Origin of the sequence: Microbacterium sp. PM5 (genome assembly GCF_003293595.1) — a bacterium.
Lineage (GTDB): Bacteria > Actinomycetota > Actinomycetes > Actinomycetales > Microbacteriaceae > Microbacterium.
On record NZ_CP022162.1, the window covers coordinates 226,851 to 281,852 of the forward strand.

General features: G+C 68.4%; 60 protein-coding genes and 1 tRNA gene (2 of these 61 running past the window's edge). 39 read left to right on the forward strand and 22 right to left on the reverse strand.

Annotated elements, in window-relative coordinates:
* Nucleotides 1–266, forward strand: partial view of a DUF2510 domain-containing protein gene (locus CEP17_RS01075; protein ID WP_112930941.1) — the final stretch only. It extends 517 nt beyond the left edge of the window; the window shows 266 of its 783 coding nt (coding positions 518–783); its start codon lies beyond the left edge, outside the window; its stop codon occupies nt 264–266.
* Nucleotides 267–295: 29 nt separating this feature from the next.
* Here CEP17_RS01075 and CEP17_RS01080 read toward each other — a convergent pair whose 3' ends face one another.
* Complete coding sequence (locus tag CEP17_RS01080; RefSeq protein WP_112930942.1) at nt 296–1,531, reverse strand: serine/threonine-protein kinase; 1,236 nt, start codon at nt 1,529–1,531, stop codon at nt 296–298.
* A gap of 433 nt (nt 1,532–1,964) precedes the next feature.
* Here CEP17_RS01080 and CEP17_RS01085 point away from each other — a divergent pair, with 433 nt between their 5' ends.
* Complete coding sequence (locus tag CEP17_RS01085; protein WP_162722373.1) at nt 1,965–2,501, forward strand: hypothetical protein; 537 nt, start codon at nt 1,965–1,967, stop codon at nt 2,499–2,501.
* Nucleotides 2,502–2,510: 9 nt separating this feature from the next.
* Here the strand turns inward: CEP17_RS01085 and CEP17_RS01090 are convergent, their stop codons facing one another.
* Nucleotides 2,511–3,173 carry a fasciclin domain-containing protein gene (locus CEP17_RS01090; protein WP_039412417.1) on the reverse strand — a complete coding sequence of 221 codons (663 nt, stop codon included), beginning with the start codon at nt 3,171–3,173 and terminating at the stop codon, nt 2,511–2,513.
* Nucleotides 3,174–3,451: 278 nt separating this feature from the next.
* Between CEP17_RS01090 and sigK the strand changes: the two genes are divergently transcribed.
* The 4 genes from sigK (at nt 3,452) to CEP17_RS01110 (ending at nt 6,738) form a co-directional block, all read left to right on the forward strand.
* Entirely contained in the window at nt 3,452–4,051 is a 600-nt protein-coding gene (gene sigK, locus CEP17_RS01095; protein ID WP_039411773.1) for an ECF RNA polymerase sigma factor SigK, read from the forward strand.
* The gene (locus CEP17_RS01100; RefSeq protein ID WP_204359845.1) at nt 4,048–4,860 is read left to right on the forward strand and encodes an anti-sigma factor; all 813 of its coding nucleotides are present in this window, start codon (nt 4,048–4,050) and stop codon (nt 4,858–4,860) included. The genes sigK and CEP17_RS01100 overlap by 4 nt, the downstream gene beginning before the upstream one ends.
* 33 nt (nt 4,861–4,893) lie before the next feature.
* Nucleotides 4,894–5,532: a hypothetical protein gene (locus CEP17_RS01105; protein ID WP_039411775.1), complete on the forward strand. Its 639-nt coding sequence runs from the start codon at nt 4,894–4,896 to the stop codon at nt 5,530–5,532.
* A 321-nt stretch (nt 5,533–5,853) separates the two neighbouring features.
* The gene (locus CEP17_RS01110; RefSeq protein WP_036318905.1) at nt 5,854–6,738 is read left to right on the forward strand and encodes an aminodeoxychorismate lyase; all 885 of its coding nucleotides are present in this window, start codon (nt 5,854–5,856) and stop codon (nt 6,736–6,738) included.
* Between the two features lie 83 nt (nt 6,739–6,821).
* Here CEP17_RS01110 and pstB read toward each other — a convergent pair whose 3' ends face one another.
* From pstB to CEP17_RS01130, 4 genes are all read right to left on the reverse strand, one after another.
* On the reverse strand, nt 6,822–7,601 hold the full coding sequence (pstB, locus tag CEP17_RS01115; protein ID WP_039411779.1) for a phosphate ABC transporter ATP-binding protein PstB: 780 nt from the start codon (nt 7,599–7,601) through the stop codon (nt 6,822–6,824).
* A 15-nt stretch (nt 7,602–7,616) separates the two neighbouring features.
* The gene (pstA, locus tag CEP17_RS01120) at nt 7,617–8,717 is read right to left on the reverse strand and encodes a phosphate ABC transporter permease PstA (RefSeq protein ID WP_112930944.1); all 1,101 of its coding nucleotides are present in this window, start codon (nt 8,715–8,717) and stop codon (nt 7,617–7,619) included.
* Nucleotides 8,714–9,715, reverse strand: a complete 1,002-nt coding sequence (pstC, locus tag CEP17_RS01125) for a phosphate ABC transporter permease subunit PstC (protein ID WP_112930945.1) — start codon at nt 9,713–9,715, stop codon at nt 8,714–8,716. The genes pstA and pstC overlap by 4 nt, the downstream gene beginning before the upstream one ends.
* A gap of 165 nt (nt 9,716–9,880) precedes the next feature.
* The gene (locus tag CEP17_RS01130; protein ID WP_112930946.1) at nt 9,881–11,008 is read right to left on the reverse strand and encodes a phosphate ABC transporter substrate-binding protein PstS; all 1,128 of its coding nucleotides are present in this window, start codon (nt 11,006–11,008) and stop codon (nt 9,881–9,883) included.
* A 184-nt stretch (nt 11,009–11,192) separates the two neighbouring features.
* Here CEP17_RS01130 and CEP17_RS01135 point away from each other — a divergent pair, with 184 nt between their 5' ends.
* The 5 genes from CEP17_RS01135 (at nt 11,193) to CEP17_RS01155 (ending at nt 18,004) form a co-directional block, all read left to right on the forward strand.
* Entirely contained in the window at nt 11,193–11,798 is a 606-nt protein-coding gene (locus CEP17_RS01135; protein ID WP_239498556.1) for a Rho termination factor N-terminal domain-containing protein, read from the forward strand.
* 1 nt (nt 11,799) lies between these two features.
* Nucleotides 11,800–15,729, forward strand: a complete 3,930-nt coding sequence (locus CEP17_RS01140; RefSeq protein WP_112930947.1) for a Pls/PosA family non-ribosomal peptide synthetase — start codon at nt 11,800–11,802, stop codon at nt 15,727–15,729.
* Complete coding sequence (locus CEP17_RS01145; protein WP_112930948.1) at nt 15,726–17,018, forward strand: M1 family metallopeptidase; 1,293 nt, start codon at nt 15,726–15,728, stop codon at nt 17,016–17,018. Before CEP17_RS01140 ends, CEP17_RS01145 begins: the two co-directional genes overlap by 4 nt.
* Nucleotides 17,019–17,277: 259 nt before the next feature.
* On the forward strand, nt 17,278–17,730 hold the full coding sequence (locus CEP17_RS01150; protein WP_162722374.1) for a hypothetical protein: 453 nt from the start codon (nt 17,278–17,280) through the stop codon (nt 17,728–17,730).
* A 52-nt stretch (nt 17,731–17,782) separates the two neighbouring features.
* Nucleotides 17,783–18,004, forward strand: coding sequence for a hypothetical protein (locus tag CEP17_RS01155; protein WP_036315357.1), 222 nt, complete (start codon nt 17,783–17,785; stop codon nt 18,002–18,004).
* A gap of 22 nt (nt 18,005–18,026) precedes the next feature.
* On the opposite strand, the gene CEP17_RS01160 is transcribed toward CEP17_RS01155, so the two are convergent.
* From CEP17_RS01160 to CEP17_RS01175, 4 genes are all read right to left on the reverse strand, one after another.
* A complete protein-coding gene (locus CEP17_RS01160) occupies nt 18,027–18,560 on the reverse strand; it encodes a chemotaxis protein CheY (RefSeq protein WP_112930951.1) in 534 nt (177 codons plus the stop codon).
* Between the two features lie 4 nt (nt 18,561–18,564).
* The gene (locus CEP17_RS01165; RefSeq protein ID WP_112930952.1) at nt 18,565–19,503 is read right to left on the reverse strand and encodes an NUDIX hydrolase; all 939 of its coding nucleotides are present in this window, start codon (nt 19,501–19,503) and stop codon (nt 18,565–18,567) included.
* Nucleotides 19,500–21,668 carry an RNA degradosome polyphosphate kinase gene (locus CEP17_RS01170; protein ID WP_036315351.1) on the reverse strand — a complete coding sequence of 723 codons (2,169 nt, stop codon included), beginning with the start codon at nt 21,666–21,668 and terminating at the stop codon, nt 19,500–19,502. Before CEP17_RS01170 ends, CEP17_RS01165 begins: the two co-directional genes overlap by 4 nt.
* A gap of 71 nt (nt 21,669–21,739) precedes the next feature.
* Nucleotides 21,740–22,438 (reverse strand): response regulator transcription factor, encoded by a 699-nt coding sequence (locus CEP17_RS01175; RefSeq protein WP_016464486.1) that lies wholly within the window; start codon nt 22,436–22,438, stop codon nt 21,740–21,742.
* A 125-nt stretch (nt 22,439–22,563) separates the two neighbouring features.
* Here CEP17_RS01175 and CEP17_RS01180 point away from each other — a divergent pair, with 125 nt between their 5' ends.
* From CEP17_RS01180 to CEP17_RS01195, 4 genes are all read left to right on the forward strand, one after another.
* Nucleotides 22,564–22,851, forward strand: coding sequence for a hypothetical protein (locus CEP17_RS01180; protein ID WP_036315349.1), 288 nt, complete (start codon nt 22,564–22,566; stop codon nt 22,849–22,851).
* 134 nt (nt 22,852–22,985) lie between these two features.
* Nucleotides 22,986–23,591 (forward strand): FABP family protein, encoded by a 606-nt coding sequence (locus CEP17_RS01185; protein WP_112930953.1) that lies wholly within the window; start codon nt 22,986–22,988, stop codon nt 23,589–23,591.
* Between the two features lie 2 nt (nt 23,592–23,593).
* The gene (locus tag CEP17_RS01190; RefSeq protein ID WP_112930954.1) at nt 23,594–24,700 is read left to right on the forward strand and encodes a glycine cleavage T C-terminal barrel domain-containing protein; all 1,107 of its coding nucleotides are present in this window, start codon (nt 23,594–23,596) and stop codon (nt 24,698–24,700) included.
* 98 nt (nt 24,701–24,798) lie between these two features.
* A complete protein-coding gene (locus tag CEP17_RS01195; RefSeq protein ID WP_239498557.1) occupies nt 24,799–25,830 on the forward strand; it encodes an FUSC family protein in 1,032 nt (343 codons plus the stop codon).
* A gap of 15 nt (nt 25,831–25,845) precedes the next feature.
* On the opposite strand, the gene CEP17_RS01200 is transcribed toward CEP17_RS01195, so the two are convergent.
* Nucleotides 25,846–26,685: a class I SAM-dependent methyltransferase gene (locus tag CEP17_RS01200; protein ID WP_112930955.1), complete on the reverse strand. Its 840-nt coding sequence runs from the start codon at nt 26,683–26,685 to the stop codon at nt 25,846–25,848.
* A 41-nt stretch (nt 26,686–26,726) separates the two neighbouring features.
* Here CEP17_RS01200 and CEP17_RS01205 point away from each other — a divergent pair, with 41 nt between their 5' ends.
* Nucleotides 26,727–27,476, forward strand: coding sequence for a phosphoglyceromutase (locus CEP17_RS01205; protein WP_036315343.1), 750 nt, complete (start codon nt 26,727–26,729; stop codon nt 27,474–27,476).
* Nucleotides 27,477–27,564: 88 nt separating this feature from the next.
* Here the strand turns inward: CEP17_RS01205 and phoU are convergent, their stop codons facing one another.
* Nucleotides 27,565–28,266, reverse strand: coding sequence for a phosphate signaling complex protein PhoU (gene phoU, locus CEP17_RS01210; protein WP_039411820.1), 702 nt, complete (start codon nt 28,264–28,266; stop codon nt 27,565–27,567).
* Between the two features lie 168 nt (nt 28,267–28,434).
* On the opposite strand from phoU, the gene CEP17_RS01215 reads away from it, so the two are divergent.
* Together CEP17_RS01215 and CEP17_RS01220 are read left to right on the forward strand one after the other, a co-directional pair.
* On the forward strand, nt 28,435–29,631 hold the full coding sequence (locus tag CEP17_RS01215; protein ID WP_036315342.1) for an ATP-binding protein: 1,197 nt from the start codon (nt 28,435–28,437) through the stop codon (nt 29,629–29,631).
* Nucleotides 29,628–30,311, forward strand: a complete 684-nt coding sequence (locus CEP17_RS01220) for a response regulator transcription factor (RefSeq protein WP_036315340.1) — start codon at nt 29,628–29,630, stop codon at nt 30,309–30,311. The genes CEP17_RS01215 and CEP17_RS01220 overlap by 4 nt, the downstream gene beginning before the upstream one ends.
* A gap of 77 nt (nt 30,312–30,388) precedes the next feature.
* Here the strand turns inward: CEP17_RS01220 and CEP17_RS01225 are convergent, their stop codons facing one another.
* Nucleotides 30,389–30,856 (reverse strand): DNA modification methylase, encoded by a 468-nt coding sequence (locus CEP17_RS01225; protein ID WP_112930956.1) that lies wholly within the window; start codon nt 30,854–30,856, stop codon nt 30,389–30,391.
* Between the two features lie 144 nt (nt 30,857–31,000).
* Between CEP17_RS01225 and CEP17_RS01230 the strand changes: the two genes are divergently transcribed.
* Genes CEP17_RS01230 through CEP17_RS01250 form a run of 5 tightly spaced genes read left to right on the forward strand, consistent with a single transcriptional unit; the run spans nt 31,001 to nt 35,843 of the window.
* Nucleotides 31,001–31,483 carry a CarD family transcriptional regulator gene (locus CEP17_RS01230; protein WP_005051117.1) on the forward strand — a complete coding sequence of 161 codons (483 nt, stop codon included), beginning with the start codon at nt 31,001–31,003 and terminating at the stop codon, nt 31,481–31,483.
* A 49-nt stretch (nt 31,484–31,532) separates the two neighbouring features.
* Nucleotides 31,533–32,720 (forward strand): 2-C-methyl-D-erythritol 4-phosphate cytidylyltransferase, encoded by a 1,188-nt coding sequence (gene ispD, locus CEP17_RS01235; protein ID WP_112930957.1) that lies wholly within the window; start codon nt 31,533–31,535, stop codon nt 32,718–32,720.
* 53 nt (nt 32,721–32,773) lie between these two features.
* Nucleotides 32,774–34,177 carry a cysteine--tRNA ligase gene (gene cysS / locus CEP17_RS01240; RefSeq protein ID WP_112930958.1) on the forward strand — a complete coding sequence of 468 codons (1,404 nt, stop codon included), beginning with the start codon at nt 32,774–32,776 and terminating at the stop codon, nt 34,175–34,177.
* Nucleotides 34,170–35,162 (forward strand): 23S rRNA (guanosine(2251)-2'-O)-methyltransferase RlmB, encoded by a 993-nt coding sequence (gene rlmB, locus CEP17_RS01245; protein WP_036286382.1) that lies wholly within the window; start codon nt 34,170–34,172, stop codon nt 35,160–35,162. Before cysS ends, rlmB begins: the two co-directional genes overlap by 8 nt.
* A 42-nt stretch (nt 35,163–35,204) precedes the next feature.
* Nucleotides 35,205–35,843: an NAD(P)H-binding protein gene (locus CEP17_RS01250; protein ID WP_112930959.1), complete on the forward strand. Its 639-nt coding sequence runs from the start codon at nt 35,205–35,207 to the stop codon at nt 35,841–35,843.
* Between the two features lie 18 nt (nt 35,844–35,861).
* Here CEP17_RS01250 and CEP17_RS01255 read toward each other — a convergent pair whose 3' ends face one another.
* A complete protein-coding gene (locus CEP17_RS01255; protein ID WP_112930960.1) occupies nt 35,862–37,172 on the reverse strand; it encodes a DUF4032 domain-containing protein in 1,311 nt (436 codons plus the stop codon).
* Between the two features lie 85 nt (nt 37,173–37,257).
* Nucleotides 37,258–38,358: a sn-glycerol-3-phosphate ABC transporter ATP-binding protein UgpC gene (gene ugpC / locus CEP17_RS01260; protein ID WP_039411840.1), complete on the reverse strand. Its 1,101-nt coding sequence runs from the start codon at nt 38,356–38,358 to the stop codon at nt 37,258–37,260.
* A gap of 269 nt (nt 38,359–38,627) precedes the next feature.
* Here ugpC and CEP17_RS01265 point away from each other — a divergent pair, with 269 nt between their 5' ends.
* On the forward strand, nt 38,628–39,572 hold the full coding sequence (locus tag CEP17_RS01265) for a thioredoxin domain-containing protein (RefSeq protein WP_112930961.1): 945 nt from the start codon (nt 38,628–38,630) through the stop codon (nt 39,570–39,572).
* Here CEP17_RS01265 and CEP17_RS01270 read toward each other — a convergent pair.
* Complete coding sequence (locus CEP17_RS01270; protein ID WP_162722375.1) at nt 39,515–40,399, reverse strand: hypothetical protein; 885 nt, start codon at nt 40,397–40,399, stop codon at nt 39,515–39,517. The two genes, CEP17_RS01265 and CEP17_RS01270, sit on opposite strands and share 58 nt — an antisense overlap.
* Nucleotides 40,400–40,447: 48 nt before the next feature.
* Here CEP17_RS01270 and CEP17_RS01275 point away from each other — a divergent pair.
* Nucleotides 40,448–40,520: transfer RNA gene (locus tag CEP17_RS01275), tRNA-Thr, on the forward strand.
* A gap of 194 nt (nt 40,521–40,714) precedes the next feature.
* Here CEP17_RS01275 and CEP17_RS01280 read toward each other — a convergent pair.
* Entirely contained in the window at nt 40,715–41,668 is a 954-nt protein-coding gene (locus tag CEP17_RS01280; protein ID WP_156122576.1) for a hypothetical protein, read from the reverse strand.
* 176 nt (nt 41,669–41,844) lie between these two features.
* Between CEP17_RS01280 and CEP17_RS01285 the strand changes: the two genes are divergently transcribed.
* From CEP17_RS01285 to CEP17_RS01300, 5 genes are all read left to right on the forward strand, one after another.
* Nucleotides 41,845–42,171, forward strand: a complete 327-nt coding sequence (locus tag CEP17_RS01285; RefSeq protein WP_039411848.1) for a PadR family transcriptional regulator — start codon at nt 41,845–41,847, stop codon at nt 42,169–42,171.
* Entirely contained in the window at nt 42,168–42,917 is a 750-nt protein-coding gene (locus tag CEP17_RS01290) for a hypothetical protein (protein ID WP_112930964.1), read from the forward strand. The genes CEP17_RS01285 and CEP17_RS01290 overlap by 4 nt, the downstream gene beginning before the upstream one ends.
* Before the next feature lie 194 nt (nt 42,918–43,111).
* Nucleotides 43,112–43,564, forward strand: coding sequence for a hypothetical protein (locus CEP17_RS15025; RefSeq protein ID WP_162722376.1), 453 nt, complete (start codon nt 43,112–43,114; stop codon nt 43,562–43,564).
* Nucleotides 43,565–43,950: 386 nt separating this feature from the next.
* Nucleotides 43,951–44,262 (forward strand): recombinase family protein, encoded by a 312-nt coding sequence (locus CEP17_RS15305; protein WP_275427305.1) that lies wholly within the window; start codon nt 43,951–43,953, stop codon nt 44,260–44,262.
* Nucleotides 44,259–44,501, forward strand: coding sequence for a hypothetical protein (locus CEP17_RS01300; protein WP_112930966.1), 243 nt, complete (start codon nt 44,259–44,261; stop codon nt 44,499–44,501). The genes CEP17_RS15305 and CEP17_RS01300 overlap by 4 nt, the downstream gene beginning before the upstream one ends.
* Before the next feature lie 116 nt (nt 44,502–44,617).
* On the opposite strand, the gene CEP17_RS15030 is transcribed toward CEP17_RS01300, so the two are convergent.
* The gene (locus CEP17_RS15030) at nt 44,618–45,280 is read right to left on the reverse strand and encodes a hypothetical protein (protein ID WP_162722377.1); all 663 of its coding nucleotides are present in this window, start codon (nt 45,278–45,280) and stop codon (nt 44,618–44,620) included.
* A gap of 1,363 nt (nt 45,281–46,643) precedes the next feature.
* Here CEP17_RS15030 and CEP17_RS01305 point away from each other — a divergent pair.
* The 3 genes from CEP17_RS01305 (at nt 46,644) to CEP17_RS15035 (ending at nt 48,550) form a co-directional block, all read left to right on the forward strand.
* The gene (locus tag CEP17_RS01305) at nt 46,644–47,288 is read left to right on the forward strand and encodes a T6SS immunity protein Tdi1 domain-containing protein (RefSeq protein WP_112930967.1); all 645 of its coding nucleotides are present in this window, start codon (nt 46,644–46,646) and stop codon (nt 47,286–47,288) included.
* Between the two features lie 144 nt (nt 47,289–47,432).
* Entirely contained in the window at nt 47,433–47,903 is a 471-nt protein-coding gene (locus CEP17_RS01310) for a DUF4265 domain-containing protein (RefSeq protein ID WP_162722378.1), read from the forward strand.
* Nucleotides 47,904–47,923: 20 nt separating this feature from the next.
* Nucleotides 47,924–48,550, forward strand: a complete 627-nt coding sequence (locus tag CEP17_RS15035) for a hypothetical protein (protein WP_162722379.1) — start codon at nt 47,924–47,926, stop codon at nt 48,548–48,550.
* A 334-nt stretch (nt 48,551–48,884) separates the two neighbouring features.
* Here CEP17_RS15035 and CEP17_RS01320 read toward each other — a convergent pair whose 3' ends face one another.
* Nucleotides 48,885–49,073: a hypothetical protein gene (locus CEP17_RS01320; RefSeq protein WP_112930970.1), complete on the reverse strand. Its 189-nt coding sequence runs from the start codon at nt 49,071–49,073 to the stop codon at nt 48,885–48,887.
* Nucleotides 49,074–49,215: 142 nt separating this feature from the next.
* Between CEP17_RS01320 and CEP17_RS01325 the strand changes: the two genes are divergently transcribed.
* Together CEP17_RS01325 and CEP17_RS01330 are read left to right on the forward strand one after the other, a co-directional pair.
* The gene (locus tag CEP17_RS01325; RefSeq protein ID WP_204359846.1) at nt 49,216–49,752 is read left to right on the forward strand and encodes a barstar family protein; all 537 of its coding nucleotides are present in this window, start codon (nt 49,216–49,218) and stop codon (nt 49,750–49,752) included.
* 721 nt (nt 49,753–50,473) lie between these two features.
* A complete protein-coding gene (locus CEP17_RS01330; protein WP_162722380.1) occupies nt 50,474–50,944 on the forward strand; it encodes a hypothetical protein in 471 nt (156 codons plus the stop codon).
* Nucleotides 50,945–51,045: 101 nt separating this feature from the next.
* Here the strand turns inward: CEP17_RS01330 and CEP17_RS01335 are convergent, their stop codons facing one another.
* The gene (locus CEP17_RS01335) at nt 51,046–51,183 is read right to left on the reverse strand and encodes a hypothetical protein (RefSeq protein WP_198013032.1); all 138 of its coding nucleotides are present in this window, start codon (nt 51,181–51,183) and stop codon (nt 51,046–51,048) included.
* A gap of 216 nt (nt 51,184–51,399) precedes the next feature.
* On the opposite strand from CEP17_RS01335, the gene CEP17_RS01340 reads away from it, so the two are divergent.
* Nucleotides 51,400–52,353, forward strand: coding sequence for a DMT family transporter (locus tag CEP17_RS01340; RefSeq protein WP_112930973.1), 954 nt, complete (start codon nt 51,400–51,402; stop codon nt 52,351–52,353).
* Nucleotides 52,354–52,370: 17 nt separating this feature from the next.
* Here CEP17_RS01340 and CEP17_RS01345 read toward each other — a convergent pair whose 3' ends face one another.
* Nucleotides 52,371–52,997: a nitroreductase family protein gene (locus CEP17_RS01345; protein WP_112930974.1), complete on the reverse strand. Its 627-nt coding sequence runs from the start codon at nt 52,995–52,997 to the stop codon at nt 52,371–52,373.
* A complete protein-coding gene (gene msrB, locus CEP17_RS01350; RefSeq protein WP_112930975.1) occupies nt 52,994–53,410 on the reverse strand; it encodes a peptide-methionine (R)-S-oxide reductase MsrB in 417 nt (138 codons plus the stop codon). Before msrB ends, CEP17_RS01345 begins: the two co-directional genes overlap by 4 nt.
* 74 nt (nt 53,411–53,484) lie before the next feature.
* On the opposite strand from msrB, the gene CEP17_RS01355 reads away from it, so the two are divergent.
* The 3 genes in view from CEP17_RS01355 to CEP17_RS01365 are tightly spaced (at most 18 nt apart) and all read left to right on the forward strand, a layout consistent with a single transcriptional unit that may run on beyond the window.
* A complete protein-coding gene (locus CEP17_RS01355; RefSeq protein ID WP_112930976.1) occupies nt 53,485–54,474 on the forward strand; it encodes a DUF2332 domain-containing protein in 990 nt (329 codons plus the stop codon).
* Nucleotides 54,475–54,492: 18 nt separating this feature from the next.
* Nucleotides 54,493–54,762, forward strand: coding sequence for a DUF3263 domain-containing protein (locus CEP17_RS01360; protein WP_036316065.1), 270 nt, complete (start codon nt 54,493–54,495; stop codon nt 54,760–54,762).
* Between the two features lie 9 nt (nt 54,763–54,771).
* Nucleotides 54,772–55,002, forward strand: partial view of a LytR C-terminal domain-containing protein gene (locus CEP17_RS01365; RefSeq protein ID WP_112930977.1) — the 5' portion only. The gene runs 342 nt beyond the window's last position; 231 of the gene's 573 nt are visible here — the first part of the coding sequence; its start codon is at nt 54,772–54,774; the stop codon falls past the right edge of the window.

Sequence of the window (55,002 nt, forward strand, 5' to 3'; positions counted from 1 at the left end):
TGGACTGGCGCGAGCTGAAACGCCGCGGCGTCGTCGCCCCCTTCGGCTGGGCGTGGTCGTTCTTCGTGCTGCTCGGCCTCGGATCCGCGGTCTACATGATCGGCCGCGCCGTAGTGCTGCGCCGTCGCACCGTCGCCGGCGGCTGGGCGCCGCTGTGGACCTGGATCGCGGCGACGGTCGTCGGCTTCATCGCCTCGATCTCGCTCATCGTGTGGGTCATCGGAGAGATCGTGCAGGCGGTGTCCTTCACCGTCCAGGGCAGCTGATCACGGCATCGGACCAGGGCAGGCGGCGCTCAGCCGCCGCCCTTGCCCGGCCCGCCGCCCTTGCCACCCCCGTTGTTACCGCCGGGGCCGCCTTTGCCGTTTCCGTTGTCTTTCGGGGCCGCGGGGGTCGCGGGTGCCTTCTCAGGGTTCGAGACGGTGTTCGCATCGGTCGCGGCGGGCGTCGGGGTCGTGTCCACGACTCCCGTCGGTGAGGGATCGACGGTCGGTGCACCGGACAGTCCCGACCACGCCGCCAGCGCGACGACGATCGCAATCACCGTCGCGCCCCCGCCGACGAGGACACCCGTCCGTCGCCACCACTGTCGCTCGGTCGCTCCCGCGTGATCGAACCGTGCCGCCGCGACGGCTGCCGGCTCGGTGGGCGGCTCCGGCGTGGCGAGAACACGGGTCTCGTCGTTGCTGGTTTCGCGTGGGGGAGCGGCGAGCGTGTCGGAGATGGCCGCGGCGCTCGGGCGTGCGGCCGGGTCGCGGCTGAGCATGGCCCGCAGAAGCTCCGCCCAGAGCGGGGACAGATGATCGGGAATCGCGGGATCCTGCGCAAGCCGGGCGAGCAGCTGCGCGGCGCCCTGAGCGGAGGGGAAGGCACGTGTCCCGGTCAGCGCCTCGAGGAGGACGAGTCCGAGCGCGTAGACGTCGGATGCCGGGGCGGGCGCGTTCCCGAGCGCGACCTCGGGTGCCAGGTAGGCCGCTGTGCCGATGAGGGAGCCGGGCTGGGTGATGCGATCGGAGCCGAGCAGGTGTGCGATGCCGAAGTCGGCGAGCTTCGCCCGCGGCGGCCGGGTGGGCGCCGTGCTCGCAGCGAGCAGGATGTTCGACGGTTTGATGTCGCGGTGGACGATGCCGGCGGCGTGCACCGCGCTCAGCGCGTCGGCGAGTTCGCCGGCGATGCGGGTGACCTCGGCATCCGTCATCGGACCGTCCGCCAGCCGCGCCGACAGCGACGGGCCGTCGATGCGTTCCATCACGAGATAGCGCGGGCCGGGGCCGGTCAGGCGCGCATCGTGCAGAACGACCAGGTGGGGGTGGGTGAGCGCGGCTAGCGCGGCGGTCTCTGCGCGCACCCGCTGCCCGGCATCGAGGTCGTCGTCCGTCGCCGTGATGATCTTGATCGCCACGGTGCGGCCGAGCAGGAGGTCGCGGGCCGCGTAGACGCGGGACATACCGCCGGTGCCGATGAGCGCGTCGACGCGGTAACGGTCGTCGAGCACCGTCCCGGCATCGATGCCCCCTGTCTGATCGTCCACGCTTCGAGGGTAGTCGGGCGATGGATGCCGTGGTGCTGCGCGCTTGCTAGGCTGATCCCGCCCCTATAGCTCAGTTGGTTAGAGCAACGGACTTCAAACAGAACACAATGGAGCGCCAGCGTAGAAATGCGCTGGATGACCGCCGCTATATGCTGGGACGCCCTGAGAGCCCGAGGTACTCGTCGGATGTGTGTCATCCGACAGTGACAATCTGAGGGATTGGGTAATCAGCAGGTAACCGCAAGGGAACCTCAGAGACTACACGCGGCGCACCTGACCGGTCAGGCCGAAGGTGAAGATATAGTCCAGACTGCAAGCCGGCCGCCCGGTGGCGGGGGAAACCTCGTGCAGCAGGTTAATCCGTGGGTCCAGGGTTCGAGTCCCTGTGGGGGCACCACGACTCGATGTCCGACGGTGGTTGTAGACCATCGTCATGACGTCGCGAGAAGTCCTCAGTTCAGGTACTGCCAAAGAGTGCGGCACGTGTCACGAGACGAAGTCGCTCACGGAGTTCAATCGCAAGCGGCGGCGTCCGGATGGCCTTCAGGAGACGTGCCGCGAATGCAACCGCGCGTCTTCGCGGCGTTACTACGCGGCGAATCGTGAACGACATGTGCGCGTTGTCGTCGCTCGCACGGCGAGGCGTCGGATCGAGGCGAAAGAGCATCTGCTCGCCTACCTGCGTTCTCATCCGTGCGTGGACTGCGGGATCGGCGACATTCGGGTTCTCGATTTCGACCACAGGCCCCAGAGCTCCAAGCGCAAGGACGTCATGCAGCTGGTCAAAGAGGGATTCAGTATCCGGATCATTCAGGACGACGTCGACAAGTGCGATGTGAGGTGCCGTAACTGCCACGCGATCGCCACCCTCGAAAGGGCACCGCAGAACTGGCGTTCGCGTGCGGAACGACACGGACGACGCGACGAGGCCGCCGGCGCGCAGTGCGCCGGCGGCCTCGACCGGGGGTGATCGAAACGATCAGTTGGTGGGCATGAGCACCGAGTCGATCAGGTACACCGTGGCGTTGGCGGTCTGAACGCCACCGCAGATGACGTTGGCGCCGTTGACCATCAGCTTGTCGCCCGAGCCGGTGACGGTGACGTCGCCGCCCTCAACGGTCTTGTGGGTGCCGACGATCTCCGACGGCGAGAGCTGGCCGGGGACCACGTGGTAGGTGAGGATCTTGGTCAGCGCGGCGCTGTCGGTCTTCAGCGAGTCGATCGTGGCGGCGTCGATCTTCGCGAACGCGTCATCGACCGGCGCGAAGACGGTGAACTGGCTGCCGTTGAGCGTGTCGACGAGGTTGACGTCGGGGTTCAGCTGGCCGCTCACCGCGGCGACGAGCGTCTTCAGCAGCGGGTTGTTCGAGGCGGCCGTGGCGACCGGCGCCTGCGACATGCCCTCGACCGAGCCGGCGCCGGACGGAACGGCCTCGGCGTAGGCGGCGCAACCCGGGCCGACGAGGTTGGCGGCGGGGTCCATGGTGGTCGGGGACGGCGTCATCGCCTGCGTCTCTTCGCTCATCGCGGGGGGCGTAGTCGCCGAGGTCGACGACGAACCCATCGAACATGCCGACAGGGCGAAAGCGCCGGCGAGGGTGAGCGTCAGAGCGGCAGTGATCTTCTTCGTCTTGCTGAGCATGATGTCCTCCATGTGAGCGGAATGGTTAGTCCTGCCGAGCCGCGTGGTGCGGTCTCGACAGGTCCTTCGGAGCCCGAGAGATATCGGATGGGAGAAAGTTTGGATCCGTCCTATCTGCTCCGAGATCAATCCGATCCTTCGCCGTCCCCGAACCACGTTCAGAGGCCGGCGAGGGGCTCGCGGGTCCGCACCCGCTGCGGGGACCAGCGCGCTTAGCAGACGACGGGTTTCCGCGCCACCCGCGCGCGGGCTGCACGACATAAGGACGGTGATACGGCATGCTGAGAGAGATGGTCATCGACGGTGTGGACGTACCCGAGGATTCGCCGGCACGCGATCACGCCGGGGAGCTTCTGGTGCGCATCGCCGCTGGCGACCGTGCCGCGTTCGGACAGCTCTACGACATGCTCGCGCCGCGCGCGTTCGGACTCATCCTGAGGGTGCTGGTCAACCGTGCGCTCAGCGAAGAAGTGCTTCAGGACGTGTTTCTCGAGGTCTGGCAATCCGCTTCGGGCTTCGCTCCGAACAAAGGTCAGGGACGGTCCTGGGTCCTCACCATCGCCCACCGTCGCGCCGTCGATCGGGTGCGTTCCACCCGCGCCAGCACGGAGCGCGACGAGAAGGCGGGTCTGCGCGAACTGAACAGCGGCCAGGACAGCGTCGACGACCAGGTCGCCCTGCGTATTGAAAGCAGGCGCGTCGCCCGGGCGATGGACGCGCTCCCGGATGCACAGCGCGAAGCACTGCTGCTGTCATACGTCGGGGGATATTCTCAGAGCGAGATCGCCGCACTGGTGGGATCGCCCCTGGGGACGATCAAAACAAGGATGCGCGACGGCTTGTCGCGCCTGAGGCAGGAGATGGGGGTGACGTCATGAACGACCGCGAGAGCCGAGACATCGGAGCCGACGAGTTCGCCGAACTCTCGGCAGGACACGCGCTGAACGCGTTGTCGATCGACGACGAGCGCGCCTATCGGGCTGCCCTGGCCGCACACGCCGAGTGGGATGGGATTGCCCGCCTCGACGCCGCCACCGTCGACGCGTTGGCCGACGGCATTCCGCCCGTCGCTCCGCCGCTCGACCTCCGCTCACGGCTGATGCGCGCGATCGACGCCGAGGCGCCGTCGCCGGAGGCGGATGCCGCGGCATCCGCCGATACAGGCGAGAACCACGCCGAGGCCGATGCGGTTGCTCCGCCGACAGAGGTCGTGCAGGCCGTGCAGCGTCGGAACTGGACCCGAGGCCTCTTTGCCCTCGTCGCCTCGGTCGCGCTGCTCGTCGCGATTGGATGGGGCACGGGAGCGGTGACGAACCTGTGGCGCACCCCGGCCGCCGTGACCGCACTGGAGCAGATCCAGTCGGCGCCCGACGCCTCGTCGGCTCAGGTGAGCTTCCAGGGTGGCGAAGCCACGGCCCACTGGTCGTCCAGCGTCGGCAAAGTGGTGCTTGTCGCCGACGGCTTGCCCGAGCTTCCGAGCGATCGCACTTTCGAGCTATGGTTCGTGCGCGGCAGCCAGCCGATCGCGGCAGGAACCTTCGACGCCTCCGGCTCGGCGGCGACGGCCGAGCTCAGCGGAAAGATGGAGCCCGGCGACACGATCGCCGTGACGATCGAGCAGGCCGGCGGCTCTCCCGACGGCAACCCGACGACGAAGCCCATCATCGCCATCCCGACCAACGCCTGAGCCCGCCGCGTCGGCCGCCGGTAGCCTGGAAGGATGAGCGACGAGCCCCGGGACTACCACCGTCCCGTCCACCGTCCCGCCGACACGTTCGACCGTCGCTTCGGCTCCACCGATCCGGCCGACGTGTCGCGGATCGCGCACGCGACGGCATCCGCTCTGATCACCCGGGTGCGGGATGAGCCCACGGACGCCATCGTTGAGCGGCTCATCACATTCACCGACGCCCACGGCCTCGAGACGGTTGCGGAGCTGTGGTCGCACTCGCCGGCCAAGTCGCTTCCGGGCACGCTGTGGCGCCTCTACCTGCTGCAGCTGATGGTGCGTGATGACGCCGCAACCGCCGCCCTGCTCTACGAGCGGGGGAGAGCAGTGCTGCGCTCGGTCGACGACGTCGTCGCGGGAGCTCCGACACCCGCGGGGCCGGAAGAGCTGATGACCCTCGTCGATGAGATCTTGCGCGGGGTGTTCACCGGCGACTTCGCCGTCGCGCTCGACCGCGCGGCCTCGTTCTGCCGCGTGGAGGCCGCCGGCGCCGCCGATCTTGCCGACGACTACGACGAGACCGAACCGCAGCGCGCGAGTACCTTCACCACCCGGGCGCTGCGTCTGGACACCTACGCGGGCGATCTCACGGCGTGCGCCGGGCTGTGGCGGCGCGACGCGCTGACCTGACCGGGCGCGGGGCGCGGGACGCGGGGCGTTTCGACTCGCTGCGCTCGCTCAACGACCGGGACGGTCGCGTGGCCCCGGTCGTCGAGCGAGGAGCGCAGTGACCGGGGGCGGGCGCGTCACCCGGTCGTTGAGCGAGGAGCGCAGCGACGAGTCGAAACGCAGCGCGAGTGCGGCCGGGCAGAGAAGTGCCGGGCCGCAGAACGCCTCTCGGCGCGAGGCCGCTCGGAGCGGCGAAAGATGGAGCCCGGGGTTACTGCGGCCCGGCTGTTCCAGTGTAACGGACCGTCCCTTCGGGCTATTCCCGCGGTCTAGGCTCGGGGCATGGCCTGGCACTTCGCGTTGATGATCGACCCCGCCGACAGCGGTGATTCCCGCAACGATTTCGCGGCGACGTTCACCGAAGTCGACCCGGCGGCTCCAGCACTGACGGTCGGCGAGCTCAGCACTCAGCGCGGCGACGGCATCTTCGAATCGATCGGCGTCGTCGACGGTCACGCCCAGGAGGTCGAAGCCCACCTGTCGCGTCTCGCGCATTCGGCGGGGCTGTGCGACCTGCCGCATCCCCACCTTGAGCAGTGGCGTCAGGCGGTCGCCCTGGCCGCCGCCGCGTGCGGCGCAGGCGAGGCGGTCATCAAGCTCATCCTGAGTCGGGGCATCGAGCACGGTCCGACGCCCACCGCGTGGGTGACTGCGGCGCCGGCCGCTGATTTCTCGGCCGCACGCTCGCGCGGCATCCGCGTGGTGACCCTCGATCGCGGGTATGCGCTCGACACGCCCGCCCGAGCGCCGTGGCTGCTGCTGGGGGCGAAGACGCTGTCGTACGCCGTGAACATGGCGGCTCTGCGCGAGGCGCACCGCCGCGGCGCGGACGACGCGATCTTCACGACGAGCGACGCCTTCGTGCTCGAAGCGCCGACCGCGTCGCTGATCCTGCGCCGCGGCACCACCTTCGTCACGCCGGCGCCGAACGCCGGCATCCTGCACGGGACCACGCAGCTGAGCCTGTTCGAACACCTCGAGGCGCGAGGGTTCGAGACCGCCTACGAGACGATTCCCGTCTCCGAACTGCACACGGCCGATGCGGCATGGCTGGTCTCCAGCGTGCGCCTCGCCGCTCCGATCACGGCGATCGACGAGCGCGAGCTCGAGATGGATGCCGCTCTCACGGCATCCATGAACGACTACCTGCTCAGCCCGCGCGACTGACCGCGGCCCACGGGCCGCGTGCGCCGCATCCCCCCGGCAGGACCGATGCCGAACTGCAAGGCGTCTCCGCGGGGAAGGGGGGATCAGCCGAAGCGGCCGGAGACGTAGTCCTCGGTCGCCTGAACGGACGGGGCCGTGAAAATGGTGTCGGTGTTGTCGTACTCGATGAGCTTGCCGGGCTTGCCGGTACCGGCGATGTTGAAGAACGCCGTCTTGTCGGACACACGCGAGGCCTGCTGCATGTTGTGGGTGACGATGACGATCGTGTAGTCGGTCTTCAGCTCCTGGATGAGCTCCTCGATCGCGAAGGTCGAGATCGGGTCCAGGGCCGAGCACGGCTCGTCCATCAGCAGCACGTCGGGGGAGACCGCGATCGCGCGCGCGATGCACAGACGCTGCTGCTGACCGCCCGACAGGCCCGCACCGGGCTTGTCGAGACGGTCCTTGACCTCGTTCCACAGGTTCGCGCCCTGCAGCGAGCGCTCGACGAGGGCGTCGGCGTCGCTCTTGGAGATGCGCTTGTTGTTGAGCTTGACGCCCGCCAGCACGTTCTCCTTGATCGACATCGTCGGGAACGGGTTGGGGCGCTGGAACACCATGCCCACGTGGCGACGCACGAGCACCGGATCGACACCGGCGCCGTAGAGGTCGTCGCCGTCGACGAGGACCTTGCCCTCGACGTGGGCGCCCGGGATGACCTCGTGCATGCGGTTGAGCGTGCGGAGGAACGTGGACTTTCCGCAGCCGGACGGCCCGATGAACGCCGTCACGGCGCGGGGCTCGATGTCCATGGAGACGCCCTCCACGGCGAGGAAATCGCCGTAGTAGACGTTGAGGTTTTCGACTTCGATGCGCTTGGACACAGGGGCCTTCCTTGCTTAGCGTGCCTTCGGCGCGAAGACCATCGCGACGATCCGGGCGATCAGGTTGAAGATGACGACGAGGATGACCAGCAGCAGCGCCGCGCCCCAGGCCTGGGCCTGAGAGGCGTCGATGTCCTGCCCCGGGAAACTGTAGGCCGTGTAGGCCATGACCGGCAGGGTCTGCATCGCACCGTTGAACGGGTCGGAGTTGAAGTTGTCGGTGAAGCTCGCGGCGATGAAGATCGGCGCGGTCTCGCCGATGACACGGGCCACGGCGAGGACGACGCCGGTGATGATGCCGCTGGCAGCGGTACGCAGCACGACCTTGATGATCGTGATCGAGCGCGGCACCCCGAGAGCGAACGACGCCTCCCGGAGGTCGGCCGGCACCAGGCGCAGCATCTCCTCGGTGGAGCGGATCACGATCGGGATCATGAGCACCGACAGGGCGATGGATGCCGAGAAGCCGCTGAACGCCTTGGGGCCGACGATCAGGGCGAAGAGCGAGAAGGCGAACAGACCGGCGACGATCGAGGGAATGCCCGTCATCACGTCGACCAGGAACGTGATCGTGCGCCGCAGAGGGTTCTTCGGCTGCGCGTACTCGACGAGGTAGACCGCCGCGAGGATGCCGATCGGCACCGAGATCAGCGCCGCGATCCCCGTGATGATCAGCGTTCCGACGATGGCCTGCAGCGCGCCGGGGGTCGAGACGACGGCCAGGGTGTTGGGGTCGAACGCCGTCCCGCCCACCTTGGTGATGAAGTCCCACGACATGACGCCCATGCCCTTGGAGAACACGGTCCACAGCGTCGAGATGAGCGGTGCCACGGCCAGGACGAAGGCCACGGTGACCAGGCCGCGCACGACGCGGTCGGTCGACTTGCGCCTGCCTTCGACGATCGCGGAGAAGACGCCGATGGCGATCAGGTAGACGATCGCGCTGAGGATCAGCCAGGTGGCGACGTTGAAGCCGCCGAGCACGAGCTGGAGGGCGGCGATGACGGCGAGCGAGACGACGAGGACGATGGGCTCGATGAACCGCGGCAGCTGACCGCTGGTGAGCGACAGGGGCGGCGTGGACGACGTGGCCACGGGGGTGGTGAGCTCGCTCACGAGCGCTTTCCTCTCTTGCGGCCCTTCGCGCCGGGACCTGTGGCCGCGATGATGTAGCGGGCCAGCATGTTCACGGCGAGGGAGACCACGAACAGCATCAGACCGGTGCCGATCAGTGCGGAGCGCTGCAGGTCGGTGGCGATCGGGAAGTTGAGCGCGATGTTCGCGGCGATCGTCTGCGAGTTGTAGCCGTCGGTGAGCAGAGCCACCGAGAAGATGAGGCTCGGCGAGACGATCAGGGCGATCGCCATCGTCTCGCCCAATGCACGGCCGAGGCCGAGCAGCGTCGCCGAAACCATGCCGCTGCGGGCGTAGGGGAGCACCGCCAGGCGCACCATCTCCCAGCGCGTCGCACCGAGAGCGAGGGCTGCTTCCTCGTGCAGACGCGGCGTCTGCAGGAAGATCTCGCGAGTGATCGATGTCACGATCGGCAGGATCATCACGGCCAGGACCACGCCACCGGCGAGCATCGTCGAGCCGGTGCTCGACACCGGTCCTTGGAACAGCGGGATCCAGCCGAAGTACTGGTTGAGGAAGTCGGCGAGCGGCAGCAGCAGCGGGCGCATCACGATGATGCCCCAGAGGCCGAAGACGATGGAGGGTACGGCGGCCAGCAGATCGATGATGTAGCCGAGGAAGCCGGCGATGCGTCGCGGCGCGTAGTGCGAGATGAACAGGGCGATGCCGATCGCGACAGGCGTGCCGAGGACCATGGCGATCAGCGCCGCCCAGATGCTTCCCCACAGCAGCGGTGCGACATAGTCCCAGAAGCTCGACCAGTTGGAGTTCTGGTATCCGGCAAGGTCGCCCTGCGACCAGTTGGCCGTGATGGCCGGAAGCCCCTTGAGGATGAGGAAGATCGCGACGCCCGCGAGGATGATCATGATCGACACGGCGGCCGTGGTCGACAGACCCAGGAACACCGAGTCGCCGGCGCGCCGCTTACCGACGATGTTGGATGCCGGCTTGTGCACGGGTGCGGTCTTGACGTCAGCCACGACGAGCCCCCGGGTCGGGCAGGGTCATGTGTTCTCCTCGGGTCGGGATCGCAGAGTCCGGGTGTGTGTCCGACTCAGCAGGACCGTCGATCGCGGATCGACGAGCCTGCTCAGCCAGGTCCGGTCTGCGCAGCGTAGCCGCGCAGACCGGACCGGGACGAGGTGTTACTTGATCGCGGAGAGCGTCTTCGCGGCGGCGGCGAGGACGGACTCCGGCAGCGGCGCGGAGCCGGCGTTCTTCTCGGCGACCGACTGGCCGAGCGAGCTGGTGACGAAGCCGAGGTACGACTTCACGAGCTCAGCCTGCTTGGCGTCCTTGAAGGTCGAGCAGACGACCGCGTAGGAGACCAGCGGGATCGGGTAGGCGTCAGCGGTCAGCTTGGTGTAGTCGAACTTCTTCGACAGGTCACCGGCGACACCGTTGGAGGCGTCGACTGCGGCCACGTCGAAGGTCTTCGAGACGGCCTCGCCGCTGAAGGCGACGGCGTTGCCGTTGGTGACGATCGAGGCCGCGTTGAGCGAACCGATCGCGGAGTGGTCGGCGTAGCCGATGGTGCCCGAGCCCGCCTTGACGGCCTCGACGACGCCCGAGCCGCCCTTCTGCTTGGAGACGTTGCCCTGAACCGGCCAGTCCTTGCCCGCCGGGAAGGTCCACACCGACGACTGGGTCGCGGCGAGGTAGTTGGTGAAGTTCTGGGTCGTGCCGGAGCCGTCCGAACGGGCGACCGTGGTGATCGCGCCGGCGGGCAGAGCCGTGCCGTTGTCCTTGGTGATGGCCGGGTCGGACCAGTCGGTGATCTGCAGGGCGAAGATCTTGGCGATCGTCTCACCGCTGAGCTTCAGCGAGGTGACACCCGGGATGTTGAAGATGATCGCGACACCGTCGAGGTAGATCGGGATGTTGATGCCGCCCTCGGTGCACAGCGCCTTCGACTGCGCCGTCTGGTCGGCGTTGAGGGGCGAGTCCGAACCGGCGAAGTCGTAGGCGCCGCTCAGGAAGTTGGTCACGCCGCCGCCGGAGCCCTGCGACTTGTCGTAGTTGATCTTCACGTTCTTGGCGGTCGCGTTGTACGCGGTCGTCCATGCCTGCTGGGCGTTGGACTGCGCGCTGGATCCGCCGGCGGTGATGGTGCCGCTGAGGCTGGGGTCGATCTGGAAGGCGACATCCGAGCTGGTGGCGGTCGGGCTCGCGCTCTCGGCCGGCGTGTTGCTGCCGGACGACGCGCAGCCCGTGAGGGCGAGGGCGGCGACGGCCGCGATGGCGCCCAGCTGGGAGATACGGGTGAGCTTCACTGTGAATCCTTCACGTTGTGTGGGAAATGCGGGCCCGGTGCAGGGCACGCCCCGACGCTAGACAGCCACTCTTACCGGCCGGCGGTGCAGAGGTGAACGAGAGGTTAACGATCTCGAGCGATCGCGTGCGGCGCGGTGGCAACGGTTCGCCGTTGGTTCACATGACACCCCTACGATGTCGGCCATGGGTACGACGAGCAAGAGCGAACGCGCCGCGCGCAGCGCCATCACCGACGCTTCCGCGGCGGCCAAGACGGCGGCCAAGACGGCGAAGAACCTTCCGAAGAAGCTGGCCGCCGGCCTCGAGGAGTACATCGACGAGGCGCGTGACGCCGCCGACGTATCGAAGAAGAAGCTGCGCCGCAAACCCCGGAAGGTCACCCGTCAGGCGGAGCGGGCGCTCCAGCGGCTCGAACGAGCGGTCGCCAAGGCCGTCGCCGCCGCGGATCGCAAGGCGCGGCTGCGTGCCGAGGCGCGCCGTGCGGCCCAGGAGGCGGAGAGTTCCGCTGCGCGCGCAGCGGCGGAGGCAGCCGAGGCGAAGGCGCTCAAGAAGGCCGCACGCCGCGCGGAGGCCGCTGCCGCGCGCGCCGAGCTCGACGCGCATGCGGCCGATGAGGCGCTCGCCGCCGAGCTCGCCGCCCCCGCGGACACGGGCGCGCCGCAGCCCACGGATGACGACGCGGACCTGAGCGCCCTCACCGTCGTGCAGCTGCGCGAACGTGCGCGCTCCGCCGGCCGAACGGGCTACTCACGCCTGACGAAGGCGCAGCTGATCGAACTGCTCTCCTGACGTGGACGATTCACCCCGGGCGCTCCTCGGTCGCGCGGAGGCTGCGGCCCCGGCCCGCACGCTGCTGGACGTGTTGCGTGCCACGGCGCGCGCGTTTCCCGAAGCCTCCGCGATCGACGACGGTTCGGGCGCCCTGAGCTATCGCGAGATGCTGGCGCGGGTGGGCGCGACCGCGGCGCGCCTGCATGAAGCGGGCGTTCGACGCGGCGATCGCGTCGGGGTGCGGATGCCGTCGGGTTCGAAAGAGCTGTACATCGCGATCCTCGGCGTCCTCGCCGCCGGTGCGGCGTACGTGCCCGTCGACGCGGATGACCCCGACGAGCGTGCGCGGCTGGTCTTCGGAGAGGCTGCCGTGCGCGGCGTCATCACCGGCACGGGCACGTACGCCCCGGCATCCGAAGAAGCCGCCGTGGCGAATGATCTCTTCGACGGTGAGGCGCCTCACCCCGCGACACAGGCGGTCGTGGCGGTGCCGCCGCCGAACGTCGACGACGACGCCTGGATCATCTTCACGTCCGGCTCCACGGGCGTGCCCAAGGGCGTTGCCGTCACCCACCGCGCGGCGGCCGCCTTCGTGGATGCCGAGGCTCGTCTGTTCGTTCCCCATGCGCCGCTCGGACCCGAGGACCGCGTGCTCGCCGGACTGTCCGTGGCCTTCGACGCCTCATGCGAGGAGATGTGGCTCGCGTGGCGTCACGGTGCGTGTCTCGTTCCGGCGCCGCGGTCGCTGGTGCGCTCCGGCGAGGATCTCGCCCCGTGGTTGCTGCGCCAGAGCATCACTGTCGTGTCCACGGTGCCCACGCTGGCCGCGATGTGGCCGGCGGAATCCATCGAGAACGTGCGCCTGCTCATCTTCGGCGGCGAGGCCTGCCCGCCCGAGCTCGCGGCCCGCCTCGTCGCAGAGGGGCGCGAGGTGTGGAACACGTACGGTCCGACCGAGGCGACGGTCGTGGCATGCGCCGCCCCGCTCGACGGGGCGCTGCCGATTCGCATCGGCCTGCCGCTGGACGGGTGGCTGCTCGCGGTGGTCGACGGTGACGGGCAGCCGGTCGGCGAGGGGGGCGTCGGCGAGCTGATCATCGGCGGTGTGGGGCTGGCACGTTACCTCGATCCCGCGAAGGATGCCGAGAAGTACGCCCCGTTCCCGACGCTCGGCTGGGACCGCGCCTACCGTTCCGGCGACCTCGTCCGCTTCGAGCCGGAGGGGCTCGTGTTCCAGGGCCGCGCCGACGACCAGGTGAAGGTCGGCGGGCGACGTATCGAGCTCGGCGAGGTCGAGGCCGCTCTGCAGGACCTGCCGGGCGTCACCGGCGCCGCGGCGGCCGTTCGCACCACCGAGGCCGGGGTGCCGGTGCTCGTCGGCTACCTCGCGGCGCCCGCGGATTTCGATCGTCTCGCGGCGCGGGCGGATCTGGCCGCGCGGCTGCCGGCTCCCATGGTGCCCCTGCTGGCCGTCGTCGACGACCTGCCCGTGCGCACGTCGGGCAAGGTCGACCGTGCGGCCCTGCCCTGGCCGTTGCCGAACGTCGAGCTTCCGGCATCCGATCTCTCGCCGGGGGAGGCATGGCTGGCCCAGCAGTGGCAGGCCGTGCTCGGCATGCCGGTCATCGATCGCAAGGCCGACTTCTTCGACCTCGGCGGCGGATCGTTGGCCGCGGCGCAGCTGGTGTCACGCATCCGCACGCGCGTGCCCGAGTTCTCCGTCGCCGACATCTACGACGTGCCCCGGCTGGGGGCGATGGCCAAAGCCCTCGGCACCGGTCTGCAGGAGGATGCCGCTGCCGGCTTCCACCGCCCCGAACCGACGCCGCGGCGGGTCCAGTGGGCGCAGACGTTGCTCGGCGTGCCGCTGTTCATCCTCTCCGGCATCCGCTGGATGCTCTACCTGCTCATCGCCTCGGCCGTCTTGCGGCTCTTTCCCGGCTTCGACGTCTTGCCCGAAGCGCCGCTCGTCATCGTCGTGGTCGGGCTGCTCGTGTTCGCAACGCCGTTCGGACGCATGGCGATCGCGGCGGCATGTGCCCGACTGCTGTTGCGCGGCGTGCGACCGGGCGACTATCCGCGCGGCGGTTGGGTGCATATCCGGTTGTGGCTGGCTGAGCAGATCGCCGACCAGGTGGATGCCGTGGGCCTCGCCGGAGCGCCGTGGGTGAGCTATTACGCCCGCGCCCTCGGGGCGCGCATCGGCACGGGCGTCGACCTGCACGCCCTGCCGCCCATCACCGGGATGCTCGAGATCGGAGACGGCGCCGCCATCGAGCCCGAGGTCGATCTGTCGGGGTACTGGATCGATGGTGACGTCGTGCGCATCGGTGCCATCCGCATCGGCGCCGGCGCCACCGTGGGTTCGCGCAGCACGCTCGCTCCCGGCACCCGGATCGGCCGCCGCGCCGAGATCGCACCCGGGTCGGCGGTGTTCGGACGGGTGCGAGCCGACCAGACGTGGGCGGGCTCTCCCGCGGTGCGCGTGGGTGGCACATCCGCGCAGTGGCCCGTCGAGCGGGCCCCCGCTCCCACCCGCTGGCTCTGGGCATACGCCGCCTCCGCGATCGCTCTGGCACTCCTGCCGCTGGTGGCGTTCGCTGCGGGCGCGCTCGTCGTCGCCCGCGGCATCCAGGGTGCGGCGTCGCTCCTCGAGGCGCTGGGCGGGGCGCTGGTGTGGCTTGTTCCCGGTGTGCTGGTCGCGGGTGTCGTCTTCGCCGGTGTCGTCGTCGTGACGGTTCGCGTGCTGTCGATCGGGCTGGACGAGGGCGTGCACCCGGTACGCAGCCGCGTCGGCTGGCAGGCATGGACGATCGAGCGCCTGCTGGACTCGGCGCGAACGATCCTGTTCCCGCTGTACTCGAGCCTGTTCACGCCCGTATGGCTGCGCCTGCTCGGCGCGCAGGTCGGCCGCGATGTCGAAGCCTCCACCGTGCTGCTACTCCCGTCGCTGACGCGCATCGAAGACGGTGCGTTCCTCGCCGACGACACCATGGTCGCGTCGTACGAGCTGCACGGCGGCTGGATGCGCCTCGGCCCGGTGCGCATCGGCAAGCGCGCCTTCCTCGGCAACTCCGGCATGGCCGCGCCCGGACACCGCGTTCCCCGGGACGGGCTGGTCGCGGTGCTCTCGGCTGCGCCGGCGAAGGCCAAACCGGGCTCATCCTGGCTGGGCTCGCCCGCCGTGCGTCTTCGGCGACGCACCGCCGAGGGCGACGAGACGCGCACGTATCAGCCGTCGGCGCGCCTGCGCGTCGCTCGCGCGCTATGGGAGCTGGGACGCGTCGTGCCGGTCGTCGTCACCTGTGCGTTGGGCGTGCTCGTCGTCTTCGCCCTGGCAGCGCTGATCGACGCCGTCGGTCTCGGCGGTGCGATCCTGCTCTCGGGCATCGTCATGCTGGCCGCGGGCGCCGTCGCCGCCGGGGTCTCGACAGCGGCGAAGTGGCTGATCGTCGGCCCCATCCGTGCCGGCGAGCAGCCGCTGTGGTCGAGCTTCGTCTGGCGCACCGAGGTGTCCGACACCTTCACCGAGATGGTCGCTGCTCCCTGGTTCGCGCGCGCCGCCGCCGGGACGCCGGCCCTCGCGGTCTGGCTGCGGTCGCTGGGCTCGACCATCGGGCGCGGCGTCTGGTGCGACAGCTACTGGTTGCCGGAGCCCGACCTCGTCACCCTGGGCGACGGGTCGACGGTCAACCGGGGATGCGTTGTGCAGACGCACCTGTTCCATGATCGAATCATGAGCATGGACACCGTCGAACTCGAGGCCGGGGCCACCCTCGGGCCCCACAGTGTCATTCTGCCGGCGGCGAGCATCGGCGCGCATGCGACCGTGGGCCCGGCATCCCTGGTGATGCGCGGCGAGACGGTGCCCGTCGGCTCGCGCTGGAGCGGAAACCCCATCGGACCCTGGCACGCGGTCAAGGTGCGCGCCTACCAGTCGACCTCGTGAGCGGGCATGACCCGTACGCGCCCGAGAGCGGCGACCCGTCGTTCGACGTCGACTCCTACGACGTGGAGATCGACTATCGCGTGCGCACCAATCGTCTCGAGGGGCGAACGACGATCAACGCCGTGGCGGCGACCGCGGTGTCGGCCGTGAGCGTCGATCTCGTGGGCCTGCGTGCGACGAAGGTGCGCGTCGACGGAGACCGGCGCACCCGCTTCTCGCAGGGACCGCGCAAGCTGCGCATCACCCTCCCGCATCGCATGCAGCCGGGGGAGCGGTTCTCGATCGAGATCGTCTACGCCGGCGCGCCGGCACCGCGTCGGTCCCGCTGGGGCACGATCGGCTGGGAGGAGCTCGAGGACGGCGCGCTCGTCGCGTCGCAGCCGACGGGCGCGCCCACCTGGTTCCCGTGCAACGACCGCCCGGACGCGCGCGCGCCGATGCAGCTGTCGGTGACGACGGATGCCGGGTACCTCCCGGTCCTCACCGGTCGCCCCACCGGAATGTCGACGGCCGGCGGACGCACCACGGTGACCTCGGCGTCCGCCGTGCCGGTGGCGACCTATCTGGTCGCCGTGCACGTCGGCCCGTACGAGCAGAGCGCCCTGGACGGCGCCGACGGCGTCCGGGTCTTCGCCCCCGCGACCCTCCGCCGTGAGGTGGCGCGGGCCTTCGCCGACGTTCCGGCCATGCTCGCTCTGTTCGAGGAGTCGTTCGGCGCCTACCCGCAGGAGGCGTGCACACTCGTCGTGACGCCGGACGAGCTCGAGATCCCTCTCGAAGCGCAGGGGCTCGCCGTTTTCGGCAGCAACCACCTCGTCCCGGACGAGCAACGGCTGATCGCCCACGAGCTCGCTCACCAGTGGTTCGGCAACAGCGTCGGTTTGAGCAGCTGGTCGGACATCTGGCTCAATGAGGGCTTCGCGTGCTTCGCCGAGTGGCTGTGGTTCGAGCGTTCCGGGGCTGCGACGGTGGCCGAGAAGGCGGCGAAGCATCACGCGCGCCTGCGCGCGCTGCCGCAAGATCTCGTCCTCTCCGATCCCGGGCCCGACCTGATGTTCGACGACCGCGTCTACAAGCGCGGTGCTCTCACCCTGTATGCCCTGCGATGCGCCGTCGGTGACGCCGTCTTCTCGCGCGTTCTGCATGAGTGGGTCGAGACCTACCGGCACGCCCTCGCGACCACCGACGAGTTCCGCGCTCTGGCCGCCCGTATCGCCGGGCGCGACCTCGACGACGTCTTCGCGCCGTGGCTCGACCAGACGGCGCTGCCCCCGCTTCCGCGACCGTAGCGCCGGCCGGGGCGATCGGAGCTCAGCGAGCATCCGATCGACCACGTGAGCACCGACCTTCGTCTACGAAGCCGGTCGCGTGCCATCGCGCGAGTCTCGCTGGATTCTCCCGATGAGCGATGGAAAACGACCTTCGCGGATCCGGCGACGGCGTGTGGCCGGCTCCGAGCGCACCCTTGAGGCCCGGGCGGTCCTCGCCTACGGTGAAGCCGCCGCTACCGGCACACGGAAGAACATCGAGACGGAAGTGAAGATCATCATGAAACTGCACTTGCGTCCGGTGGCGGCTCTCGCCGCCGCCGCCCTCCTCGCAGGGGGTCTCCTGACGGCGAGTCCCGCCACGGCTGCCGAGAATCCCGCGTCATCTCCCTCCGCGCAGCACCCCCTCGACGGCCCGGTCTCGCAGCTGTCGGCCGCAGAGGAACGGGTGCTTTCCCGGTTGGAGAGTGCGACCGACACGGCGACCGGCGTCTTCGACGCCGAGGCGGCACTCGCGGCCGGGGTGAGCGATTCCGACGTCGCAGACTACGCGGCGACCTACACGGCCGCCGGCAACGATGTCGTCGGCATGACGTCGTCGGTCGATGCCCAGACGACGCCGCAGGCGCGCGCCCTCGCTGCCGCCTCGGCGACGTGTTCGGGCGCGCGCGGCTACACGGGCTTCTGGGGATGGGGCTGGCAGACGGCCCTTGACTCGTGCGACACAGACTGAACGTGTACGTCACCGGCGGCGTCGGCTGCTGGGGTCAGTGAGAGGGGCGGTCGTGTTCTCGACAACCGTATTGCGGCTGTTGTCGGTCATCGGGTCGGTGATCTGTCTCGTCGGCGTTGCGCTCGCCGTCACGCTGGGCATCGAGTCGGCATCGCGTACGCCCGCGTCGCCGTGGCTCCTGACGGCCACGGCGACTGCGCTGATCGGCGGGCTCGTGCTCACCATCGGCTCCGCCGTGACGCTGGCGCGCCGTCCGCGGGAGGACGAGCGCTGAGAGTGAGCCTCCCGCTCTGCTTTCAGGGGACCAGTGCGGCGCAGAGGAGGATGCCCGGCGGCCCGCAGGAGAGATCCTGACCGCGGGCGGTGACGACGCTCTGTCGCGCCTCGTCGGGCACGGAGGCGCTCCAGTCCGTGCTGTCGTCCCGCGCCGCGACGTGGACGGATGCCGGGTCCACCCGCAGGCCGAGACCGGTGGCCTTGAGGGCGGCCTCCACACGCACCCACCGCCGCAGCCCGCCGGGCGCGCCGCCCGCCGCCTCTCGCACGGAATCGTGCAACGGTTCCGCGTCGAGGGCGAAGCCCGCCGCCCCGGCCCGCGGATGGATGCCGACGATCGCCGACGCACCGGCGTAGGTCACCGCGGCGAACCACTGCTCGTCGTTCACCCGCACGGGGCCGTGCGGGCCCCCGCACCGCGGGCAGGGGTTGGTCAGCACCGCGTGCGGCGACCCGGCATCGGCCAGCAGCCCCCGCAACAGAGCCCACGCGACCGTCCGCCGATCGGGCCGTGCGGCCGGCACCCGCGCCCACGCCAGGCGGAGCCCCTCCACCGGCCTACAGCTTCGGCTCGTGGGTCTCGATCGCGATGATGCCCGACCCGGGGTTGGTCGCCGACAGGTGCACGACCGAGAACGCGCCGGTCTCCAGGGCGGACGCGCTCCCGAGGTAGGAACCGTGCAGTGTTCCCGTCGCCAGCGCCAGCTCCGACAGGATGCCGGGAAGCACCGGGCCGTGGCTGCACAGCACCGCGGGCTTGCGCGAGCGCACGCGGCGTCCGATGACCGAGCGGACGTCCGACGTGCCGTCCTCCCACGCGTCCTGGCCGAGCGCCGACGTGCGGTGGATGTCCTTGCCGATCGCCGCGGCGAGCGGGGTGACCGTCGTCACGCATCGGACGGCGTCGCTGGAGACGATCTTGCGCACCCCGAACGCGCGCAGCGGCCCGACGGCGGCCGCCGCCTGCTTCGCTCCGCGAGCCGTGAGCGGTCGCGCCGCGTCGGAGCCGTCCCAGTCCTCACGGGGGAGGGCCCGGGCATGGCGCAGCACGACGATGGGGAACGTCTGCAGCACACCGTCGTCGACGTAGCGCAGGAACTGCTCCATGATCTCGACGTCGACGGGATACGACAGCTTCGCAAGCGCCTTCTTCGGCGAAAGCCACTCTATGGCGGCGATCTCCTTGTTGGGCACGAACGCGGAGGTGCGGATCGCGGCATCCGTCGCCTCGGCAGACCAGTAGTGCACGATCTTCTGCCGCTTGTTGGGCATGTGATAGCGCGAGACGCCGACGGGGATGCCGAGGGCCACGCGGATTCCGGTCTCCTCGAAGATCTCGCGCACGGCGGTCTCGGCGAGGCTCTCGCCGGGATCGACCTTGCCCTTGGGGATCGTGACGTCGGCATAGGCCGTGCGATGGATGACCAGCACGCGGAGCTTGCCGTCGACCACGCGCCACACGACGCCGCCGGCCGCGTAGACGGCGGTGTCGGTCATCGCACCGCCCGCGCCCGACGACGGCGCTGCACCTGCGCCATCGTGCGGTCCTGCAGATCGATGAGCGGCTTGCCGTCGGCATCCGTGCTGTGGCGCTTCCACTCGCCGCTGTCCTCGAGGTGCCACGAACTCGTCTCAGCGCTCATCGCGAGATCGAACAGGTCGACGAGCTCCTTGATCTGCGCCGGCGCGACGACGCGCACGAGCGCTTCGACGCGCCGGTCGAGGTTGCGGTGCATCATGTCGGCACTGCCGATGAACACCTGAGGATCGCCGGCGCCGGCGAACGCGAAGATGCGCGAGTGCTCGAGGTAGCGGCCCAGGATCGAGCGCACGGTGATGTTGTCGCTCACGCCGGGCAGACCGACCTTCAGCGAGCAGATACCGCGCACCCAGACATCGACGCGGACACCGGCCTGGCTCGCCCGATAGAGCGCATCGATGATCTGCTCGTCCACCATCGAGTTGACCTTGATGCGGATGTGTGCCGGCTTTCCCTCGAGGGCGTGGCGTCGCTCGTTCTCGATCTGACGGAGCAGCCCCTTGCGCAGGTGCAGGGGAGCCACCAGCAGGCGCTTGAACTTCTTCTCGATCGCGTAGCCGCTGAGCTCGTTGAAGAGGCGCGTGAGATCGCGACCCACCTGCTCGTCGGCGGTGAAGAGGCCGAAGTCCTCGTAGATGCGACTCGTCTTCGGGTTGTAGTTGCCCGTGCCGATGTGGCTGTAGCTGCGCAGCATGCCGTCCTCCTCGCGGATGACGTGCAGCAGCTTGCAGTGCGTCTTCAACCCCACCAAGCCGTAGACGACGTGCACGCCCGCCTTCTCGAGCTTGCGCGCCCAGACGATGTTGGCCGCCTCGTCGAAGCGCGCCTTGACCTCCACCAGAGCCAGCACCTGCTTGCCGCGTTCGGCGGCATCGATCAGCGCCTGAACGATCGGGCTGTCACCGGAGGTGCGGTAGAGCGTCTGCTTGATGGCGAGCACGTGCGGGTCGCGCGCGGCCTGCTCGAGGAAGCTCACGACGCTCGTGGTGAACGACTCGTACGGGTGGTGCACGAGCACGTCGCCCTTGCGGATCGCGGCGAACAGATCGGCGCGCCCGTTCTGTTCGGCGGGCTGGAAGGCCGGAGCCGTCGTGGGCACGTGAGCCGGATAGTGCAGCTCCGGACGGTCGATGCGAGACAGGTCGAACAGACCCCGCAGGTCGAGTGGGCCGGGGAGGCGGTAGACCTCCTGCTCGGTGATGTCGAGTTCGGCGATCAGCAGGTCGAGGGTGACGTCGTCCATGTCCTCGGTGACTTCGAGACGGATCGGCGGGCCGAACCGGCGTCGCAGCAGCTCGGCCTCGAGCGCCTGGATGAGGTTCTCGGTCTCGTCCTCCTCGATCACGACGTCCTCGTTGCGGGTGAGACGGAACGTATGGTGCTCGAGGATCTCCATACCCGGGAACAGGTCGCCCAGATGGTTGGCGATGAGTTGCTCGAGCGGCAGGTATCGCGCCCGTCCGGCGTCTCCCGGCACGGCGACGAAGCGCGGGAGCATGGGCGGCACCTTCAGGCGCGCGAACTCCTGACGACCCGTCTTCGCGTTGCGGATGCGGATCGCGAGGTTCAGCGAGAGGCCGGAGATGTAGGGGAACGGATGCGCCGGGTCCACCGCGAGCGGCATCAGCACCGGGAACACCTGGGACTGGAAGTACTCGGAGAGCTCGTTGCGGTCATCGACCGACAGGTCGTCCCAGGAGACGACCTCGATGCCCGCCTCGGCGAGTGCGGGCTGGACCATCCCGAGCCAGGCGTTCGCCTGACGCAGCTGCAGGGCGTGGGCAGCGTCGGAGATGTCGGCGAGCACGTCTTGGGGGGCGCGACCGACGTTGGTCGGCACCGCGAGCCCGGTCACGATGCGGCGCTTGAGGCCGGCCACGCGCACCATGAAGAACTCGTCCAGGTTGCTGGCGAAGATCGCCAGGAAGTTGCTGCGCTCCAGCACGGGCAGCGACGGATCCTCCGCGAGCTCCAGCACGCGCTGGTTGAAGGCGAGCCAGCTGAGCTCGCGATCCATGTAGCGGTGCTCGGGGAGCTGGGCGTCGCCGTCTTCGACCATCTCGTCGAAGTCGTCGTCGTCCTCGTCGCCCAGTCCGGTGTCCAGAACGTCGGTGTCGATCATTCCCTCATCATGTCAGGGCCAGGTGACCGACGCGTTAACCACGACGTCGCGCGGCGCTCGCCGCCGCGTCATCAGGCCGAAGAGGCCTCGTGCGACGAGGGGATCTGATCGTCCTCGTAGACGTTGAAGCGATAGCCGACGTTGCGCACCGTGCCGATGAGCTGCTCCAGGTCGCCGAGCTTGGCGCGCAGTCGTCGCACGTGCACGTCGACGGTTCGCGTGCCGCCGAAGTAGTCGTAACCCCACACCTCGCTCAGCAGCTGCTCGCGCGTGAACACGCGCGACGGATGCGTGGCGAAGAAGTGCAGCAGCTGGAACTCCTTGTAGGTGAGATCCAGAGGCTTGCCGTGCACCTTGGCCGAATAGGACGACTCATCGATCGTGATGCCGGAGGTCTGAATGCGACTGGACACCTGAGAGGCGGACTGACGTCCGACCGCCAGCCGGATGCGCGCGTCGACCTCGGCGGGCCCGGCGCCGACGAGGATCACGTCGTCGATGCCCCAGTCGGTGGACACCGCGGTGAGCCCGCCTTCTGTCACGACGAGTACCAGAGGCGCGTCCAGGCCCGTCGTGTTGAGGATCTTGCACAGCGACTTCGCCCCGACCAGGTCGGCGCGGGCGTCGACGAAGATGACATCCGAGCTCGGCGCGTTCACGAGTTGCGCCGGTTCGGCGGGAATCTGGCGGACGCGATGGCTCAGCAGCTCGAGCGCAGGCAGGACGGGGCCCCCGCCCGGGGCGGAACTCAAGACGAGAAGCTGAGCCAATGGGGGTCCCTTCGGGTTCGGATGCCCCCGAACCGTGCCCCCATCTTAGAACCCGCTCGCACGGGCGCCGTGCGCGGCGGCTCGCGCGACGTGCGCGCAGTGCGCGTGTCGGCGACAATGGGAGGATGACGCTTCCCGGATTGGCGCCCCGCGCCGAGTACGGCGGCATCGTCGGAGTCTGGGCCGCCGGCGCGGTGATCGCGATCGTGATCGGCGCCGTCGCTCCGGGCGAGTGGCGCGCCGCATGGATGCCGGTGGGCATGGCCGCCTGCCTCATCCTCGCCTTCGTCGTGCAGCTGGTGCAGGGGCACTCGCAGGGCTTCCTGCGCCGGGTGGCGCTGAGCACTCTCGGTGCGTTCGTGGTGATGGGCCTGATCGGGCTCGGTCTCGGACTCTCCAGCATGTTCGCGTGACGGTAGAGTGAAGGTATGGACCTGCTCGCACTCGAACTCTTCTTCGTCGGGTTGCTCGCGCTCGCCTCGCTCGCGATCGTCTTCGTGTCGGGTGTCGTGATCAAGAACCTCTACCGCGGCCAGCGCTGATCGGCATGATCGACCTGCCGACCGACCTGCCGGCCGATCTCGTCCCTCTCTCGTGGCTGCTCGGTGTCTGGGAGGGCACCGGCGTCATCGACTATGAAGCCGGCGATGTCTCCTTCAGCGGCGAATTCGCCCATCGGGTGAGCTTCAGTCACGACGGCGGCGATTACGTGAACTACGCCGCGAGCGCATGGTTCGTCGCCGACGACGAGACGCGCGCCCCCCTCGTCGCGGAGACCGGATACTGGCGCCTGGCTCGCCCCCTCGGGCAGGCCGATCCCGGGCCGGCGCTGCTGCCGCCGTCGGCGGTGCGCGACGCCGGGCGGACGGCGGACGACGTCGAGTCGCTGCGCAACCAGGAGGGCGGCTTCGATCTCGAGGTCGCGATCGTGCACTCGGACGGCATCAGCGAGCTCTACGTCGGGCAGGTCCGCGGCCCGCGCATCGATCTGGCGACGGATGCCGTAGTGCGCCCTGCCAGCGCGAAGGTCTACACCGCGGCGACACGGATGTACGGCCTCGTCGACGGCCACCTGCTCTGGGCGTGGGACATCGCCGCGCTCGGCGGCGAGCTCGGTTCGCACGCGTCGGCACGACTGGCGCGGGCCGAGTGAGCATGTCCGAGGCGCCCCCGTCTGCTCCCATCGCCAGCGCGTTCACCGTCGTTCCCGGTGCCGTCGTCGACGAGCGTGGGCTGGCGCACGTGGCGGCGCCCGCGCGCGAGCAGCGTGAGCTCGTCGCCGGACGCGCGCTCGCGCCGCTCGAGGACCGCGCCGTGCTCGCGATCGACGGGGTCGACCGTCTGAGCTGGCTGGACTCCATCACCTCCCAGGCGTTGACGGCGCTCGCTCCGGGCGCCAGCACGGAACTGCTCGTGCTCGACCCGCAGGGCCATGTCGAACACGCTGCCGCCGTCGTGGACGACGGTGTGCGCACGTGGCTGATCGTCGACCGCTCCCGTTCGGCCGCGCTCCTGTCGTGGCTGAGCCGCATGCGGTTCCGTTTGCGGGTCGAGCCGCAGGATCTCTCCGACGAGGTGCGCGTCATCGGCGGCACCTCCGAAGCGGTCGCTGCACTCGAGCCCCTCGCCGTCTGGCGCGACCCGTGGCCCGCGGTCGCCGTCGGCGGGTGGGGGTACGCTGCTGCCGCGCCGCACCCGGGGGAGTCGTACGACTGGGCGGAGGCGGTCGTGCCGGTCGACGCCGTGTCGCGCCTCGCCGAGGCCGCGGCGTCGGGTCAGCAGCCCATCGCGGGATGGATGGCCGTCGATGCCGTCCGCATCGCCGCGTGGCGTCCGCGCGCCGAGACCGAGGCCGACGGGCGCGCGCTGCCTCACGAGGCCGACTGGTTGCGCACCGCCGTGCACCTGGACAAGGGCTGCTACCGCGGCCAGGAGACGGTCGCGAAGGTGCACAACCTGGGGCATCCGCCGCGCCGACTCGTCGCCCTGCAACTCGATGGCAGCGATGCCGACCTGCCCGTCGGGGGCGCAGAGGTCTTCCTCGACGACGAGGTCGTCGGCGCCGTGACCTCCGTTGCACGCCACTACGAAGAGGGGCCGATCGCGCTGGCATACGTCAAGCGCACGGTTCCGGTCGACGCCGATCTGACGGTCGCCGTGGACGAGAGTCGCGTCGCGGCCGCGCAGGAGGTCATCGTTCCCCCCGATGCCGGGCGCACCGCATCGATCCCGCGGATGCCGCGGCTCTCCCGGCGCCGCTGACGCCGGTGTCACCCGCCGCGTCATCGCCGGAGAGCTCTCGGCCGTCCACCGCGGCGATCGTCACCCGTCGCCGAGCCCGCTGGCATCCCCGCGCCGGGATGGACCGCGTCGCGGTCTCCGCGCCGGCCATCGTCCAGATCGTCGTCGCGGCCACGGCGGCGTTCTCGTTCGCCCACTACGTACTCGGACACGCGGCGCCCCTGCTCGCGGCGACGGTGACGGTCTCCAGTCTGGGGTTGGTGCGCGATGCGCGCCCGCGGCGCGTGCTGGAGACCGTGGTCGGGATGGTCGTCGGCATCCTCGTGGCCGAGCTCATCGTCTTCGTCGCCGGCATCGGCTGGTGGCAACTGGGGCTGACACTGGCGGCGTCTCTCGTCGTCGCCCGCTTCCTCTCGCCGCAGCCGGCGTTCGCCATCGCGGCAGCGGTGCAGTCGGCCATCGTCATGGTCATTCCCGTGAGCGTCCCCTTCATCCGCATGATCGACGGGATCGTCGGGGGCGTGGCGGCCCTGCTGGTCACGGCTCTCCTGCCACGCAGTCCGCTGCGTGCCGTCACGCGGGAGGGTGCTCAGCTCCTCACCGCGTTCGACGGCGCGGTCACGACTCTCGTCCAAGCGTTGCGACGGGGAGATCCGGTGCGAGCCCAGCGCGGTCTCGCCATGGCACGCAGCCTGCAGAGCCTCGTCGACCAGTGGCGTGCGGGGGTGGAGTCGGGCTCCGAGATCGCCCGCATCTCTCCGTTCCTGCGACGCCAGCGCTCCGAGTTCCAGCGGCAGGACCGCGTGCGGCACCACCTGGATCTCGCGACGCGCAATCTCCGGGTCATCGCGCGCCGCGTCGTCTACCTCAGCGACGACCGACAGCCACGGCCGATCGCCGCCGATCTGCTCGCCGAACTCGCCGCCGGCGCCCGGCTGATCTCCGATGCTCTGGGCGACATCTCCTACGAGCCCGCCGCGCGAGAGGCGATCCGCGCTGTGGCCGGGCGCCTCGACCCCCGCGTCCTCGCCGACCGCAGTTCCGCCGTGGATCAGACGCTCATCGGGGCGCTGCGGCCGTTGGCCGTCGACCTGATGACCGCGGCCGGCATGCCTGCGGCCGAAGCGCGCGCTGCCATCCCGCGGGTCTGAGCGGCCGCGGGGCGTTCAGTCGCGGGGAGCGATGAGACTCCACGGCACCGTGACCTCGCCCAGACGCCAGCGCGCCCGGCCGTGCACAGGCCAGCCCGTCGCGTGCATCGCGTCGAGCGCGGCGCGCCAGCGTTGCACCGGGCCGAACGAGGCGGTGTCGACGGCGCGCGTCCACTCTCCGTCGAGGGCGCGGAGGAAGTCGTGCACCGCCTCGCCGGGCACATTGCGGTGGATGAGAGCTTTGGGCAGGCGCTCGGCGGCGATCGACGGCGAGGCGAGTTCGGCGAGCCGCAACGACAGAGTGAGCGTTCGCGGTGCCCCGTCGGCGCCGACCTCGACCCATGTGCAGATCCGGCCGAGCTCGTCGCAGGTGCCCTCCACGAGAATGCCGTCCGGATGCAGTCGCTGCGCCATGCGCCCCCAGGCGTCCTTCACCTCGTGCTCGTCGTACTGCCGAAGGACGTTGAACGCCCTCAGCACCGCAGGTCGGCGTCCGCGCGGCGTGGGTACCTCGAACCCACCGCGGGCGAACGAGACGTGAGCATCGGTCGCGAACGCCGTGCGCCCCGCGCGCACCTCGACGAGCTGCGTGCGGGCGCGCTCGACGCGGGCGGGGTCGATCTCCAGCCCGAGTACCTCGACGTCGGGGCGCGCGAGGCGCAGGCGCCGCTCGAGTTCGAGCACGGTCACCGCGCTCGCGCCGTAGCCGAGGTCGACGACGAACGGATCGGCGGTGCGCCGCAGCGCCGGATGCCGGGCGATCCAGCGGTCGATGCGACGCAGTCGATTGGTGTTCGTCGTGCCGCGCGTGATCTGACCGACCACCCCGTGAGCGGGGGCTTTCTCCGGCGGCATCCCCCCATGATGCCAGCGCGCGCGCCGGTAGGATGACGAGCATGACCGCGCCGTACACGCTGATCCTCCTCCGCCACGGGCAGAGCGAGTGGAACAAGACCAACCAGTTCACCGGATGGGTGGACGTCCGCCTCACCGAGCAGGGTCGCGGCGAGGCCGCGCGCGGCGGTGAGCTGCTGAAAGAGTCCGGCATCCTGCCCGATGTGCTGCACACCTCGCTGCTCAGTCGCGCGATCCAGACCGCCAACATCGCGCTCGACGCCGCCGACCGCCTGTGGATCCCCGTGAAGCGGTCGTGGCGCCTGAATGAGCGCCACTATGGCGACCTCCAGGGCAAGGACAAGGCGGAGACCCTCGAGCAGTTCGGCGAGGAGCAGTTCATGCTGTGGCGTCGCTCTTTCGATGTGCCGCCGCCGGCCCTTCCCGACGACTCGCCCTACAGCCAGGTGAACGACCCGCGCTATGCCGGCATCGACGGTGACGTCCCGCGCACCGAGTCGCTGAAGATCGTCATCGACCGCCTTCTGCCCTACTGGGAGAACGAGATCGTTCCCGATCTGAAGGCCGGGAAGACGGTTCTCGTGACGGCGCACGGCAACTCGCTGCGCGGACTCGTGAAGCATCTCGACGGCATCAGCGATGCGGACATCGCCGAGCTGAACATCCCCACCGGCATTCCGCTCGTGTACCGCCTCGGTGAGGACCTCATGCCGCTCGAGCCGGGCGCCTACCTCGATCCCGAGGCCGCCGCTGCCGGTGCCGCCGCCGTGGCGAGCCAGGGCAAGGGCTGACGGCCCGCGACCGGACGAACGTGAGAGGGGGATGCCGACCGGCATCCCCCTCTTCGTGTTGCACCCCCGCCCAGGCGGAGGCGACGTCTTACTCGGCGCCGTCGAGCGATTCGCCCTCGGCGATGATGACGGCGATCGTGTCGGTGTCGGGCGTCCAGTCGCCGGTGGCGAGGTAGGCGACCTTCTTGGCCACCGAGACGGCGTGGTCGGCGAAGCGCTCGAGGTAGCGGCTCGCGAGGGTCGCATCGACGGTGGCTCCCGCCTCGCCCTGCCAGTTCTCGCTCAGCACCTTCTCGAAGACGGCGAGGTGGTGGTCGTCTACCTTGTCGTCGAGCGTGCGCAGCGTCTCGAGGTAGCTGAGGTCTTCGGTGCGCAGCAGCTCGGTGAGGGTCTTCGCGACCTCGACGTCGAGTTCACCCATCTTGGTGAAGGTGCCCTTCAGCCCCTTCGGGATGGCGCGCTCGGGGAAGCGCATGCGGGTGAGCTGAGCGATGTGCTCGGCGATGTCGCCCATGCGCTCCAGGGAGGCGCTGACGCGGAGCGCGGCGACGACGATGCGCAGATCGCGGGCGACCGGTTGCTGACGCGCGAGGATCTGGATCGCCAGCTCGTCGAGCGCGACCGCCTTGTCGTCGATCGTCTGGTCGGCTTCGATGACCTCTTCGGCAAGGGCGACGTCGCTGGTGCCGAAGGCGCGCGTGGCCTTGTCGATGGCCTCCGTGACCAGCTCGGCGATCTCGACGAGACGTGACTGCACGTCCTCGAGCGACTGGTGGAACACTTCGCGCATGAGAGAGCCTCTCTTCCGGCGGGCAGGCACGGTGCCGCCCACTGACCCGGCGATCATCGCGGGCCAAGGTTAACGATCGGTGCCGCAGCGATGAACGTTGCCGACGGGGTGTCCGGTGTTGATCCGTATCGTGAATCTGCGGTGTCCAACCACCCTACGCTGGGACCCATGGAGTCCCTGCAGCCGGTGATCGCGCTGATCCTCGGTCTCGTCCTCGGCGGCGGAGTGGCCACGCTCGTGCTGATCGCGCTGCGCGCACGCGATCGCGCGCGTGTCGCGGCATCCACGGCCCTGCCGGACGGCACGGCGGCTGTGCTGCAGGGAATGGACGAAGTCGCGGTGGTCGTCGACACGTCGCTGCAGATCGTTGCCGTCTCGGCGCCCGCGGAGCTGTTCGGCATGCACGAGGACTACGCGCTGCCGGGCGATGAGCTGCGCGCCCTCGCCCGGACCGTCCGTCGGACCGAGGCGCCGGAGACGCAGACGATGCGGCTCAAGCGCGGCGTCGAGCCGCGGCTGGTCTCGGCCCGGGCGAGCGTGATCACACCGCGGTTGATCCTCATCGTCATTCGCGACATCACGGAGCGGGAGCGCGTCGAGGAGATGCGCCGCGACTTCGTCGCCAACACCAGTCATGAGCTGAAGACGCCGGTGGGTGCGGTGAGCCTGCTCGCGGAGGCGGTCGAGTCGGCCGCCGACGATCCCGAGCAGGTGCGTCACTTCGCCGCTCGGCTCAGCGCCGAGGCCGCCCGGCTCAGCCAGCTCACGTCGCGCATCATGAACCTTTCACGGCTGCAGTCCGCCGACGATCTGACGGAACTGCGCGACGTGTCCGTCGACGAGGTCGTCGCCGCCGCCATCGAGTCCCAGTCGGTCGCCGCCGACTCGGCCGCCATCACCGTCGCCCGCGGGGGCGAGAGGCACGCGTACGTCCGCGGCGACGTGCAGGTGCTCACCGAGGCCGTCGCCAACCTGGTGGCCAACGCGATCGCGTACTCACCTCAGGGCGGCCAGGTCGGCGTCGGCGTGAAACTGGACGGCGGGGTCGTCGAGATCGCGGTCACCGATCGGGGGATCGGCATTCCGGAGGACGAGCAGGAACGCGTGTTCGAGCGGTTCTATCGTGCCGACCAGGCGCGCTCGCGCCGCACCGGCGGCACGGGTCTCGGGCTGTCGATCGTCAAGCACGCGGTGCAGCGGCACGGGGGAGAGGTCGAGGTCTGGTCGCGTCCGGGGCGCGGGTCGACGTTCACCGTTCGACTGCCTGCAGTTCCGGCGCCCGACGACCTTCCCGTTCCGAAGAAGCGCAAGAAGAAGAAGGCCGCCCGCGATGGTGCGCGGGCGAAAGGAGAGAAGAAGCGATGACCCGCGTCCTGATCGTCGAGGATGAGCCCGATCTGGCCGATCCGCTCGCCTATCTGCTGCGCCGCGAGGGCTTCGAGGTCGAGATCGCCGAGGACGGCCCCGCGGCGCTCGACGCGTTCGCATCGCGCGGCGCCGACATCGTGCTGCTCGACCTCATGCTTCCCGGGATGCCGGGAACCGAGGTGTGCCGCGTGGTGCGCTCGACCTCCAAGGTGCCCATCATCATGCTCACCGCGAAGGACTCCGAGGTCGATATCGTCGTCGGCCTCGAACTCGGCGCCGACGACTACGTGACCAAGCCGTACTCGTCACGCGAGTTGCTCGCGCGGATGCGCGCCGTGCTGCGACGCAGCGAAGGGCCCGAGCTGGGCCTGGATGACAGTGTCGTCGACGGTGGAAGAGTCGTCCTGGACATCGATCGACACACGGTCGCCGTCGACGGTGAGATCATTCCGATGCCTCTGAAGGAGTTCGAGCTGCTCGAGGTGCTCATGCGCAACGCGGGGCGTGTGCTGACGCGTGGTCAGCTGATCGACCGGGTGTGGGGCAGCGATTACTTCGGCGACACCAAGACCCTCGACGTCCACATCAAGCGCATCCGGTCACGGATCGAACGAAACCCCAGCGAGCCGGTCATGCTGCTGACCGTGCGGGGCCTCGGGTACCGTTTCGAGGCCTGACGCGTCCCGTCCGCCACGCCACGCACATCGGCGGCGCCCCTCGCGCAGAGGGACGCCGCCGATATCCGTGAGCGGGATCAGTTCGCGGGAACGAAGTCCTTCAGGTACGACAGGGTGCCGTCCAAGACCGGAACGCGGTCTTCGACGGCCTCGCCGGTGCCGGACTGGAACGTGGTGCGCACGTCGGTGCCGGGCTTGGCCGACAGGCCGGTGAACAGCAGCGGCTCTGCGCCGTCGAAGCCCAGGCTGACGGTCGAGTGCGCGGCGACCGGCACCCGCTGGGTCGTGCCCTCGATGCCCACCAGCAGCGTCTCGTCGGTGTCGGTGTCGTTGACGATCGCCGCGAGGAAGTTGGCTTCGGTGCCCTTCTCGTTGGCGACGAAGAGCGCGTTGCGCACCTTCAGGGGTGCCGAGTGCGTGATGTTGACGCCCTCAGCGGCCGAGTAGCTGATGGTCGTGGCCTGCGGTGAGATCATGCTGCAGCCGGCGGTGGAGAGGACCACAGCGGCGGCGAGGGCGACGGACGCGAGACGGCGCGTGTTCACGGATCCTCCTGGACGAGTCGGTGTGTGCTCATTCTATGCCGCGACGCGACGCCACCCCGGCGTCCCCGCCGCGGATGCTCAGCCGGCGAACCTTAGCGTATGTCGCCTGTGGTATTCTGGACTTTGCCGAAAGGACATAACTGCATGCTTTTTGAGGTTGGCGAGACGGTCGTCTATCCGCACCACGGGGCCGCGACGATCATCGAGGTCAAGGACCGGATCATCAAGGGCGAGACCAAGAAGTACCTGAAGCTGAACGTCACGCAGGGAGACCTCATCATCGAGGTCCCTGCCGACAACGTCGACCTGGTCGGTGTTCGTGACGTGATCGGCAAGGACGGTCTCGAGAAGGTGTTCGACGTGCTGCGCGCACCGTTCACCGAAGAGCCCACCAACTGGTCGCGCCGCTACAAGGCCAACCTCGAGAAGCTCGCGTCCGGCGACGTGATCAAGGTGAGCGAGGTCGTTCGCGACCTGTGGCGTCGTGACCAGGACCGCGGCCTGTCCGCCGGTGAGAAGCGCATGCTGGCCAAAGCTCGTCAGATCCTCGTGTCCGAGATCGCTCTGGCGCTGAAGGCCGATGAGGATCACGCCTCGGGGGTCCTCGACGAGGTTCTCGCGAGCTGATCCCGGCATCCGCCGGAAGACGGCGCGCCACGTCGGTAGTGTCGGGTACATGAGCGACCCGTTGGTTCCCGTGCCCCACACCGCCGTGATCGTCGTCGCGGCTGGATCCGGTCAGCGGTTGGGCGCGGGTGTTCCGAAGGCGTTCGTGGGTCTCGACGCCCACACGGTTCTGCGCCACGCGCTGGAGGGTGTGTTCGCCGCGCCGGCCGCGCAGGTCGTGATCGTCGCTCCCTCAGACCGCGTCGGTGACGCCCTGACCGAGGCGCGCGCCGTCGCCGGCGAACGGCACGACCTGGTCACGGTCGTCGCCGGCGGGCTCAGCCGGCAGGAGTCGGTGGCTGCCGGACTGCGGGCCGTGTGGCCCGACGTCGAGCGCGTGCTGGTCCATGACGCCGCGCGGGCTCTGACTCCGCCCGAGGTGTTCGCGCGCGTCATCGATGCGCTCGCGGACGGCAAAGATGCGGTGCTTCCGGTGCTTCCTGTGGTCGACACCGTCAAACGGGTGTCCGGCGATCGCGTGCGCGAGGCGATCGAGCGTTCCGAACTGGCGGCCGCGCAGACCCCGCAGGGATTCCGCCGCACGATTCTCGACGCGGCCTATGCCGCGGCATCCGCCGAGCACACCGACGACGCCGCACTCGTGCAGAGCATGGGAACACCGGTGTGGACGGTGCCCGGCGATGAGCGGAGCTTCAAGATCACCACTCCGGGCGATCTCGACCGCGCGCGAGCCCTCCTGGCTGTCGCGCCGGTGGGGCGCACCGCGCCGGTGCCGCGCGTCGGCGTCGGCACCGACGTGCATGCCGTCGGCGGCAGCGGCGATCTCTGGCTGGCCGGACTGCGCTGGCCCGGTGAATCCTCGCTGCACGGTCATTCGGATGGGGATGCCGTCGCGCACGCCATCGTGGACGCCGTGCTCGCCGCCGCGGGACTCGGCGACATCGGCACCCATTTCGGAACCGATCAACCGCAGTACGCCGGCGCCCACGCCGAGGCGTTCCTGGCCCGCACGCGGGAGCTGGTGGAGGCCGCTGGCTTCTCGATCGGCAACGTCTCGGTGCAGGTGCAGGCGCGCCGGCCGCGCTTTGCCGCGCGCCGCGCGGAAGCCGAACATGCCCTGTCTGCGGCGCTCGGTGCGCCCGTCGCCGTGTCGGCGACGACGACCGATGGGCTCGGCTATACGGGAACGGGCGACGGCGTCGCCGCCTTCGCCGTCGCGCTCGTCTACTCCGTGTGAGCCCCCACGCCCGCGCCGCTGTCGCGTCTCGCGCGCGCGGGTAGGCTGGTGCGGTGACGGTCCGGCTCTACGACACCCAGGTGCAGGCGTTGCGCGACTTCGCGCCGCAGGATCCGACCCACGTGAGCATGTACGTGTGCGGCCCGACTGTCCAGTCCGGCCCCGGCATCCATCACCTGCGCGCGGCGCTCGCCTTCGATCTGCTGCGTCGCTGGCTCACCCGGCGCTTCGGGCGCGTCACCTTCGTGCGCAACATCACCGACATCGACGACAAGGTGTTGCAGAACGCCACCGCTGATGAGCCGTGGTGGGCACTCGCGTATCGCGTGGAGCGCGAGTTCGCGTACGCGTATGCCGCGATCGGCATCCTCGCGCCGACCTACGAGCCTCGCGCGACCGGGTCGATCCCGCAGATGCAAGAGCTGATCGCCACCCTCATCGAACGCGGTCATGCCTACGCCGCGGCCGGTGACGTCTATTTCGACGTGCGTTCGTGGTCCGCCTACGGAGAGTTGACCCATCAGAGCATCGACGCGATGGAGCCGGCGGCCGACGCGGACGCGCGCGGCAAGCGCGACCCTCGCGACTTCGCGCTCTGGAAGAGCGCCAAGAGCGACGAGCCGACAGATGCCGTGTGGGAGAGTCCTTGGGGGCCGGGCAGGCCGGGCTGGCACATCGAGTGCTCTGCCATGAGCCGCCGCTACCTGGGTGCCTCCTTCGACATCCACGGCGGCGGCATCGACCTGCGCTTCCCGCACCACGAGAACGAGTTGGCGCAGTCGCGTGCGGCGGGTGACGCGTTCGCGCGCTACTGGGTGCACAACGGCCTGGTCACGGTCGGCGACCAGAAGATGTCGAAGTCGCTCGGCAATCATCTGCTCGCGCTGGACGTGCTGGCCGACCGCGACCCGCTCGTCGTGCGCTACGCCCTCGGCGCGGCGCACTACCGGTCCACGCTCGATCTCACCGCGGCATCCTTCGACGAGGCCGAGGCGGCCCTCGAGCGCATCCGAACGTTCCAGCAGCGGGCCGCGCGGGTGCTCGGCACTGCGGTGCCGCTGGTGGCCGCCGATATCCCCGAGGCGTTCGCTGCCGCGATGGACGATGACCTCGGCGTTCCGCAGGCGCTCGCGGTCGTCCACGAGACCGTGCGCGCCGGAAACGCGGCGTTGGATGCGGGCGATCGGGATGCCGCGGCCCGCGCTTTCGTCGAAGTGGGCCGCATGACCGGCGTTCTCGGTATGAATCCGGTCGACCCGAAATGGCGGCCCGAAGCAGGTGCTGCCGAGGCGCGCGCCCTGGACGCGCTGCTGCAAGCGATGATCACCCAGCGCGCGCAGGCGCGCGCGAACAAGGACTGGGCGGCCGCCGACCGTCTTCGCGACGCGATCGCGGCGGCCGGCGTCGTCCTCGAGGACGGTCCCGACGGGACCCATTGGAGTCTGAATGATGGCTAAGCCGGGCAACCCCTCCGCGGGCAAGGGCAAGAAGAAGGGCCCGCTCAAGGGCACGGGCGGCAACGGACGCAAGGCGCTCGAGGGCAAGGGGCCGACTCCCAAGGCCGAGGACCGCAGCTGGCACGTCGCCGGCAAGCGCAAGGCCGCCATGGAGCGCTACGCCGCCGCCGGCGGCAAGGGACGCCCCGGTCAGAAGCCGGCGCCGTCCCGCGCGCCGAAGGCCAAGGCCGGTGACGACACCGAGAACGTGACCGGGCGCAACTCCGTGCTCGAAGCTCTGCGTGCACGCATCCCGGCGACGGCGTTCTACATCGCCCAGCGCGTCGAGATGGACGATCGCGTCAAGGAGATGCTCTCGATCGTGACCCAGCGCGGTATCCCCGTGATGGAGGTCACCCGCCCCGAGCTCGACCGTATGGCCGGCTTCGACGGCGTGCACCAGGGTGTCGCGCTCAAGGTGCCGCCGTACGAGTACGCGCACCCCCAGGACCTGCTGGAGGAGATCATCGGAAAGGGGCAGACGCCGCTGATGGTCGCGTTGGACGGCATCACCGATCCGCGCAACCTCGGCGCGATCATCCGCTCCACCGCCGCCTTCGGCGGTCAGGGACTCATCATTCCCCAGCGCCGTTCGGCCGGCGTCAACTCGGCCGCGTGGAAGACGAGCGCCGGCGCCGCGGCCCGGGTTCCGGTCGCGATGGCACCGAATCTGACCACGACGCTCAAAGAGTTCAAGAAGCAGGGCGTGTTCGTGCTCGGTCTCGATGGCGGCGGCGACGTCGCGCTGCCCCAGCTCGAACTGGCAGATCGGCCCGTCGTCATCGTCGTCGGCTCGGAGGGCAAGGGGCTGTCACGGCTGGTCACCGAGACGTGCGACCAGATCGTGTCGATCCCGATCTCCTCCGCCGCAGAGTCGCTCAACGCCGGCATCGCGGCATCCGTCGCGCTCTACCAGGTCTCCACCATCCGCGCCGCGTCCGAGTGACGCCCGCTCCACCTGCACGCCGATCCGAAAGGAAGCACTGAGATGGCCATCATCGCCGTTCTGGGAGGCACCGGCTTCGCCGGTCGCCACATCGTCTCCGAGGCTGTGGACCGCGGGCACACCGTGCTGTCGGTGTCACGGTCGGTGGCCGCAGACCGCGTGCCCGGTGCGACCTACGTCGAGGGGACGCTGCTGGACATCCCCGGGCTGGTGACGCAGCTGGAGGGCGCGGACGTGGTCATCAGCGCCGTCGCGCCGCGCGGTGCGATGGAGGGCCTCGTGCGGCCCAACCTGGAGGCGCTGAACACCGTGCTGCCCGAGAGCGTGCGGCTGGGCGTCATCGGCGGCGCCGGCGGGAGCCTCGTCGCTCCCGAGGGCCCTCGCGTCGTCGACGTCGACTTCCCCGACGCCTTCAAGGCCGAGGCGCTGGAGATGATCGGTGTTCTGGAGGACCTTCAGGGCGAGCAGACCGGTCGCGACTGGTTCTTCGTCCACCCCGCCGGCGGCTTCGGCGGCTTCAACCCGGGCGAGCGGACGGGCACCTACCGGGTCGGTGGCGATGTCATCGTCACCGATGCCGAGGGGCAGTCCTACATCTCCGGCGCCGATCTCGCGGTGGCGGTGCTCGACGAGATCGAGAACCCGCAGCACTCGCGCCGGCGCTTCACCGTCGGGTACTGACGCGCTCTCTCGCCGGGTTCAGACCAGGTCGCGCCAGTCGACGTCCTCGTCTTCGTCGTCGTCGATCGTCGAGATCGCCGAGGTGATCACCGGAATCGCCATCGTCTCGGTGGGGGGACCCATCACCGTGGCCTCGTCCCGGCGGTGACGCAGCACGTCGTCGATGTAGGACGAGACGACCTCGGCGATCGGCACCGACTGTCCTCGCGCTTGCGACATGTACCAGCGGTGTTCGAGGACCTGGTGGAACACCTCGGCGGGTTCGAGTTTGGCGCGCAGATCCCAGGGGATCGCCTTCACGACGGGTTCGAACACGCGGGTGAGCCACTCGTGCGCCACCATCTCCTCGTCGGAGCCGAGTCGTGAGACGCGGGCACGGAACGCGTCCATGTCGTTGAGCAGGCGCCGGGCCTGGTTCTCCTCGACGTCCAGTCCCGTCAGACGCAGAAGGCGCCGCTGGTGGTGGCCGGCGTCGACGACCTTGGGCTGAATCGACACCGTGGTGCCGTCCGGCGTGGTGCGGATCGACATCTCGCCGATGTCGAAGCCGAGATCGTTCAGGCGTTTGACCCGCTCGGTGATGTGCCAGGCCTCACCGGCGGCGAAGGTCTCCTTGTCGGTCAGCGCCGCCCAGAGCGAGTGATACGACGACATGATGCCGTCGGCGATCGCGACGGCATCCACGCCGCCTTCGAGGCGGCCGCCGGCTTCGAGGTCCATGATCTCGCCGGCGATGTTCGTGCGCGCGACGTCGAGGTCGTGCTCGCGCTGACCGCGCGTCAGGCCGCTCTCGTGCAGCTCGCCGGTCTCGGCGTCGACCAGGTAGGCGGCGAAGGCCCCGGCATCCCGTCGGAAGAGCGTGTTCGACAGCGACACGTCACCCCAGAAGAAGCCGACGGTGTGCAGGCGCACGAGCAGCGCGGCGAGGGCGTCGACGAGCCGGCCGGCGGTGTCGGGTCGCAGCACCTGGGTGAAGAGGGCGCGGTAGGGGAGCGAGAACTTCAGATGTGCCGTCACGAGGGCGGCCGGCAGCGGGTCGCCCTTCGGCGTGCGGCGACCGTCGATCACCGCGACCCGTTCCACGCACGGCACATCGAGGCGGCCGAGGGAGCCCAGCATGTCGTACTCGCGGCGCGCCATCTCGCCGGTCGTCTCTTTGACGGCGACCACGCGGCCCGACAGATCCGCGAAGCGGACGAGGTGGCGCGACAGGCCCTTGGGCAGCGAGACGATGGTGTCCTTGCCCCACTCGTCGAGGGGTGTGGACCAGGGCAGCGCCAGCAGGCCTGCGTCGACACTGCTCGCGGTGATCGTGAGGGAGTGGGCCACGCGGGTGTTCGCTTTCGTGGGGGGATACGCCGCGGCGCGGGGGTCCGGTCCGTGGAACCGGGCCCCCGCGCCGCGTCTGGTCGGATCAGGCCGAGGCGATCGCCTTCTTGGTGAGACGCTCGCCCGACTCGATGTCGAACGCGTGCACGTGGTGCGGCACAGGGGCCAGCACGACGGTCTCGCCCGCGTTCGGGTGGTTGCGGCCGTCGACGCGCGCGACGATGTCGGTGCGCTTTCCGGCGATCTCGGTGTGGCCGTAGAGGTAGCCGTCCGCGCCGAGCTCCTCGACGAGGTCGACGGTCACCGAGAGGCCCTGGCCGTCGGCCGGGTTCACGATGATGTCCTCGGGGCGGATGCCGGCGGTGACCTGGGTCGCGCTGGTGGGACGGTCGATGTCGGCGTCGACGACGGCGGTGCCGAACTGGATGCCGCCGGCGCTCGCGAGGTCGACCTGGAACAGGTTCATCGCGGGCGAGCCGATGAAGCCGGCGACGAAGACGTTGTTCGGCTTCTCGTACAGGTCACGCGGCGTGCCGACCTGCTGGAGCAGACCGTCCTTGAGCACCGCGATGCGGTCGCCCATGGTCAGAGCCTCGGTCTGGTCGTGGGTGACGTAGACGGTCGTGACGCCGAGGTTGCGCTGCAGCGACGCGATCTGGGTGCGCGTCTGCACGCGCAGCTTCGCGTCGAGGTTCGACAGGGGCTCGTCCATGAGGAACACCTGGGGCTTGCGCACGATCGCGCGGCCCATCGCGACGCGCTGACGCTGACCACCGGAGAGGGCCTTCGGCTTGCGGGTCAGGTAATCCTCGAGGTCGAGGAGCTTCGCGGCCTCGAGCACGCGCTGCGCGCGCTCTTCCTTGCCGACGCCGGCGATCTTGAGCGCGAAGCCCATGTTCTCGGCGACCGTCATGTGCGGGTACAGCGCGTAGTTCTGGAACACCATCGCGATGTCGCGGTCCTTCGGCGGGATGTCGGTGACATCGCGGTCGCCGATCAGGATGCGGCCGGAGTTGACCTCTTCGAGGCCGGCCAGCATGCGCAGCGACGTCGACTTACCGCAACCGGACGGGCCGACGAGGACGAGGAACTCGCCGTCACCGACCTCGAGGTTGAGCTTGTCGACGGCCGGGCGGGTGCCTCCCGGGTACAGACGGGTTGCGTTGTCAAAGGTGACGGACGCCATGTTTTCTTCTCCTTCACCGGCAGGTACGTGCCGGACGATCCGTAGTGATGGAATGAGCGGGGGCTTGGCCCGCACGTCCTGCGATGGACGCGTTCTCAGTATCGCACGTTCTCCTCTGCGAAGAAGAGGCCTCGTCTGGGCATTTCACAGGCTCGCTGGCTAGCATCGACACATCGCCTTGCTCCGTCCGCGACGCTGGACCCGATCCGGATCGTGACGACCGGGATGCACCGCGATGTGCCCTCGAGCTGCCTCCCACAGAAGGTCCCATGTCCCACGACGACGCCCCGAACGAGCCCACGCCTGCTGGCCGCCGCGATGCGGTGCGCGAGAAGGCGCAGCTCGTCCACGCGAAGCAGTCGCGGGCACGCGTGTTGCGCCGCTCGGCGCTCGCCGTCGTCGCCGCTGCCGCCGTCGTCGCGGTCGCGGTCGCGGTGTCGTGGGCGGTGCGCTCCAACAGCGATCGGCCGCAGCTGCAGCCGGCCGATGCCACCGCCGACGGCTTCCGGGTGACGTCGGTGTCTTCGGTCTCGCCGGGAACGCCGATCGACGGCGCGAGCTCGGCGCCCACGGCTGCGGCCGAGCCGCAGGCGACACCTTCGCCGTCCACCTCGGCATCCGTGGTCGACATCCACGTCTACGTCGATTACCTCTCGCCGGCGGCGCGACAGTGGCAGCTCGCCAACGCGAAGCAGCTGGCGTCGTGGGTGTCGGACGGGGCGGCAACCCTCACCTACCACCCGGTCTCGATGCTCACCGCCAAGTCGAACGGAACGAAGTACTCGTTGCGCGCGGCGAGCGCAGCCGCGTGCGTCGCGACTCTCGATCCGTCGAAGTTCTTCAGCTTCAACAACGACCTCCTCACCCGTCAGCCGGCTGTCGACTCCGACGGCTTCTCCGACAAGGAACTCGCCGACATCGCCCAGGCGAACGGCTCTGACGATCCGAAGCGCCTTCGCGACTGCATCGAGACCGAGTCGTACTCGTCGTGGGTGAAGGGTGCCACCGAGCGCGCGATCAGCGGCATCCCCGGGACGAACGGGCTCACCCTGACGGGGACGCCGATGGTCGTCGTGAACGGCCAGCAGTACGTGGGCGACATGACGGATGCCGCGGAGTTCTCGCAGTTCGTGCTCACGAGCGCGAGCGGGGCGTACTACAAGTCGCAGACCGCGACGCCCACGCCCACCGTGACGCCGACGGCCGCGCCGTAGCGCGCGGCGCGGCCCGGATAGCCTCGGCGGTCTGGTTTCTCACAGCCTCCGAAGGAGACGTACCAGGCGCCCGCTCCGATGTCGGTGACCACTGCGGAGTTCTCGTCCATGCTCAACAGGACGACGCGGGTCGCCTCCGTCGTGGAATCGAAGAGGGAAGGATCCTCCGGATCGGACGCGAGCGGATGATCGCTCGTGGAGTGCGCGCCCCGCGCCTTCGCTTCCGTCACCGTGTCGCCGACGGAGATGCCGGAAACAGTGCGGACCGGCACAGCGCCGATGCGCGGCGAGGTGGACGAGACGAACGTGCCACGGCAGGCGTCCGCGCACTCGTCAGGGCTGAAGAAGGTCGTGATGATCAGACCCTCCCACGTGAAGGTGGCTGTGAACTTCGCGCCCTCCGGTCCGCCCGGCTTGGTCGTCTCGGTGACTTCCGATCCGGCTGCGGTGCTGATCGATTCGGCAAACTGAGTGGGATCCTCGCCTCTGAGGTTGAGGTGCGGACGAACCCGGCCTTGTTCATCGAGCAGGGTGAGGTCGGTCGCCGAAATGACCAGGGCGGCATCTTCCGAACCGGGTCCGGGACTCGACGTCGGTGTCGGGGTCGCAGCGATCACCGGCGCGACGGTTGTCGCTGTCGGCGGCTCCGTTCGCGGAGAGGCTGAAGGCGTGGGCGTGGGCGCGGGCTGGGCGTCTGTGCAGCCTGCCAGAGATACGGTCAGGATGCCGGCTGCAATAAGTGCCCAGATTCTGGGCATGTGCCCATGATCGCGGACCACAACGCGGGAGCCGTCGCTCTTCGATGTGCGTGCGGTACGCCGCATCACGTAACCTCTATGGGCGGGGGAGACCCCCGATGCCCGGACTCCGGGCCCGCCGGCTTGGCGCAATTGGTAGCGCACCGTACTTGTAATACGGGGGTTGCAGGTTCAAGTCCTGTAGCCGGCACCGTTTATCTGACACCCTGACCAGCTGACTTCCGCGAAATCACGCGGAAGGGGCGCGATCGATCATGGAGCGAGCGCCTCGGTTCATGGAGGACAAGCTGCTTACGGGTGGCGAATGGGTGGCGAATAGGGGCCTTTCTTCGTCGCGAAGGTGGCAGCCGGGAGAACACCCGGCTGCCACCGAGATAGTCGTGTCTAGTTGCAGGCGGACGCGATGAAACCGAGCAGGCCCTTATCGGCGGCGTCAGTTTCGAGGTTCCACGGAGACTTGAAGGCGCCTCCGACCATGTGGCAGCCAATCTGGTTACCGGTCGTGGCGCGGTTGATCTTCGCCTTGTTGCCGCTAGTTACCTGCGCGTTGGCGAGCTCGGACTGCGCTACTCCCTGCCACGTGGCGGCGCAGACGACGTTGCCCGGGCACGCCGCCTTCGCGAACAGAGTCGGCGTCATCGCGATGCGAGTAGCGCCGCTGTACCAGGACCATGACTCGACCCATGTGCCTCCTAGCCACGGATCTGCAACCACCGGGTAAACGTTCGACGATCCGTGAGCGACGTGTTGGACGAGAGCGTTGCCTGCGATGGCGTAACTGGTGGCTACAGCGTCGCCGTTGGCGTCGACAGCCCAGGGCGCAAGTACGCCGAAGAGCACACTGCCGTCTGCAGCTTTCACCGCCACGCCGCCATCCTCGACGCGGTTGAGCGTCGCGCCAGCGGGCAAGTCGAACTCGTATCGATATTCCGTGGGGCTAGAGGGGCCGTCGATAACGGAAATCAGCTGCACGGAACCGTCCATCTTCGCGACTGGAACGGACGTCGACCCATCTCCACCGTCGAAGCCCACAAGGCCGTCCCCGATCGTGACCGCATCAGCTGCAGCGCCGGGAAGAGTGACTTCTATCGCTGCGTCACCCGATGCGATGACAATGGGGTCGGAGGAGTTGCCCGGGACGGTAACACCGACACTGGCAGGGTCGGCAGTGCTCGACAGGACATCGGGAGCCTCGTCGGTCTGGGCGGTTGCGGCGAGGGCGCTCAAGACATCGTCGCCGGGCTTATCCGCGGCGACGGCCGCCGTTGCGCCAAGCGAGGCAATCAACAACCCTCCAATTGCTGCCATGCACAGTCCCGCATGCAGTCGTCGATTCATTGCGAACGATCCTCCTCGATCGGTGCGCGTCGGTTTACCCGCGCGCGTTGTGGTGCGCCTACCGTCCATGGCTCGGCGCTGGGCGGCGGCCCGCTTGGGGTAACTCTATTCAGTCAGAGTTTCACTTCGCCATATATTCTGAGCAAGCGGAATATATGTCTGATACGATGCGTGACATGAGCGTCACTGATCTGCAGTTCGCTGTGTTGTCCTCGCTGGCCTCGGGCCGCAGGCATGGCTACGGTCTTTTACGCGATGCGGAAGACCAGCTCGAGAAGTCTCTCCCCATCGCCACTCTTTACGCCGCGCTGGAATCCATGGCGAGTAAGGGCTGGATTCTTCCCGACGGTGAGGAAGTCGTGCACAAGCGCACGCGGCGTTACTACGTGCTGTCCACAGACGGCATGCAGATACTGAAGCGCCGCGCCGACCAGCTCGCAGCTCAGGCTCAGCTAGCTCAGCGACGACTTCGGGAAGTTAACGGGAAGGCGGTCACGGCATGAGCACGATCGAGCGCGATGTCGAACGGATGCTTCGCTGGTACCCGCGGAGGTGGCGCGAAACGCACGGGGCTGCGCTCATTGATTTGCATATGGAGCGTTCTGAGCACTCCGACTCCACGCAGCTCAGCCAAGAAGAGCGGGCGGCGATGCGAGCTGCTGGTCTCTTCGAGCGCACTCGCCATCTCCTCCCGATTGCCGCGTCTGGGCTCGGAACGGTTGCGCTCGCAGTGGGGTACATCCTTGCGTTGGGTGGTAACAACGCGGTAGGTAATCCGCTGTGGCTCTTCGTCGGTCCACTCCTGCTCAGCGCCTCGGTCTGGAGTCTTCGTGCAGCTACTGACGGGCGATGGAGCGTCCGCACCGCTGTGCCGGTGGTCGCGTCTGCATTCGCGGCGCTCGCGGCTATGGCGGCCCTGAACCTTGCAGTTCTTCGAGATGGCGGCGGCGTCATCCCAAACGTGGAGAGCCTGTGGGCGGTGGGCGCGTTGAGTGCTGCATTCATCGGCATTGCTGTGGCCGTCGCGACCGCGCCGAGTCTTCAGCGCGGCGGAATGACGCGAGACTGGGCCCTCACTATCGGCTTCGTCGCTGGTTTCCTAGGCACGGTGCCCCTCTACCTCGGCCTGCTCGCCGCACCTGCCGGCGTGCTAACCGGTGTCATACTGTGCGGGATCGCCATCCGCTCTGCGGCTCGTAGCCGCCGCGGAGCGGCAGCCGTGGGCGATCCTCGCGGCGAACTCGCCTAAATGCCGTCGATCACCGACCCAAGCCACACCGGTTCTCGCCGGCTGGCGGTGACGCTCGCGCAGTCCTCCGACGTGCCGTGCGGCCATCTTGTGACGGGCGCGCCAAGGATCACGCGCGGTTGCGACCGGTGGTGCGCGACTTGCTCCTGGCCTAATTTGCGCCGAGCCGAGACCAGTCGGCGTAGCGTGAGCGCGTGGACACGACTGAACTACGGTTGCTTGATTCTCAGGTGAGGGCTGGCCGCGTGTCACTCTTCCATGGTGGTGCGCCCGATTTACGCCCTGGCGACTGGGTTCTTCCGCCGTCTCTGTCGGGCATGCCGAGCATGCGCGAGAGGTCCGAAGCTGCCGGATTCACGCGCGTAATGACGTCGGAAGACCTCGTCTATGTCACCACGGAGCGTGCTCTTGCTGCCGCGTTCGCGGCCGATTGGACGACGCGGATGCCCGGAACGGGCCGAGGCTGGCTCTACCGAGTGGATCTTGAGGATCACGAGCTCGTGCCCGACGATGATCTTCCTCGGGGACCATTCATCAGCTTCCAGCTGCCCCGTGTCCGAGTGTCCGCTGTACTCGATCGCGGTGTCGATCCGAACGATCGACGGCACGTGCGCGAACTTCGCCGGTTTGTTGCTCTTATTGCATGAACGGCGGGGCGCGAGAGGTGGCGGCCACTGGGGAGCTTGCCCGAGCTCTGAGGAATCGGTGTCGCCATCGCCGGTGCGGACTCTCGGGTGGCGAATGGGTGGCGAATAGCACTGGCTGGAGGAGTGCTCGACTGGTTGCGCTCGGTCATGTAGGGCCACTACTCGCGGCAAAGTCAGCTCGTCAGATGCCCGCTCTGGTAATACGGGGGTTGCAGGTTCAAGTCCTGTAGCCGGCACTGTCTATCTGACACTCTGACCAGCTGACTTCCGTGGAATCACGCGGGAGGGCGTTCGGCGACCCTTCGCGCATACGTCGCCCTACCTGACCAGGCTTCTCCGACGCAACTCGTCCGGCGCCGTGCATGTGGTGGCTATGAGCGATATGAGTGTTGATCTGGACCCCTTCGAGATGTGGGACGAGGTGGAGCTGTCCGTGCGCACGGGCTTCCACGTCCGCAAAATCCGGCGACACCCTCGCGGTGCCGAAAATGACCCGCTTGGCCCGCAACGTCGAGGACACGCTGCACATGGCTCGCGATCTCACTGGGCGGGGAGCGATCTTCCAGATGGGCCACACGGTCTACGACCCGCGTGACCCGTGGTCGAAGCTGTTCCTGAGCTTTCTCGCCGCGATCGCGGAAGCCGAGGGTGAGTCGATCAGCCTGCGCACCCAGGGGCGGATGGAGAGCGGGCGATGAAGCTGATACCGATCCCCGACGTCGATCGGAACCCGCAGCTTTGGGTCAACGTCGATCACCTGGTGAGCGTGATGCCCATTTGCATGGGCGGCGCGATGGGGATCGTCGTCGACGCGGCGGACCTGAAGATCGATGGGATGCAGCCGTACCGGGTCAGACTCGGAGAGCATGCCAATCGCGCCGCTGCGCAGCTGGCGTTCGAGAAGTGGATGGAGCAGCTGCAGGGCGATCTGTCCTGAGCGCAGCAGCGAGAGGTGACCCAAGGGGGCTTCGGTCGCGATAGGGAAAGGGTTCAGTTCTGCACACACTCGCGGGCTGGATTGAACTTGTCGCCGGTTCATCCCCCACACCGCACTCAGTTTTCTGCGCTCGAGATGTCTCCATCGTCGCCCAGCTCGAGAATCGAAGCAGCAGCACGGGTGGCCTCGTCCACGCGGCAGTCCTTCGGTGGGAAGAAGAGCCCGACGCCGCCACCGATCAGGTAAGCGTCCCACGTTCGTCCCTGCACATCAGCGACTCGTACGGCTCGAGCGTGCCCGGGTAAGGGGAGGAACCGCACACTGCCTACGCTGACGATCTGATCAGATGGCAAATCGACGAGCGTCGCTCCGTGCCGGTCGACGATGCGCAGACGCGATCGGTCTGCATAGAGGACACTTGCTCCGTCATCTCTCATCCCGCGTCGATCATCGGGCCCATAGGGAAAGGTAGCGACGGCCGCTAGAGCGAGAGCGAGCTGCCCTGACTCCGTTGCTTTGTGCGCTACTCTCTGCACGATCTTTCGCGGCTTGATCCGCAACTGATAGACGAGGGTTGCAGCGAATCCAAGTACTGCGACGGCCCAGGCCGCCTGCAGGTAGTCCCCGCGAACGACCCCGATGGAGAAGAGCGTTGCGCATGCAAGGCCACTGCAAAGAAGCAGAAACGAGTACATCCACGCACCAACGCGTGATGACGCCATGACGAACTCAATACCGAGCATTAGCGCATCTCTCTGGGGGGCGTCATGGATCGCCACGGGCCCTGCTTGGTGAGACTGATGATGATCGTCCAATTCTATGGAGGGGCCTTACGACGCTTCGATCGCGCTGAGTCCGAAACTGTGCACGTATGAGGGAAGGTCGAGTCTGGATTGTCGGGATGTCGCGTAGACAGTCGCGGACCCAGAGACCGTCTCCAGCCGCGTATCGTCGACCTCCACTATCACTGTCCCAACGTCGACGTGCGGCAAGTCGTGTCGAAAGCGCTCACCGACCAGTGCAACTGCGCTCTCTTTGGTGTCGGTAAGAGCTAGGGAATACCTGTCGTGCAATGTGTCGGAATCCTCGTTCCAGATGGTCCGCACTCCGAAGAGCGATACTCCTGCATACGGCGGTAGGCGCGCGGCGTACAGCTGCTGTTCGAGCGAGAACGGTCCCATCGACCGGGGTCGGCTCCCCGGGCTGAGGGGAATCAACGGGGCAGGATCGCGAACTAACAGGCGGGCTTCGATCCCCGGTTTCCTGATTCGCCAGTCGAGCAGCGTGGGCGTGAGGTCTTCGACCCCGACAGAATGTTCTCGTTTCGCTATCTGTAGCTGCCGTCAGATCCACACCTGGACAGCTGAGCTTGCGGTCGACGCTGGGCGCTCTTGGCGCTGGTGATCCCGTATTTCCGCGTTTGCCCGGCCTTTGTGATCTCGTAAACGGGGTAGTTCTTGTCCGGTCTGTAGTTTCGTCCGCTGGGACGGGGCACCACGCGTGGCTCGGCACGCGCGATCTGTTCCGCCGCAACGCCAACGACGGCGACAACGGCAGCCACGGCCACAACGCCACGTACGGCCCACCCGATGGGGCCGAGAATCGCCAGAGGCGCCGCGGCTACGAGCATTGCAAATTGACCGGACAGGTCGAGCTGGTTGATGGGGTCGGTGGGGTAGATGTAGTCATTTTCGACGCCGCCTTCTACGGGATCGACGGAGAGGAACCGTCCAAGGCCGGGGACGTACTGGCATGCGCCCCTCTGGATCGTTGCGACAGATCCTGTGTGCTCGTAGAGCTTCTGGTGCTGTCCGAGCCATCCGGGGTCCGCGTCACTGCCGCGCAGCGTGGGAGGAAGCTGACGCAGTTGTATCCGAGAAAGACGTCCTCGTCGACGGTCGATCCGGATGTTCGGTGTCGCCGACGTTCTTCTCGAGAGTCACATTCTCGCCGGCGAGACTCATCTCGGCTACTTGAATGGAGGCGGTGAGCTTGGCGCGGTTCCCGGGCCGGCTCTCTTCGTCGACCATGCTGCGATTCCGCGGTGGCGGGGGTCTTGTTATCGGCAGAGTTGAGGTGGCCAAGGCCTGAGCGGCGGAGGCGTGGGTCTGCATGGCAATATGTCGATAGGTAAGGAGCCTCATGTTCGATGAGTTCCGACGCGAGTTCGGCGCACGACGCGACGTGGTGTCGAGTGCAGGCCTGCCCTGGCACGATGACGCACTGCTTACGGTGCCCGGATACTCGTCCTTCATGGACGAGTTCGCAGGGGCATCGTTTCGTGGCGGTCTTTACCGACTTCATGACGATGAGTCGGGCCCGGCCGCAGCACAGTGGATCTCAGAGATGTTTCCGACGACGGACATCCGCCCCTTCGCCTTCGATTGGCTCGGGCGTCAGTTCGGCTTCGACGCCGCGGCTGCGGAAGATGCACGTTTCCGATCGGTGCTTCTCGTCGAACCCGGGACGGGAGAGATCCTGACGATCCCCGCGACGTTCGACGATTTCCATGACTCAACGCTGCACGAATACGAAGACGCTGCGCTTGCGTCAGCCTTCTTCTTGGAGTGGGTGAATGAGTGCGGGCCTACGCTGCCGATCAGCCATGACTACTGCGTTGGGTACCGAGTCCCGTTGTTCCTCGGCGGGGCGGATGCTGTGACAAACCTGGAGCTCACAGACATGGCGGTCTACTGGGGAGTCACGGGTCAGCTGTGGCTGGCGACGAGAGCGATGCAACCGGGGACTGGACTGGGGAGCGTGAGCATCGGTCGTGGCGACAGCTGAAGGGCAGAAGCAGCAGCTCGATGCTCGCGCCGTCATCCGAGAAGGAGCGGAGGATCTGTCTGCCCTGCAACGCCGTGAGGGCGCGGATCGCTATCCGGCATCGCCGAGAGACGGCTCTCGGGACGTGCGGCGTGGAGGCCCACAGTGAATCGAACACCCAGGCAGTACACGGCGCACCACGAGCCCATCTGGCGAGAGCGTGCCAACTTCATCGTCGTCGCGCCGTTGCCGGAGCAGGACCGACATGAGCAGCTGTGGTGCCGGCAGCTGACCGAATCGACATTCGAGGTCTGCTGCATACCGTTCTTCCTCTACGACGTCGCGCTCGGAGACGTTGTCGAAACCGAGACGACGTCGGAAGGAGCTTTCAGCGTCCGTCGCGTGACGGAGCATTCGGGGCGTTACGTCTTCCGCGTGCTCTTCTCTGACCTCTCAGCCGAGACGCAGGCCGAGGTCCAGGACCGTGTGATGGGTCTTGGAGGAGCGGTGGAGCGGGGGACCCCCAAGCTGATCGCGATCGACGCGGAGAATCAGAGGGTCGCTTCCCGAGTCGCCGATTATCTGCAAACCCAGGAGGCTGACGGCAGGCTCTTCTACGAGACGGGCAGAGTATGACCGCGCCAGGAGGTCAAGAGGTGGTGCTGGAAGAGCTCGCCCGCCGTGGATACCACTTCGACTCGCTGGCAAACCTGCGTCGGTCTGGGCTCCGGTACGTCAGCGCGATCCCCGTGCTTGTACAGGCGCTCGAAGGATCAGATGATGACCGTGTCGCGATGGAGATCGTCCGTGCGCTGAGCGTTCCGTGGGCGCGACCGACGGCGACCCGCGCGCTCATTCAGTTTTTCCGTCGAGCTGATGTGCCGTCAAATATGGGTGTTCGTTGGGCCGCAGGTAACGCGCTGGAGACGTCCTGGGATGACGCGGCTTTCGATGAGTTGGTCGATCTGGCTATGGATGTGCGGTATGGGCGGGGACGAGAGATGATCGTGTTCGGGTTCGCCAAGTCCAAGCGTCCGGAAGCGAATCAGGTGTTGCTGCGGTTGTTGTCTGATCGTGACGTCAATGGGCATGCCGTGTCGGCGCTTCGGAAGCGAAAGGTGCGGTTGCCCGCTTCTGTGCTCGACGGACTGCTCCACGATGACCGCACGTGGGTGCGCAGAGAGGCGCAGAAGGTTCTGGAGGCGTACCCGGTTGGCTCCGCTGGGACACGTCAGGTCCGTACTCTGCATTCGAGCAATCTGGACGACGTCAATGCGCCATGAACCGGAACTCTATGGTCGAATCTGCGGCTACCAGCCGCCGGACCTTCCGTGGGGAACGAGCGGAGAAGACCCATCCTGGGATATTTGTCCTTGCTGCCGTGTTGAACATGGATACGAGGACTCAACGCCCTCCAGCTCGCTTCGCTTCCGCGATCGGTGGCTCGCCGCCGGTGCGCCTCTGTTCAAACCCAGGATCGTCGATGACGATCTCGCAGTGCCCGACCGTCTGCACCGCGTGCCTGAGCAGTATCGGTAGATGCCGCCCGTCTCACCCCCGTCATATGGTCGTTTCCCGCGAGATGCGAGGCTGCGTGCCCCTGAAGGAAGTGACCGCTTACGGTGCTCGATGCGCGTGGATCGCTCGAGCAGCCAGGAACGGCTTGATGGAGGAGAGGGCGACAACCACACCGCTCGCTACTCCTGCAAACCCCATGAAGCCCTGCGCGGCATAGGGCAAGCTGAGGAACGTCAGCATGAGGCCCAGGAGTACGAGCAGAACCCCGCCGATGATGTTCGCCCTCATGATCCGACTCTACTGACGCCGCGCAGAGGAGTTCCGGAGGTCGGTGCGCCAGCTGGGGGCGTCTTGTGACGTAGTCAGACGGGTCGGCATACTGGACCGACGTCCATTACTCGACGTTCGTGACTATTCGAGGGGCCATGGAGTGACAAGCCTTGTGGAACCTCTGCGGGCGGGGATGGGGAGCGCCTTTGTGCTGCTTGCCGGGAGACGAAACGAGATCGCCACGGCCCGGTGGAAGTGGAGCACGGGGCTGGGAGTTGCGGTGCGCGTTGTGCGCGGGCGGAAGATGAGGGACGCGGCGGGCGTATTCGACGAGTTCGCGGCTGCTCTGCAGTTCCCCACCTACTTCGGAGAGAACAGGGATGCGTTCGACGAGTGCATCAGTGAAGCGGACGAGTTCTCTCGTGACGTTGGGCTCGTCGTTCTCCTGACTGAGCCGGATCAAGTGCTGGCGGATGAGTCGCCGGCGTCTCTGAAGTGGCTGGTGTCATCGCTCGAGCACGCTGCGCTGGAGTGGGGAACACCGATCGCCTTGGGGGAATGGTGGGACCGCCCGGCTGTTCCCTTCCATGTCGTTCTTGCCGGCGAAGGCCCCACGACCGCGGCATCGATTGCACGCTGGGAAGCGGCCGGCCTCTCGGATCTCGGCACGGTGGACGCCGACGGAACGATCGGCTAGTTTCTGGCAGTGATTCCTCTTGCAGACGTGCTACGCCCTCACGGCGTTGATCTAGCGGGATTGCCGGCCGCCGAGGCCGATCCCTTCGCTCAGGAAGGTGCCCTACAGGAAGCACAGCTCTTGTCCGTCCGGTTCGATGCCGTGACGGGTGTTGCCGGGCTCCTTTTCGAGATGCGCCCGTCGTTGCAGGTCCGGGATGCGAACACAGGTGTGCTTGTGGCACGGCGTGTTCGAGAGCTTTCATGGTCGAGCCCAGCGCGAAGCGGTGGGCTGTCGGCCTGGCCGGTCGGGAGTTCCACCACCCATCGTCGCGCCGGGATGGTGCGATTCGAGCTCGATATGTGGCCGGCGCCCGGGGCATCTCTCTCCTTCGAGGCGTCGGACGCCGACTTCTTCCTCGGCAGGGTCCCAGGGCTCACGGCTGCGCCGCCTGACTACACAGAGGTGTCGCCAAAGGAGGCGGACGGTCGGATCGCCGATTGGAACTCGAGCTTCGTGCCCGTCGGGCTTTCACGATGTCTCCCGATCCCGCCCGATGCTCGCGTCGGGTAGGCCGGGAGTTCCGGCCCTGCAGGAGTCGATTTCTCGGCACGATCGATCGGTTCACGCCGCCATGAATGTCGTTCACCCATCCAGCGAAGAGTCGATCCTCTCGCAGCTCGCGACCCTCGGCTACGCATCCTCGTCGTTGGCTGATTTGCGACGTTCTGGCATCCGATACGTGAGCGCCATCCCCGTGTTGGTGGATGCTCTGGAACGAGAGACGGATGATCGCGAAGCAGAGGAGATCGTCCGCGCACTGAGTGTGCCATGGGCGAAGCCGGTCGCTATTCCGGCGCTCATTCGGTTCTTCCGGCGCGCATCTGACCCAACCAACCTGGGAGCACGGTGGGCTACAGGGAGCGCTCTGGAGATCATTTGGGACGATGCGTACTTCGACGAGCTGGTCGATCTGGCGACGGATGTGCGGTATAGGCGGGGACGAGAGATGGTTGTGCTCGGGTTCGCCAAGTCGAAGCATCCGGAGGCGAATCAGGTCTTGTTGGGGTTGTTGGCGGATCGTGACGTCAATGGGCACGCCGTGTCGGCGCTCCGGAAGCGAAAGGTGCGGTTGCCCGCTTCGGTGCTCGGCGGACTTCTCCGGGATGACCGCACGTGGGTACGCAAAGAGGCGCAGAAGGTTCTCGAGTAGGCGATCGTCGGCTTCGTAGCGGCGATGGTGATCGCCCGCCGTGCGATGCGATAGCGAGGCCCCTCAGCGTTGCCTGAGCGCACCGGGTGCGCGAACTCGATTCAGCCGAGGCTGACCGACTGATAGTAGGCGACGGCTGCCCAGACGAGCACGCCCACGCCGATCATCAGAGTGCCGACGCCGACGAACTGCCAGATGACGAGTCGGCGCTCGGGGGCGGGGAGGTCGCGAAAGGCCATGCGGTGATCGTAGCGAGTCCGCTGCGTCCATCGCGTGTCCATCGCGTTATCCACGGCGATGCGCTCGGCATCCGCCGGCTCGCACCCCTAGATTCGATTCCGTGGACGAGCACGAGCCGCGTACCGAACCCGACACCGTCACCGAAGCGATCTGCATTCTGGGCTACGACTGACCGATCGGCTCCTCTCCCACGCGCCCGGCTAGGCTGAGGAGTCGTGACCGCACCGACGACGCCCCGGCTTCCCGCCGGTGTGGCTCTCGGTGGTGCCGTGCTGGTCGGCGTGCTGACGGCGCTCCAAGCCCGCATCAACGGGCAACTCGGTCTGCGCATCGGTGACGGGCTCGTCGCCGCGGTCATCTCCTTCGGGTCGGGCCTCCTGGTGCTGGCTGTGGTGTCGGCGCTGCTGCCGACGGGCCGCCGAGGTTTCGGCGCTCTGGTCGCCGGCATCCGGGCGCGCACGATCCCGTGGTGGATGCTGGCAGGCGGCCTCGCCGGAGCGCTCACCGTCGCAACGCAAGGCCTCGCCGTCGCCGTGATCGGCGTTTCCCTGTTCACTGTCGGGGTCGTGGCCGGACAGACACTGAACGGCCTGGTGCTCGACCGCGTCGGCTACGGCCCGGCGGGCGTCGTCGCGGTCACCATGCCACGCATCGCGGGCGGCGCGCTGGCCCTCATCGCCGTCGGTATCTCGTTGCAGGGCGGCGTGGTGGAGCGCGTGCCCTTGTGGATGCTGGTGCTGCCCTTTCTGGCCGGTGTCGGCATCGCGTGGCAGCAGGCGACAAACGGGCGGCTGCGCCAGCGCGTCGGGACGCCGTTGACCGCGACCTTCGTCAATTTCTTCGGTGGAACGGTGGTCCTCGCCATCGCGGCCATCGTTCACGTCGCCGTCGTCGGCGCGCCCCGCGCACTGCCGACCGAGGCGTGGCTCTACCTCGGCGGCGTGGTCGGAGTGATCTACATCTTCCTGTCGGCGGCGCTCGTCGCCCACACCGGCGTTCTGCTGCTCGGCCTCGGCGTCGTGGTCGGCCAGCTCGCCACTGCATTCGCCCTCGATGCCGTGTGGCCCGCCGATGCCGGGCCCGGCTGGGGAACCGAACTGTTGATGGTCGTGGTGGCCGCAAGCTCGGTCATCGTCGCCCTCGCCCCCTGGCGGCGACAGCGACACTGATCGGCCGCCAGGGCCCGTCAGCTCTTCTTCTTGTCTTTCTTCGCGCCGGTCGTCGTCGCCCCGCCGTCCTTGTCCGCCGCCTTCGCGGAGGCGGGCATGCGGCTCAGATGTGCGCGCGGATCGACGCTCTTGCGCCGGCCGGGACGTGCGCCGCTGGGCTTGCCGCCGACATACAGCCAGCCGAGCAGTTCCTCGTCCTTCGTGAGTCCGTGCGCCTTGGCGACCGCCTTGGCTCGCGTGTAATGACCGGTGCGCCAGATGACGCCCCAGCCCGCCTCATCCAGCAGGAGGCTGAGCACATGGGCGACGCCCGAGGCAACCGCCTCCTGCTCCCAGCGCGGAACCTTCTCGCTCTTGCGGTAGCTGGCGACCACGGCGAGGAGCAGCGGGGCGCGCAGAGGCTTCGTCGACGGCTTGTCGTCGCCCTCGGCCTTGGCGATCGCGGCGCCGAGCGTCGCCCGGTCATCTCCGCGCAGCTCGATCACACGCCACGGTCGCAGCGAGGAGTGGTCAGCGACCCGCCCCGCTGCCGCGATCAGGGTGAGAAGCTCGGCGCGGGCGGGCGCGGCATCCGTCACCTTCGACCAGGAGCGACGGTTTCGCACCGCCGCCAGTGCGGGATAATCCGTGACCGTCTCGATCACGACGCGTCCGCCTCCGGGGCCGGGGTGAACGACAGTGACAGCGAGTTCATGCAGTACCGGTCGCCGGTGGGCGTGCCGAAGCCGTCGGGGAAGACATGTCCGAGATGCGAGCCGCAGTTCGCGCAGCGCACCTCGGTGCGGACCATGCCGTGGCTGCGGTCTTCGATCAGCTCGACGGCCTCGGGGCGCACCGACTCGTAGAAGCTCGGCCACCCGCAGTGCGAGTCGAACTTCGTTCCACTCTGGAACAGTTCGGCGCCGCAGGCGGCGCACGTGTAGAGACCGGCGCGGCTCTCGTCGAGCAGCTCGCCGGTCCAGGCGCGCTCGGTACCCGCCTGGCGGAGCACCGCGTACTGTTCGGCGGTGAGTTCCGAACGCCACTCGTCGTCGGTCTTGGTCACGCGGTAGGTCATGTCTGGCTCCTTACTCCACCCACCATTCAACCCGACGCAGGCCGCGGTCGGCTCGGCCCGCGAGAATGTCACCCATGAGTTCCCTCCCAGAATCGGTGTCGGCCCGCTATGGCCGGTTCGCCCGCGAGGAGGCTCCCGGACGTTCCGCGCTGTACGGCGAGTGGGCCGCCGGAGTCGCGGCGGATGCCGAGGCGCAGGAGGTGCTCGGTCGGATCGCGCCTTCTCATCGTCAGCCCCCGCTCGTCTTCGCCGCCGCTCGGATGCTCGGATCCGGCGAAGGCGGGTACCGCGAGTGGCGGCAATGGGTGCTCGCCCACGGCGACGAGCTGGTCGCGGAATGCGGGGCGCGCTCTCTGCAGACCAACGAACCCCTCCGGTGCGCCGCCCTGCTGCCCGCGCTTGCGGGCATCGACGGGCCGATCGCGCTGCTCGAGGTCGGAGCGAGCGCGGGACTGTGCCTCTACCCCGACCGCTACTCGTACCGGTATCGAGGCGTCGCCGGCGAGATCGTGCTCGATCCCCCCGACGGGGCGTCGTCGGTCGTGCTCGAGAGCGAGCTGCGCGGTCAGCACGTGCCCCCGTTGCGGCATCCGGAGATCGTCTGGCGGGCGGGCATCGATCTCGCGCCACTGGATCCGGCCGACCCCGCCACCGAGGCGTGGTTGACGGCTCTCGTCTGGCCGGGCGAGACCGGACGCGCGGATCGGGTGCGTTCCGCGCTGCGCATCGCGGCGGCGGACCCGCCCCTCATGTTCGCGGGAGACGGCGTCGAACAGCTCGCCCGCGCGGCCGCGGCGGCGCCGCGGGAGACGACACTCGTCGTTCAGACGCCGGGTGTCCTGGCCCATCTCGGATGGCATGCGCGACACGCGTTGATCGAGGCGGCATCCGCCGCAGGACGATGGATCACCCTCGATGCCCCCGCTCTCCACGAGGGCTGGCGCGGTGGCGCGCCGGCGACGTGTGCGGCGGAGGGCTTCGCGCTCGCACGAGACGGCATCGTCCTCGGCCGTGCCGATCCTCTTGGGCGATGGCTGGAGTGGCATCCCGGCGGGTGCGGCTGACGGGGTTAGCGTGAGGACGTGCCCCTCTCCGACCGCGATCGTCTCCTCCTCGACTTCGAGTCGCGGTGGATCGCACACGACGCCGTGAAGGAGGAGGCCATCCGCGCCGAACTCGACCTGGCGCCGGCCCGGTACTACCAGCTGCTCGCCCGCATCATCGATCAACCGGATGCCGCGGCGCACGACGCCATGCTGGTGCACCGTCTGCGCCGGCTCCGCGACGCGCGCGAGAGCGAGCGCGAGGGACGCGCGGCCGTTCCCGCCGTCCGCACGGGAACAGGCCGATAGCATTCTGGGGTGCCGAGTACGCCCCCGCAGAAAGACCGCTTCGATGATCTCGCCCTCGAGGGAGGGCGCATCGGTGCTCACCGCGCCGAGAATCCGCGTCTGCGAGGCGGAGTCGTGGTGCTGTGGTCGATCATCGCGATCGTCGTTCTGGTCGCGGTCGGCATCTTCGGCACGCTGATCGCCACTGGCCGCGTCACCCTCTTTCCCACGCCGAGCGCCACGCCGACGACCATCGCGACC

What these genes read in the sequence shown, in the direction of transcription:
- CEP17_RS01185 (WP_112930953.1), top strand. Translation starts at nt 22,986, where the DNA reads ATGATCGACCTGCCGACCGACCTGCCGGCCGATCTCGTCCCTCTCTCG.
- CEP17_RS01135 (WP_239498556.1), top strand. Translation starts at nt 11,193, where the DNA reads ATGGGTACGACGAGCAAGAGCGAACGCGCCGCGCGCAGCGCCATCACC.
- rlmB (WP_036286382.1), top strand. Translation starts at nt 34,170, where the DNA reads ATGGCTAAGCCGGGCAACCCCTCCGCGGGCAAGGGCAAGAAGAAGGGC.
- CEP17_RS01200 (WP_112930955.1), bottom strand. Translation starts at nt 26,685, where the DNA reads ATGCCGCCGGAGAAAGCCCCCGCTCACGGGGTGGTCGGTCAGATCACG.
- CEP17_RS01085 (WP_162722373.1), top strand. Translation starts at nt 1,965, where the DNA reads ATGACGTCGCGAGAAGTCCTCAGTTCAGGTACTGCCAAAGAGTGCGGC.
- CEP17_RS01170 (WP_036315351.1), bottom strand. Translation starts at nt 21,668, where the DNA reads ATGATCGACACCGACGTTCTGGACACCGGACTGGGCGACGAGGACGAC.
- CEP17_RS01305 (WP_112930967.1), top strand. Translation starts at nt 46,644, where the DNA reads ATGTTCGATGAGTTCCGACGCGAGTTCGGCGCACGACGCGACGTGGTG.
- CEP17_RS01300 (WP_112930966.1), top strand. Translation starts at nt 44,259, where the DNA reads ATGAAGCTGATACCGATCCCCGACGTCGATCGGAACCCGCAGCTTTGG.
- CEP17_RS01205 (WP_036315343.1), top strand. Translation starts at nt 26,727, where the DNA reads ATGACCGCGCCGTACACGCTGATCCTCCTCCGCCACGGGCAGAGCGAG.
- CEP17_RS01280 (WP_156122576.1), bottom strand. Translation starts at nt 41,668, where the DNA reads ATGAATCGACGACTGCATGCGGGACTGTGCATGGCAGCAATTGGAGGG.
- CEP17_RS01355 (WP_112930976.1), top strand. Translation starts at nt 53,485, where the DNA reads ATGAGTTCCCTCCCAGAATCGGTGTCGGCCCGCTATGGCCGGTTCGCC.
- phoU (WP_039411820.1), bottom strand. Translation starts at nt 28,266, where the DNA reads ATGCGCGAAGTGTTCCACCAGTCGCTCGAGGACGTGCAGTCACGTCTC.
- msrB (WP_112930975.1), bottom strand. Translation starts at nt 53,410, where the DNA reads ATGACCTACCGCGTGACCAAGACCGACGACGAGTGGCGTTCGGAACTC.
- sigK (WP_039411773.1), top strand. Translation starts at nt 3,452, where the DNA reads ATGCTGAGAGAGATGGTCATCGACGGTGTGGACGTACCCGAGGATTCG.
- CEP17_RS01180 (WP_036315349.1), top strand. Translation starts at nt 22,564, where the DNA reads ATGACGCTTCCCGGATTGGCGCCCCGCGCCGAGTACGGCGGCATCGTC.
- CEP17_RS01250 (WP_112930959.1), top strand. Translation starts at nt 35,205, where the DNA reads ATGGCCATCATCGCCGTTCTGGGAGGCACCGGCTTCGCCGGTCGCCAC.
- CEP17_RS01220 (WP_036315340.1), top strand. Translation starts at nt 29,628, where the DNA reads ATGACCCGCGTCCTGATCGTCGAGGATGAGCCCGATCTGGCCGATCCG.
- ugpC (WP_039411840.1), bottom strand. Translation starts at nt 38,358, where the DNA reads ATGGCGTCCGTCACCTTTGACAACGCAACCCGTCTGTACCCGGGAGGC.
- CEP17_RS01105 (WP_039411775.1), top strand. Translation starts at nt 4,894, where the DNA reads ATGAGCGACGAGCCCCGGGACTACCACCGTCCCGTCCACCGTCCCGCC.
- CEP17_RS01190 (WP_112930954.1), top strand. Translation starts at nt 23,594, where the DNA reads ATGTCCGAGGCGCCCCCGTCTGCTCCCATCGCCAGCGCGTTCACCGTC.
- CEP17_RS01100 (WP_204359845.1), top strand. Translation starts at nt 4,048, where the DNA reads ATGAACGACCGCGAGAGCCGAGACATCGGAGCCGACGAGTTCGCCGAA.
- CEP17_RS01285 (WP_039411848.1), top strand. Translation starts at nt 41,845, where the DNA reads ATGAGCGTCACTGATCTGCAGTTCGCTGTGTTGTCCTCGCTGGCCTCG.
- CEP17_RS01320 (WP_112930970.1), bottom strand. Translation starts at nt 49,073, where the DNA reads ATGAGGGCGAACATCATCGGCGGGGTTCTGCTCGTACTCCTGGGCCTC.
- CEP17_RS01150 (WP_162722374.1), top strand. Translation starts at nt 17,278, where the DNA reads ATGAAACTGCACTTGCGTCCGGTGGCGGCTCTCGCCGCCGCCGCCCTC.
- CEP17_RS01110 (WP_036318905.1), top strand. Translation starts at nt 5,854, where the DNA reads ATGGCCTGGCACTTCGCGTTGATGATCGACCCCGCCGACAGCGGTGAT.
- CEP17_RS01265 (WP_112930961.1), top strand. Translation starts at nt 38,628, where the DNA reads ATGTCCCACGACGACGCCCCGAACGAGCCCACGCCTGCTGGCCGCCGC.
- CEP17_RS01215 (WP_036315342.1), top strand. Translation starts at nt 28,435, where the DNA reads ATGGAGTCCCTGCAGCCGGTGATCGCGCTGATCCTCGGTCTCGTCCTC.
- CEP17_RS01230 (WP_005051117.1), top strand. Translation starts at nt 31,001, where the DNA reads ATGCTTTTTGAGGTTGGCGAGACGGTCGTCTATCCGCACCACGGGGCC.
- CEP17_RS01290 (WP_112930964.1), top strand. Translation starts at nt 42,168, where the DNA reads ATGAGCACGATCGAGCGCGATGTCGAACGGATGCTTCGCTGGTACCCG.
- ispD (WP_112930957.1), top strand. Translation starts at nt 31,533, where the DNA reads ATGAGCGACCCGTTGGTTCCCGTGCCCCACACCGCCGTGATCGTCGTC.
- CEP17_RS01335 (WP_198013032.1), bottom strand. Translation starts at nt 51,183, where the DNA reads ATGGCCTTTCGCGACCTCCCCGCCCCCGAGCGCCGACTCGTCATCTGG.
- CEP17_RS01165 (WP_112930952.1), bottom strand. Translation starts at nt 19,503, where the DNA reads ATGACCGACACCGCCGTCTACGCGGCCGGCGGCGTCGTGTGGCGCGTG.
- CEP17_RS01195 (WP_239498557.1), top strand. Translation starts at nt 24,799, where the DNA reads ATGGACCGCGTCGCGGTCTCCGCGCCGGCCATCGTCCAGATCGTCGTC.
- CEP17_RS01090 (WP_039412417.1), bottom strand. Translation starts at nt 3,173, where the DNA reads ATGCTCAGCAAGACGAAGAAGATCACTGCCGCTCTGACGCTCACCCTC.